Here is a 57,671-nt window from a genome sequence, read left to right as displayed (position 1 = left end):
GGGCGCCCCCGGGGGCACCGGCGGCAGTACGGCCGTCGGATCGCCCTCCTGAGATTCCCGATGGGCCCCCGGCCGCGGCGGAACTCCGTGCTCCGGATGCGTGGAAGCAGCGGGAGCGTCCACCGGCACGGGAGGGGCTGACGGGGCGGGGGGTACCGCGTTGCCCTCGTTGTTGCCCTCGTTCTCGGTGCTCACAGCTCTTCCTCTCGATCCACTGCTGCTTCTTCCGGTCGCTCCCGGTCCGGCTCACTCATAGGTGCGTAGACGTGTCCGCGATCCGGTGAGATTCAGATGTGCAGGTACTTCTTTGTATGCCGTCAGCTTTTCCCACGGGACGTCAGGGCGCCATAAGCGGTGCCTGTGGGTCCGGGAGCTTTCAGGACCTTCTTTTGTACCTGAGGACCCGGCCCCTCACTTCTTTATATGGGACCAGTCCGACATAACCATCGCAGCCCCTGGGGCGCCGCCATTAGCGCGTACCCACGCGCGCGTGCAGCATGACGCAGCCACGCGCGCGTGGTGGCACCATGACGCGGTGACCCACGCACGACAGCACCTGATTCAGGTGGTCGCCCATCGCGGCGCCTCCGAAGATGCCCCGGAGCACACCCTGGCGGCGTACGAGAAGGCGATCGAGGACGGGGCGGACGCCCTGGAGTGCGATGTCCGGCTGACTGCGGACGGCCATCTGGTCTGTGTCCACGACCGCCGGATCAATCGCACCTCCAACGGTCGCGGCGCCGTCTCCGCCCTGGAGCTCGCCGATCTCGCCGCCCTGGACTTCGGCTCCTGGAAGAACCGCGACGAGGCGCCCGACTGGGAGCAGCAGCGGCCGCCGTCCTGGGAGCAGCAGTCCGTCCTGACGCTCGAGCGCCTCCTTGAGCTCGTCGCCGACGCCGGCCGCCCTGTGGAGCTGGCCATCGAGACGAAGCACCCCACACGCTGGGCGGGCCAGGTCGAGGAGCGCCTGCTGTACCTCCTGAAGCGCTTCGGCCTGGACGCACCGGCCTCCGCCGACGAATCGCCCGTACGGGTCATGAGTTTCTCGGCGCGCTCGCTGCAGCGCGTACGGGCGGCCTCCCCGACGCTGCCGACGGTCTATCTGCTCCAGTTCCTCTCACCCCGACTGCGCGACGGACGGCTGCCCGTGGGTGTCCGTATCGCGGGTCCGTCCATGCGGATCGTGCGCAACCACCCGCTGTACATCGAGCGCCTGAAGCGGGCCGGGCATCAAGTTCACGTATGGACCGTGAACGAACCCGAGGACGTCGCTCTCTGTGTCGAGCTGGGTGTCGACGCCATCATCACCAATCGCCCGCGCGCGGTACTGGACCAGTTGGGCCGCTGACCTGCGAGGTCCGGGGACTTCGGCCAGACCGTCGAAATCCGGCCACGCCATTACGGGGAGTGCTCCGGCGCGTTCGGTCCGTGTTCGAGGGTTACGAGTGCGTCACTGCATGTGCATTGGCCGGTTTCCGGTCCAGTCCAGGGGGGCATCCACACCGTGGCGTGGGGCGAAGGAGGTCTCGGGGGTGGCGTTGGTGGTGGCACAGGAGGTGCCCGCGTCGTCGAGCATGGCCGTACCCCATGGCCCTGCGGGCGTGGGGGAAGCAAGACAGCGGATGCGCGCTCAATTGCGCACCGGTGGCGTCGCGGAAGCGGTCATCGACGATGCCGTACTGATCCTTTCCGAACTGTTGAGCAACGCGTGCCGGCACGGCCGGCCGCTGGGCGACGCGCTGGCGGGGGACGGGGACGTCCGGGCCGCATGGCGAGTGGACCCAGGTGGACGGCTGACCGTCGAGGTGACGGACGGCGGTGGTCCGACCCGCCCGGTTCCGGCCACGCCCTCGGTCACCGCACACGGCGGCCGTGGGCTGAACATCATCACCGCGCTGGCCGACGACTGGGGCGTCAGGGACGACGTCCAGGGCGAGGTCACGGTGTGGGTGGTCGTCCAGAAGGACGCCCACGACGCACACGCGGAGCGCCGGCGGGGAGACTTCGCGGCGCGCATCACGGCTCCGTCGGTGTCCGCGGTACCCGACCTGGACTTCGGCGACTCGTTCGACAACCTGGACTGACGCTCCGGTCCGGCTGCAGCACAGGCTGGACCGGAAGGCCGGTTACGGGACGACGCGGCGGGCCGGCAGGTTATCCACAGGGTCCCGTGGGTCCTCGTACGAGCGGCTAGGCTCGCGCCCGTACGACAGACGCCGTAACCGGGAGAAACCCACGATGGCCAAGAAGCGATCCCAGACGAAGGCCAGGCAGCCGAGGCCGCAGGACGGCGAGATCCCGGTTGTGGGAGCCCGTGAGCCCTGCCCCTGTGGCAGTGGCCGCCGCTACAAGGCATGTCACGGGCGGAGCGCGTCGCATGCCGTGACGGAGCTGGTGCAGCGCCCCTTCGAGGGGCTGCCGGGCGAGTGCGACTGGGTCGCGTTGCGCGAGCTGGTGCCCGCGGCCACGGTCGAGCTGACGCTCAAGGACCCCCTTCCGGAGGGTGTTCCTTCGGTCACGCTCGCGACCGTCCTGCCGATGGCGTGGCCCGCGCTGCGCCGCGACGACGGCTCCGTGATGATCGGCCTCCAGAACGACACCTCTTCCGGCGACATCAGCCGCGACCTGGCCGACACCCTGCAGCGAGCGCTGACCGCCGATCCCGGCACTCCCGTACAGGGCCGGCGCGTCCCGGCGGACGGTCCGCGGCTGCAGGAACTCCTCGACCCCAAGGGCCCGTTCGAGCCCGTTGTGCACTCGGGTTTCGAGTTCTGGGTGCCGGACTCGGAGCACGCGACTCCGGACGTGACCGCGTCCCTGGAGCGCGCCAACGCCGCCGCCATCCCGACCGTGAAGCTGTCGGGCGTCGACGCCGCGTACTGGTGCGAGACCCCGGACAAGAACCATCTGCGCTGGGTCATGCCGCACGCCGAGGAGCAGCTTCTGGACGCCCTCGCGCGGCTGCACGCGGCCGGCCGGTCGAGCCTCGGAGAAGGCACCCGTCTCGTGGGCTCCTTCCGAGCCCACGGCCTCACGGTGCCGGTCTGGGATCTGCCGACCGATGTCACCGCGGAGGACATCGAAAAGCCGGCCGCTGAATTCGCCGAGCGGCTCGCCGCCGCACTGGCCACCGACGCACCGCTCACCGCGGACGAGCGCCGGGCGCGTGGCGGCCTCACCAACCGCCAGGTCACGCTGAGTTGAGGCCCGTTCGACACCCTGTCCGCGGCTGACCGACCGGTCAGCCGCCAGGGTTCTAGCGGAGCCGGTGACTCCTGTCACAAGTCCCTGTCATGGCAGGAAAATCGCTGTCCGAATAGCCGAGATCGAATTTGCGAACCGCCGATCTCTTGTTACCGTTCAATAGCCCGGTTGCTGGTGCATCCCCCGTCGCCAGCAACCGGGTCTTTGCGTTTCCGGATCCCGGCCCGCCCTTGACGCGCGTCCCAACCCGCCCTTCCCGCAGGCGAGTTGAGCCCCTACGCGGCCGATTCGCTCCCCGAGCGCAGCAGCAGAGGCCCCTCCGCGCCCGCCGCGAATTCCACCACCGCCGTGTACGCCCGCGCGTCCCCGATCGTGCGCTCCCGAGGCGTCTCGCACGCCCCCGGTTCGTCGTCCGCGCCCACCGCGCAGTGCATCCGGACGGTACGGCCGCCGGGTGCCATGAGGGTCAGTACGGCGGTGAGGTCGTCGCCGGTCGCATTGCGGTAGTACGTCCGCGCCCAGCTGTCCCGCCCCTGGGTCAGTACGCAAGTCTGCGCCTCGATGCCGTCGGGGGAGGCGAGTTCGGGTCCGCAGTGGGAGGTGCCGACGGGATCCCGGCCGAGCAACAGCGGACTCGTGACCGGGCCGGGCCGCGATGCGGCCGCCTTGTCGGCGAGGTGTTCGGAGGTACGTACGGCCGCGGGACTCTCGTGCCCTGCGGGCCCTGCGGAGGCCACGGCCAGCGGCAGCGTGGCCGCGAGCACGGCGACTCCCGTCAACGTCGGCAGACGAACTCTTCGGAAGCCCGGGGGTCGCCCGCCGGAGAAAAACAGCATGAAAAGGACGATAACGACCAAGAGGGGGCGCTCGGTTCGCCGCGCGCCCGATTCCCCTACAACTCGGGTGCGCTCACACCCGGACGAGTGAGGGCCTCCACCACGGCGTCCACGACGGCCTCCACATCGGGCACCCAGGGCGCGGCCGAGCCGGGCAGCGGCGCCCGCTCCCAGCGGATCTGACCCTGTCCGGTCTCGGACGGCGGCAGCGCGAGATAGCCGCCCTCTCCGTGGAAGCGCAGCGAGCCGGGCACGAAGTCCTTGGCGTACAGCAGCTCACCCAGCTGCTCGAAGGAGTACGGCTTCACCAGCAGCGCCCAGCGCGTGGGGGACGCGATCACCGGGCCGAGGCGCATGCCCATGTGGTCGAGCGCCCCGAGCGCGCGGGAGGCGGCGAGCGCCGGCAGGCTCACCGCGCACGGGGCCTGGCCGCCGGTGGCGAGGATGATCGGCGCCGAAGGGCGGTTCGTCCACCACCAGCGCACCATGCGCTCGTCGGTGGTGGCCGCGAGAAGGCCAGGGTCGAAGGGGTGGGCACCGGGAACCGTGCACTCCGGATCGGGGCACCCGCAGCGCGCCCGCCCCTGCGGGTCCGGCGCGACGCCGGGGAGTACGGGCCACTGCCATGCGGTCGCGAATGTCAGGGCCGCGCCGAGCATCTCAGGCCTTCCAGTGTTTCGCCTGGAAAAGAGCCTGCGTCGCCTTCCGAGGATCTCGCGCATGAGCGCTCGTTCCTTTCCGTTGCACGCCTGGCAACACCGAGGACCACATCACACCATGTGTCGATCACTTCACTGTGCGTACCTGCTGGCGCATCACACCCCTGTCCAGGACAAGGGGAACCCCTATGGGCCGAGCTCTGGCTTCGTCCGCGTCCATACTGCGCCTATCAACAGCATGGGCATGGCGTGGGGGTGGCGGCGCCTGGCGATTGCTGTCGCGCGTATTGCTTGCCGCCTCCGCCACGGGAGGATGGGGCACGGTCGTCGGTGGTTAAGACGCCCGGGTCCGTCGCCAGGTTCCGGGACGATCCCAACCACCCCTGGCCTTCACCGAGTACGTACCCATCACGACCGCTGTGACGCTCCGTCGAACAAGGCCAGTCGACCGCAATACGCCGTAACCCGAGGCAGTTTTAAGCCAACTTTGCTTTTCTCAAGTTCCCCGTCGGACACCAGGAATCCCAGCAGGACAATGCTGGACATCCCCTCACGAGTACGTGTACATGTGGAGACAGTGCTAGCGGCGCAGAATGACATGGGGGTTTGCGATGCTTTTGAGCAAAACGCACTGGTCCGAAAGTCGGACGCCATGAACTCCCCTCACCTTCCGAAAGTGGCCGGAATCGATTCAACTGTTCCGGCACCCACACACACTGTCGCGCCCGCGCCTGCCGTCCCCGGTACCTCTGCGGCCCCTTCTCCAAACCCCCCGGGAGCTGTGCTCCAGGACCGTCTCGCCGGCTGGGTGTCCGATCTCACGACGCTGCACGAACTGACCGAGCGGATGGTCCGCACGGCGTCCCTGAGTGACGCACTTCATGAACTTCTGCGTGCGGGAGCCGCCCTCGTAGGCGCCCGGCGCGGTCTCGTCGTCATGGAGCCGGGTGACGGCCTCGGCCCGGACACGACCATCGGCCTGGGCCTCGCCCGCTCCGACCTCGGTCACATCGAAACGATTCCGCGCCGCTGCATGTCGTACGGAAAAATCCTGGACGGGCTGCCCGGCGGCGAGGGTGAGATCGCTCAGCCCGATCTGTTCTCCGAGGACGGGCTCGACCCGCGTCACCGCGAGGTGGCCGCCCGGCTCGGCTATGCCGCGAGCTACGCGCTGCCGCTGTCCACCGAGACGGCGGGCCGTCTGGGTGCCGCCGTATGGCTGTACGACGAGCCCGCCGAACCGGTCGAGCGGCAGCGGCACCTCGTCGGTCTGTTCGCCCGGTACGCGGCCGAGCACCTGGCCCGGCTGGTCGAACTGGAACGCACGCGCGCGTGCATCACGACGATCACCGGGGAGCTGCTGCCCTCGCGGCTGCCCCGGGTCTTCGGCGTCCAGCTCGCCGCCCGGCATCGCACCGGTCCGCGCGGCGGCGGCGACTGGTACGACGCGCTGCCCCTGCCGGACGCCGCGCTCGGTCTCGCGGTCGGGTCCGTCACGGGGTCGGGCCCCAGCGCGGTGGCCGCCATGGGACGGCTGAGGGCGTCCCTGCGGGCGTACGCCGTGATGGAGGGCGAGGACCCCGTCGCCGTCCTGTCCGACCTGGAACTGCTGCTCAGGCTGACCGAGCCAGCCCGCAGCGCCACCGCCCTGTTCGCGTACTGCGAGCCCGCCTCGCGCAAGATCACGCTGGCCGGGGCAGGGCACAGCCCGCCGCTGCTGATCGGTGAGCGGCGCACGGAGTACGTGGAGACGTCGCTGTCGGCACCGCTGGGCATGCTCGCCTGCTGGGAAGCGCCGAGCGTGGAGTTCCAGGCAGCGCCAGGAGAGACGGTTCTGCTGTATACGGACGGTCTGCTGCAGCGCACCGGCGATCCCATGGACCGGGCCTTCGCGCGACTGCACGCGGCGGCGGCGAGTGTGCCGAGGCCGCTGCGTGCGGACCCGGGGGCGATCACCGACCATGTGCTGCGCACGATGCTGCCCCAGGAGCTCGACACGTCTGACGGACAGGAGGACGTGGTTTTGCTCGCGGCACGCTTCGAGTGAGCCGCTCGGAGGGCACGTGACTCGAAGGGCATGTAGGGCATGTAAAAGGGCTTCCGACTCCCTGGGCCCCCTCCCGTACGACCGTACGATGGAGGGGGTCCAGTGCCGTATCTAGGAGGATGACCGTGGCCGAAGAGCTCACTCCGGAGACACCGGACGAAGCCGAGGAGCCGATCAAGCAGCGCAAGAACGGTCTGTACCCCGGTGTGTCCGACGAGCTCGCCGAGAACATGAAGTCCGGCTGGGCCGACACCGAGCTGCACGGTCTGGAGCCCATCCCCCAGGCCGAGTACACCGCCGCCCGCCGCGCCGCGCTCTCCGCGCGCTTCCCGGGCGAGCGGCTGGTCGTTCCCGCGGGCAACCTGAAGACCCGCTCGAACGACACGGAGTATCCCTTCCGCGCCTCCGTCGAGTACGCCTACCTCACCGGCAACCTCACCGAGGACGGCGTCCTCGTTCTGGAGCCCAAGGGCGACGGCCACAAGGCGACGATCTACCTGCTGCCGCGCTCGGACCGGGACAACGGCGAGTTCTGGCTCTCCGGCCACGGCGAGCTGTGGGTCGGCCGCCGCCACTCCCTGGCCGAGGCCGAGCAGCTGCACGGCATCCCCGCCGCCGACGTCCGCGAGCTGCCCGACAAGCTGCGCGAGGCGACCGGGCCGGTCCGTGTCGTACGCGGCTACGACGCCGGGATCGAGGAGGCGCTCACCGACAAGGTGACCGCCGAGCGCGACGAGGAGCTGCGGGTCTTCCTCTCCGAGGCCCGGCTGGTCAAGGACGCGTTCGAGGCCGGAGAACTGCAGAAGGCCGTCGACTCGACCGTGCGCGGCTTCGAGGACGTCGTACGGGTCCTCGACAAGGCCGAGGCGACCAGCGAGCGCTACATCGAGGGCACCTTCTTCCTGCGCGCGCGGGTCGAGGGCAACGACATCGGTTACGGATCCATCTGCGCGGCCGGCGCGCACGCCTGCACGCTGCACTGGGTGCGCAACGACGGTCCTGTCCGCTCCGGGGACCTGCTGCTGCTGGACGCGGGCGTGGAGACCCACACGCTCTACACGGCGGACGTGACGCGCACGCTGCCGATCAACGGCACGTACAGCGAGATCCAGAAGAAGATCTACGACGCCGTGTACGAGGCCCAGGAAGCCGGTATCGCGGCCGTGAAGCCGGGCGCCAAGTACCGCGACTTCCACGACGCCGCGCAGCGCGTGCTGACCGAGAAGCTCGTCGAGTGGGGCCTGGTCGAGGGCCCTGTGGAGCGCGTGCTGGAGCTGGGACTGCAGCGCCGCTGGACGCTGCACGGCACCGGTCACATGCTCGGTATGGACGTCCACGACTGCGCGGCAGCGCGGACGGAGACGTACGTGGACGGCACGCTGGAACCGGGCATGTGCCTGACGGTGGAGCCGGGCCTGTACTTCCAGGCGGACGACCTGACCGTGCCCGAGGAGTACCGCGGCATCGGTGTCCGCATCGAGGACGACATCCTGGTCACGGAGGACGGCAACAAGAACCTCTCGGCGGGCCTGCCGCGCCGCTCCGATGAGGTCGAGGCGTGGATGGCGTCCCTGAAGGGCTGACTTTTCGCGCTTTTCTCGAGTACTGGACGAGGACGTCACGCGGGGCCGAAATGGCCTCCCTATAAGGGCTGATACGAGAGTGATGGCCGGGTGCCCTTCTGGGTACCCGGCCTTTTGGTGTGTCTAGGGGGGCGGCTTTGGTGGACGACTTCTGGTCCGGTTTCGGTGTTGATCTGCATCTGGAGCCGGATGCGCGGGCAGGGCGGCGGGCGGGGCTCGAGCGGGCTCTTCGGGATGCCGTACGCGAGGGGCGGCTCGCTCCGGGGACGCGACTGCCCGCGACCCGGCGGCTGGCGGCCGAGCTGGGCGTCTCGCGGGGGACGGCGAAGGCGGCGTACGACCAGCTGGTGGCCGAGGGCTATCTGACGGCGCGGCAGGGCTCGGGGACCGAGGTGGCGGCGCTGCCCACGACGTCCCTAGACGCGTCCGGGAATGGGGCACGCGCGCGTGCGCCCCGTTTTGATCTGCGGCCCGGCAGTCCGGACGTCGGTACGTTCCCGGCGGCGGCCTGGCTGCGGGCGTTGCGGCGGGCCATCGCGGCGGCGCCCTCTATGGCGTACGAATACGGCGATCCGCGCGGTCGCATCGAGTTGCGGACCGCCTTGTCGGGGTACCTGGGGCGGGCGCGCGGGGTGATCGCGCCGCCCGAGCGGATCGTGATCACGTCCGGTTACGTTCAGGGGCTTGCGCTCCTCACCCGCGTGCTGAAGTCCGGGGTGATCGCCATGGAGGACCCGGGGCTGCCCTTCCACCGGGACGTGGTGCGGCACAACGGCGGATCCGTGGCCCCTGTGAGCGTCGACGAACGGGGCGCCCGAGCCGAGGAGTTGGGCGACGCGGCGGCTGTCGTGGTCACGCCCGCGCACCAGTACCCGACCGGCGTGACCCTTCACCCGGAGCGGCGGCGGGCGCTCACGGACTGGGCACGCGCGCGTGGAGGGCTGATTGTCGAGGACGACTACGACGGGGAGTTCCGCTACGACAGACAGCCCGTGGGCGCACTCCAGGGGATGGCACCGGGACAGGTCGTCTACCTGGGGACGGCATCCAAGACGCTCGGGCCCGCGCTGCGGCTGGGTTGGATGGTGCTGCCGCCGCATCTGGTCGACGCGGTCGCCGACGCCAAGCTGCACAGCGACCACCACACCGAGTCCATCGGCCAGTTGGCCCTCGCCGAGCTGATCACCAGCCATGCCTATGACCGGCACATACGCGCCTGCCGACTGCGGTACCGGCGGCGGAGGGATCAGCTGCTGGCCCGGCTGGGGCCGCGCCGGAGTGTGCGCGGGATCGCGGCCGGGCTGCACGCGCTGGTGGACGTGGCGGACGAGGACGCGGTGCTCGCACGGGCCGCCGAGGAGGGGCTCGCGGTGGGATTCCTCGGGGAGCACTGGCACGAGGCGCATGAGGGGCGGCCACAGGGGTTGGTGGTGGGGTACGGGACGCCTCGGGAGCGAGGCTATCCGGAGGCGTTGGAGGTGTTGGGGCGGGTGCTGGAGGGCTGAGGGCGCGGGCACGCGGGTTCTCGAGGGCTGGGCAGGGCACGCGGGTTCTCGAGGGCTGGGCGGGGAGCACGGGCGCCGGACGGCTGAGCAGGGGCACGCAGGTTTCTCGATAGCTGGGCAGCGGGCACATCGGCGCTGGAATTGGAGCATGAAATGGCTTGCTGATTGGTCCTGTTGAGGGGTCCACTGCCTCCGTAGCGTCGTCCCCATGACGAACTCGCTTCTCCCGCCCGCGGGCCCGCAGCGCGTCCTGGCCGTCGCCCAGTTGAGTAACTCCGTCGGAGACGGCGCCTTCTACGTCACCTCCGCCCTGTACTTCACTCACATCGTCGGGCTCGCCCCCGCGCGCGTGGGCCTCGGGCTCACCATCGCGTGGGCGGTCGGGTCGCTGGCGGGTGTGCCGCTGGGGCGGTTCGCCGACCGGCGCGGGCCGCGTGGCACGGCGGTGCTGCTGGCGCTGGCGACCGGGCTCGCGGTGGCGTCCTTCCTGGTCGTACGCGGCTTCGTACCGTTCGTGCTCGCGGCGTGCGGGTACGCGGCGGCTCAGTCGGGGCTCGCGGCGGCCCGGCAGGCGCTGCTGGCCGCGCTGGTGTCCCGGGAGGAACGGACGGGGCTGCTCGCGCATCTCCAGTCGACGCTTAACGCCGGTCTCGCGGTGGGGGCGGGGCTCGGTGGGCTCGCGCTGCACATGGGGACGCGGGAGGCCTACCTCGGGGTGTTCGCGCTGGACGCGGTGAGCTTCCTGTTGTGCGCGGGGGTGCTGCTGCGGCTGCCGGTCATGAAGTCCTTGCACGCGCGCGTGGGCGCCGATCAGGGCCGCGGAGGGGGCGGAAAGGGCGACGCTCTCGGAGTGCTGCGGGACCGCCCGTACGCGCTCCTCACGCTGCTCAACACGGTGCTGCTGCTACGGATGCCGCTGCTCAGCCTGGGCATCCCGCTGTGGATCGCCGAGCGGACGGATGCCCCGGCCTGGCTGGTCTCCGCGCTGTTCGTGCTCAACACCGGTGCCGTGATGCTCTTCCAGGTGCGGATGGCCCGCGGGGTGTCGGGCATCGTGTCGGCCACGCGCGCGGTGCGGCGTTCGGGGCTGGTGATGCTGGCTTCGTGCGCGGTGTTCGCGCTGTCGGCCGGAGTCTCGGCCTGGGTGGCGGTGGGTTTGCTGGTCGCGGGCGCGGTGCTTCAAGTCGTCGCCGAGATGCAGCAGTCGGCGGGTTCCTGGCAGCTGTCCTTCGATCTCGCCCCGGCCGACCGGGTCGGCGAGTACCAGGGCTTCTTCGGTACGGGCGTCACCGTGGCGCGCACAGCCGGCCCGCTGGTGCTGACGGCCCTGCTCGTGGGGTGGGGGCCGCCGGGCTGGCTGGTCCTCGGCGGACTCATGCTGGTGGCTTCGTACGGGATGGGGCCCACGGCACGGTGGGCGGCCGGAAGGCGGGTCACAGCGCCGGACGTCAGCCAGCCCGTGCCGGTGAACTGACCATCGCTGGGAGCGAGTCCAGGAACAGGTCCCCCCCGCGAGCAGCCCGCTGCTTCCGCGCGGGCTCCACGCGCGCGCGTGGAGGTCGTCGTCGAAGGCGGCGAGAGCCGCGCGGCCGGCCTCCGCGGACGTACCGCCCGCTTCCAGGACGCCGCGAGCGCCCGCCTGGACGTGCCGCGGCCAGCGCGTCCAACGCCCGCCGTACGTGCGGGAATCCGGCCCGGGCCTCGCCTCGCGCCCCGGCGGCCCCGTACATCACCGAGACCGACGAACCGCGCGAGGGGCGGCGCGGCGCCTTCCGGTCGGGGTGTGCCGCGAGCTGCTTGGCGGTCGCGGCGAGCGCCTGCCATCTCCGTGGGCGGCTTCACAGCTCGGGCAGGATTGCGCGGGGATGGGGCGAAACGTAGCTTGTACGCCTGCTGTGCGGGTCGAGGCATGTGAAAGGTGCTCCCGGTGGGACGACGCGAGAAGCCGGTCGACCCCGATGCCGGTCCTATACAGCGGCTCGCGTACGAGCTGCGTGTCCTGCGGGAGAAGGGCGGGAAGCCGCCGTACCGGGAGATGGCCAAGCGCGCGGGCTATTCCACGACCGCGCTGTCCCAGGCGGCGGCCGGTGAGCAGCTGCCGTCGCTGGCGGTGGTGCGGGCGTACGCCGAGGCGCTGGATGCCGACCCGGACGAATGGGAACGGCGCTGGCGGGAGGCGGACGCCGAGGTCCGGGCGCCCACGCCGGACGAGAGGCCGCCGTACCGGGGACTGGCCCGCTTCGAACCGGACGACAGCGATCTGTTCTTCGGCAGGGAGACGCTTGTCGCCTCACTGGTGGGGCTGGTGCGCGAGCACCGCTTTGCGGCGGTGTTCGGGCCGTCCGGCAGCGGCAAGTCGTCGCTGCTGCGGGCGGGGCTGATTCCGCGGCTGCGGCAGGCGGCGGGGGCGGAGCGGCCGGCGGTGATCCGTGTGCTGACTCCGGGTGAGCGGCCCGCGCGTACGCACGAGAAGGCGCTCGTCCCACTGGATGGCGACGGGGAAACCTGGGTGATCGTTGACCAGTTCGAGGAACTTTTCACCCTGTGTCAGGACCGCCAGGAACGGGACCGGTTCCTTGATCTGCTGCTCGCCGCACGACGGCCGGAGAGCCGGCTGCGCGTGGTGATCGCCGTCCGTGGTGATTTCTACGGGCACTGCGCCGGCCACCGCGACCTGGCCGAGGCCGCCTCCCGGGCCAATCTGCTGGTCGGGCCGATGAACCGGGACGAGCTGCGCGAGGCGATCACCGGCCCTGCTACGTCCGCCGGCCTGAACGTGGAACGTGCTCTAACCGCCCAGATCATCGACGAAGTCGTCGACCAGCCGGGCGCGCTGCCCATGCTCTCCCACGCCTTGCTGGAGACCTGGCGCCGCCGCCGCGGCCGGTTGCTGACCCTGGCGGCGTACGAGGAGACAGGTGGCGTACGTGGCGCGATCGCCGCCACCGCCGAAGAGGTGTACGGCGGGCTGTCGGCGGAGCAGGGACGTATCGCCCGGCGGGTTCTGCTGCGGCTCATCGCGCCCGGATGGGGTTCCCCTCGGTCGGGAGAAATTGAGACCGGGGGAGGTACCGAGACTGGGGGAGGTACGGCAGACACCCGTCGTCCGGCGTCCCGGGCCGAACTCGGCGACGGTGCGCAGGACGTGCTGGAACGTCTCGCCGTCGCCCGTCTGGTCACCCTGGACGGCGACACGGTGGAGCTTGCGCATGAGGCGTTGATCACCGGCTGGCCGCGCCTGGCCGGCTGGATCGAGGAGGGCCGGGACCGGCTGCACGCGCAACGCCGGCTCGGCGAGGCCGCCCGCGCCTGGGAAGAGCTGGAGCGCGACCCCGGCGCGCTCTACCGGGGTACGCGGTTGGCCCGGGCCGAGGAGTTGTTCGCCCGGCAGCCGGACGACTGCCACCCGCGGCTGGAGGACCCGGAAGACGACCTCAACCGGCACGGGCACCCGAACGACGACCCCACCCGCGAGCCGAACCAGGAGCTCACCCGCGTACACACTCAGGACTTCACTCAGCAGCGAGACGACGACCTCACCCCGCTGGAGCGGGCCTTCCTCACCTCCTCCCTCGCGGCCAGGGACGCCGAGCGAGCGGCCGGGACCCGCACCGCACGGCGGACGCGTTCCCTGACCATCGGCCTGTCCGTGTTCCTCGTGCTGGCGCTGGCCGCCGGTCTGGTCGCCTGGCAGCGCGACCGGGTGAGTCAGGTGGAAGCCGCCAAGGCCGCCGCCCGCCGCCTGGCCACCGTGGCCGACAGCCTGCGCTCCACCGACCCCCGCACCGCCGCCCTGCTCGGGGTCGCGGCGTGGAAGATCGCCCCGCTCACCGAGTCCCGCTCGGCACTGCTGGGCTCTCTGGTGCAAGCGGAGCGCGATGCCTTCACCGACCCCCTGGCCGGAAAGGGCGTCCGGCGTTTCCTCGCCGACGGCGGCCGGACCCTGCTCAGCGTCGACGGCACCACGGTGACCGCCCGGAACGTGGCCGACCACAAGGTCACCGCCACCCACCGCCTGCCGAGCGGTACGGAGGCGGGCGATGTCGGGCCCGACTCCAGGTTCCTCGACGTCTTCGGGCCGGACGGAGGCGCAATGCTGTGGAACCTTCCGCTCGGGAGGCCCGCCGCCGAGTTGGGCGACGCCGCGATGAGAGGCAGCGCGCCCGACGGGAGCGCGTACCTCACCGCGCCCACGAACGGCCCGGGCACGGTCCGGCTGCACCGCACGGACGACGGCAAGGTCCTCTTGAGCACCGGCCTTACGCGCACGCTCTCCACGGCGGCCGTCGGCCCCGGCGGACGTCTGCTCGCGCTCTGCCCCGCCGACGGGCCACTCGAGCTGTGGGACACCGCGGACGGCACTCAGCTGCCCGGAGACTGGGAGAAGGCGAACAAGATCCTCTGCGGCACCGGCTCCGGCGCGGACAACGGCCCCCGCCTGCTGCAGTTCAGCGCGGACGGCCGACGACTGGCCGCCGCCTACGGTACGGACGCCTTGATCTGGGACGTCCGCAGCGGACGCACGGTCGCCGACTTCACCAGTGGCGGGATCACCGGCTTCACCCAGGCCGCTCTCTCCCCCGACGGCGAGTTCCTGGCCACCGCCGACGATCACGAACTCGCCGTATGGAGACTGTCCAACGGCGGTACGCAGGTCTTCCACCGGCAGCTTTCCAAAGATGAGGCCATCGGGCTGACCTGGGACCCGGGCAAGCCTCGGCTCCTGCGCTACCTCGCGGGCGCCACGGTCCACACCTTCGACCTGACCGACCGCCTCACACCGCGGTGGCAGAGCACTCCGGCCGACGCGAGCGTGCTCAGCCCGGACGGCGCCGCCCTGGCCACCGTCACCCGGTCCGGCGGCGGCTACCGCTTGGAGCTGCGTTCCACGCGCACGGGCACGGTCCAGGCCCACGCGAGGCTCGGTGCGCTGCCAAGCGTGTCCGCCGAGGAGACCCCCCTGCTCGCATTCAGCCCGGACGGAAGCGCGCTGGCCGTCGCCGACACCAAGTCCTCGGGTGCTTCACTGCGGCTGCGCTTCACCGTGTGGGACGTACGAGCGCATAAGGTGCGTACGGTCATCGACACCTCCGGCGCGGCCGATCGCCCGGCCACCACCCTCGCCCTGGGGCCCGGCGGCCGTACGTTGCTGGCTGCCCGCTCCGCCACCCACAGCGACAGCTACGGGACGGAGATCTGGGACACCGAGAACCACCGGCGGTCGGGGACCGTGCAGGGCTTTGCCGGGGAGGTACTGGCCGCGCGGCCGGACGGAGATCTCCTCGTGAGCTCCGACGATCAGTACGCCGATCCAGGGACCGGAGACGTCATCGGGCGCGCGCTCGCCGATGGCCGCGAGGTCACCGCGCTGGCGTTCAGCCCGGACGGCACCCGGCTCGCCGTCGGCGACTCCACCGGGCACATCACCCTGTGGGACGGCGACATCCGGCACCGTACGGGTGCGCTGACCGGCACCTCGGACACGGCCTCCCAGGGCGAGCCGGAGGCGGTGGGGGCGCTCGCCTTCTCTTCCGACGGCGGCACGCTGGCCGTGGGCGGCGCGGGCGGGACCCTGCGGCTGTGGGACACCGGCGGACAGCAACTCCTCGGGGCGGACCTGCCCACATCCGGCGACGAGATCCGCTCGCTCGCCTTCGCCGAGGACGGCGGCACGGTCTACGCCGGCGGCCTCCATGTACCGCTCCAGCGTCTCCCCATCGCCCCGGACCGGGCCGTCCGCACCATCTGCGCACGCACCGGCGACGGACTGACCGAAGCACAGTGGCGGACCTACGTCCCTGACGCGCCGTACGAGCAGGTGTGCGCCAAACGCGACTGAAGTCTCCCAAACCAGCGGAAATCAACCAGGGGCCGATTGTTCAGGGTGGCTCTGTGCGTCGCTGAAAAACGCCTCTGAACTGAACGATCAGTGACCAGAACGACCGCGGCGTCCCGTCGGCGGCGTCCGCCCATCTCCTCAGTCAGGTTCTGGTCTCATGCGCACTCGCACTCTGCTGCCCTCGTTTCTGCTGCTCGGCGCCCTCTCCTTCACGGCGGCCTGCACGTCCGGGTCGGACAGCTCCTCGGGTACGGGGTCCGCCGACGGGCGGCCCGGATCCACTCCCGCCCCCTCGCCGGTCCGCACCGTCGATCCGTCGAAGATCAAAGGTCTGGAGATCGTCAGCGACAGCAGCGAGCACAGTTCCTGCTCCTTCGCGACGAGCTATCCGGACGTGCCCGGTGCGGAGGCGATGACGGCCGCGATGAAGAAGGACGTGGAGGAGCGCCTGGCCGGCTTCCGCTCGGGGGTGTGCGAGGGCGGCTCGGACGCCGCGGAGGGCCGCGAGCTCAACATCAGCCATCACTTCCTGGCCGCCTCAGGCGACGTGCTCGGCGTCCGGCTCAGCACGCAGGACCACAGCGGCGTGGGGTCTGGGCTGTCGACGAGGACGTACTGGTACGACGGCAAGGCCGGCGCGTACCGAACGGCTCTCGGTCTTGTCACCGAAAGCTCCCGGGATGCCTTTGTCGGCGCCTTGAAGGATCAGCTCAAGGGGCGCGAAGGCTTCGACCCCGACCTCTTCGACGCCACGCTTTCCGAGGACTCCATCACCGCCGCCCTGGACGATATGGCCTTCACCGCCGACGGCGGACTGCGGGTGACCTTCGACCGCAGCGAGGTGGGCGTCGCTCCCGCCGGGACCTTCGTCGTGGCCTTGCCCAAGGAGACGGTCACGCCCTGGCTGTCCGCCTTCGGAAAGCGTGTCCAGCAGCAGACGATGAAGCCCAGCCGTTCGCTGGACTTGGGTGCGGCACACGTCCCCGAGCCCGCCGTCCCCACGCACACCGCCCCGGGCGACGACGACACCGACTGCAAGAAAGTCAAGTGCATCGCGCTGACCTTCGACGACGGACCGGCGGCACCGGAGACCGCGACCCTGCTGACCCACCTCGCGGAGTACAAGGCGCGCGCCACGTTCTTCACCACCGGCCAGAACGTCGCCGCCCACCCCGAGTTGGTCCGCGCCGAAGCGAAAGCCGGACACGAGGTCGGCAACCACTCCTGGAACCACCCCGATCTCACCAACCTCACCCCCGAGCAGATCGCCTCCCAGCTCAACCGCACGAGCAACGCCATCAAGGCAGCCATCGGCAAGGCTCCGACTGTCTTCCGTCCGCCCTACGGCGCGATGAACGCCCAGGTGAAGGCCGCGACCACGCTCTCGCCGGTGATGTGGGACGTGGACACCGAGGACTGGAAGTACCGCGACGCGGCCAAGGTCGCCCGGACCGTCATCGACACGTCGCAGCGCAACGACGTCGTCCTGATGCACGACATCCACCCCACCTCGGTCACCGCGGTCCCGCAGATCCTGCGCACGCTGACCGCCCAGGGCTACCATTTCGTCACCATCAGCCATCTGCGCGCCACCCTCTGAGGCGCTGAGCAGCCCTTCCGCAAAGGTGAGCCGGGGCGCTGTTTCACGTGAAACAGCGCCCCGGCTCACCTTCAGCAGCACTACACCGCCACCAGCGGAGCGTCCTTCCTCCACTTGAGGATCTTGTCGAAGCTGACCACCGCGCCGCCCCGGCCCGGCTTGTTGCCGATCTGCACGTGGTCGGCGAGCTCCTCGATCAGGCACAGGCCTCGGCCGTGCTCGGCATCACTGGGCGCGGGCCGAAGGGGAGCGCGCCTGCGTGCGGAGGGGAAGCCGGGGCCGGAGTCGGCCACTTCGATGCGGCACTTCTCGCCGTCAAGGTAGGCGGTGACCCGGAAGGCCTCGGCCTGCTGTCCTTCGGAGGATTCACCTCCGTGCTCGACGGCATTGGCGCAGGCTTCGCTCAGGGCGACGGAGAGGTCGTACGAGATATCCGGATCCACCCCCGCGGTCTCCATCGTGCCCATCAGGAGACGTCGGGCGAGCGGGACGCTCGCGGCTTCGCGCCGGAGATGGAGGGACCACCAGATGCTCATGCTCCCGCCTCCTGGCCGCGGCTCGACATACCGTTACGTATTGCCCCAAGGGGCGGTCTGTAAGCGCGAGATTGACGTGATGCCGCCCATACGGCGGATGTTCCGCCGGTTGCGATCGGTGTAGATGAGGGCGTCTCCCGCCAGAACGTGATCTTCCGGGCCGTACGGAACCTTGCGGACCTGCTGTGTGGAGCGCGTGGGCCCGGTGCGATGATGAGCCCGCAATGAGTGCCCCCCGACTACGCGCACGCACCGGAGGTGATCTCCGGGTTCCGAGGGCCGCGATGTTCGCCGCGGTCTGCGTCGTGCTGGCCGGGGCCGGGCACGTGATCGCATCCTGTGAGGGCATTCCGCTGTGGTCGCTGGGCACCGGATTCCTCGCCGTCTTCGCCGTCGCGGCGCCGCTCGCCGGGCGTGAGCGCTCGCTGCCGGGCATCGCCGTGCTGTTGGTGGTCGGCCAGACCGCGCTGCACACCCTCTTCGCGCTCGGCCAGCACGGCACGGCGGTGGCGCCCGGGAACGCGGACGCCTCGCTCGTGGCGCGGGCCGCGCGGATCGTGTGCGGCACGTCCGTCGCGGCGATCAGCCCGGCGCAGGCCCGGCTGATCCTCGCCGACGCGGGGATCGACCCCGACGCGAGCACCAGCCCGGGGAGTTCGGCGCACCACCACTCCGGGGACGCCATTACGGCCGCCGCGGACACCTCGGTGTCGCTACTGCCCTCGCTGCCCATGCTGCTCGGGCACGTTCTCGCGGGCGTCGCCGCCGGGTGGCTGCTGCGCCACGGGGACCTGGCGCTTCGGCGCCTGATGCGGCTGTCGGCGCACGGGGAGGGGCCGGCCCACGCGCTGCGCCGGGCCCTGGCGCTCGTACGGGCCCTGCTGGCGGGGCTTCCGGGTGCGCCCGAGGCGGCGCCCTGCGCACCGCGCGCGACGCAGCTCGGGCCGCCGGTCCCCCGTACGACCGTTCTTCAGCACTCGGTGATCAGACGCGGGCCGCCGTCGGACGCGGACCTCGTCCTCGCCGCCTGACGCGACGCACCACCACTCCTAGGGGTGCTGTCATGCGGCACGCGCGCGTGCCCGTCTTTTCGTGTGCGCAACCCCGTTCTTTCACCGAACCACTGCTGAAAGTGGAGTACTCCCTGCCATGAAGGCTTCCCGTATCGCCGCCGCCGGTGGCGTCGCCGCCTCGGCCGTCCTCGTTCTGTCCGCCCCCGCCTTCGCGCACGTCACCGTGCACCCGGAGGGCACGGCCGCCAAGGGCGGCTACGCGACGGTCAACTTCAAGGTGCCGAACGAGCGCGACAACGCCTCGACCACCAAGCTCGAAGTGACCTTCCCGACCGAGCACCCGCTCGCCTCGGTCATGCCGGCGCCCGTAGACGGCTGGAAGGTCGAGGTCACCAAGTCCAAGCTCGCCAAGCCCGTAGAACTGCACGGCGAGAAGATCAACGAGGCCGTCAGCAAGGTCACCTGGACCGCCGACGGCAAGGGCATCGAGCCCGGCTACTTCCAGCAGTTCCCGGTGTCCATGGGTGCGCTGCCCGAGGACGCCGATGAGCTGGTGTTCAAGGCGCTCCAGACCTACTCCAACAAGGAGGTCGTGCGCTGGATCGAGGTACCTCAGGAGGGCCAGGAGGAGCCCGAGAGCCCGGCGCCGGTGCTCGCGCTGTCCGCCGCCGAAGACGGCCACCACGGCTCGTCGGCATCCGACAGCGGATCCGGCGAGGGCGAAGACGCTGAGGCCGCCTCCAACGAGACGACTGAGGACGCCGCCGCCTCTTCCTCCGACACCAGCGACACCACGGCCCGCGTTCTGGGCATCGTGGGCATCGTCGTCGGCGCGGCGGGCGTGGCGTACGGCGTTCTGGCCGGTCGCCGGCGTTCCGACGCCTGAAGCCCAAGACAACTCCGGTGCGTGCCCTCGGGGTCGTACAGCGCCGTACGACCCCGGTGCGGGCCGCAGCTCTCACATCTGGGACCTTTTTCTATGCGCAAGAAGACGTTCGCCGCCGCCCTGGCCGCCGCGGCCGCACTGACCCTGACCGCCTGCGGCAGCAGCGACAACAGCAGCAGCTCGCCCGTCGCCGAGGTGTCCGCCGAGACCGGCTCCGAGAAGGCCGCGACGGTCCTCGACAAGCCCTTCGAGAAGCCGGACCTCGTCCTCACCGACACGCAGGGCAAGTCGTACGACCTCCGCGAGGCGACCAAGGGACAGCCGACGCTGATCTACTTCGGCTACACCAACTGCCCCGACGTCTGCCCGCTGACGATGAACAACGTCGCCGTCGCCAAGAAGCAGCTGCCCAAGGCCGAGCAGGACAAGCTCCGCATCGTGTTCGTCACCACCGACCCGGAGCGGGACACGCCCGCCGAGCTCGGCAAGTGGCTCAAGGGCATCGACCCGGCCGCCGTGGGCCTGACCGGCTCCTTCTCCACGATCCAGGCGGGCGCCCGGCAGCTCGGCATCTCCATCGACCCGCCCACGAAGGACAAGAGCGGCAAGGTCGTCTCGGAGCACGGCACCCAGGTCGTCGCGTTCTCGCCGAAGACCGACGCCGGCTATGTGCTGTACGGAGAGGACGCCACCGTCGACGACTACACCAAGGACCTGCCCAAGCTGATCAAGGGGCAGACGCCGTGAGGCGTCCCATCGTGCCGACCCTCGTCATGGCGGGCTGTCTGACCCTCGCGGGCTGCGGCGGCTCGGCCGACGGCGCCGACGCGGCCCCCGATCTGTCGGTCCGGGCCGCCTACATGCCCCAGCCGGTCACGGACTCCCTGGCGGCCGGTTACCTGACCGTCGTCAACGAGAGCGACAGCTCCGACGACCTCGTCTCCGCCACCAGCGACATCGCCGGGGACGTCACCGTCCACCAGACGTCCGGCCAGAAGATGAAGGAAGCCGGCCCGCTGGAGATCCCCGCGGGCGGCCGGCTCGTCCTCGAGAGCGGCAGCAACCACCTGATGTTCGAGAAGCTGAAGCACAGGCCCAAGGAGGGCGAGACGGTGTCCGTGAAGCTGCGCTTCACCAAGACCGACCCGATCACGGTCGAGATGCCGGTGAAGTCCGCCACGTACCAACCGACGTCCGCGCATTCCTCGTCGACGTCGCATCACTGAGGGAGGGACCACCGTGAGGCAGGCCATCGCTCCCCGCGCACGGATCCTGTTGTTGCTGCTCCTCGCCGTCACCGGCGCGCTGTTCGCCCAGGCTGCGCCCGTCTCGGCGCACGCCGCGCTGACCGGGAGCGACCCGCAGCAGGGAGCGGTGGTCGAGCAGGCGCCCTCCCAGGTGTCGCTGACCTTCTCCGAGAAGGTCGCGATGTCCGACGGCTCGGTGCGTGTCCTGGATCCGAAGGGCAAGCAGGTCGACGAGGGCAAGACCACCGAGCTGGGCAGCAACACGTACGCCGTGAATCTGCACGAAGGCCTGCCCGACGGCACGTTCACCGTCGTCTACCAGGTGGTGTCGGCGGACAGCCACCCCGTCTCGGGGGCCTTCACCTTCTCCGTGGGTGCGCCCTCGAAGACCTCCGTCGCGCTGTCCGACCAGGAGGCGGGCGGCGGAGTCGTGGGCGGACTCTACGGTTTCGCGCGCTATGTGGCGTACGCGGGATTCACCCTCTTCGTCGGCGGCGCCGCCTTTGTGCTCGCCTGCTGGCAGCGCGGTGCCGGGGTGCGTCCGGTGCAGCGCCTCGTGGTCTCCGGGTGGATCGCGCTCACCGCGGCCACGCTCGCCATGCTGCTGCTGCGCGGCTCCTACGCCGGCTCCGGGAAGGTCGGGGACATCTTCGACCTGAGTCTGCTCAGCCAGGTGCTGGAGACCAAGACGGGTGCGGCGCTGGTCTCGCGACTGCTGCTGCTCGCCGCAGGCGCGCTGTTCATCGCCGTACTCTTCGGAGCCTTCGAGAAGCGCGAGGACGAGAAGGAGAGGCAGGACCTCACCTTCGGCCTTGCCGTCGGCGGGTTCGTCGTGGCGGCGGGTCTGGCCGCGACCTGGGCGCTGGCCGAGCACGCCTCGACCGGCATCCAGACCGGGATCGCGATGCCCGTCGACGTCCTGCATCTGCTGGCCGTCGCCGCCTGGCTGGGTGGCCTGTCGGCACTGCTGGTGGCGCTCTACCGCGCCCCGTCGATCGAGGCGTCCGCCGTACGCCGCTTCTCCGGCGTCGCGTTCGGCAGCGTGGCCGTCCTCGCCGCGACCGGGATCTACCAGTCGTGGCGGCAGCTCGGCTCCTGGTCGGCGCTCACCGGTACGTCGTACGGGCAGCTCCTGCTCGTCAAGATCGGACTGGTGGCCGTACTCGTCGGCATCGCATGGATCTCCCGGCGCTGGACCGCCCGGCTGACGTCGGCACCGGAAGCCGTGCAGGACAGCGATGACTCAGAAGAGTCGGAAGATGCCGAGGAGCGTACGGACGAGAAGGAGCCGGCCGCCGCGCAGGTGGGCGGCGGCGACCGTAAGCGTGCGGCCCAACTGGCCCGGCAGCGGGCCGCCGTGGTCACCGCCCGCGAGAAGCGCGCCCGCGACGCCGACCCGCGACGCTCGGGCCTGCGCCGCTCGGTGCTCGCCGAGGCGGGTGTCGCCGTGGTCGTGCTCGCCGTGACGACCGCGCTGACCTCCGCCGAACCCGGTCGCACGGTCGAGGATGCCAAGGCCGCGACCGCCGCCGCCTCGCAGCCGGAGAGCGCGGCGCTGTCCCTGGAGATGCCGTTCGACACGGGCGGCCAGGACGGCAAGGGCATCGCACGGCTCGAACTCGACCCGGCTCGTGTCGGCGGCAACGACATGCATGTCTACGTAGAGCGGCCCAACGGCAGGGCCTTCGACATCCCCGAGGTCAAGGTCGCCCTCACCCTTGAGGAAAAGGACATCGGCCCACTGTCCGTGGTCCCCGACCGCATCGCCACCGGACACTGGACGGCGACCGGGGTGCAGATCCCCATGACGGGCAACTGGAACATCGAGGTCACCGTCCGGACCTCCGACATCGACCAGGTGACCGTCGACAAGAACGCGCAGATCGGCTGAACGACACCATGGCTGAACAGTCCACTCCGGAGACCTCTCCCAAGGGGGTCATCTCGCGGCGGCGGCTGCTCGGTACCGCCGGTGCCACGGGGCTCGCACTCGGTGCGGCGGGCGGGGCCGCGGGTTACGTCGCGGCGCCCTCCGACGACCAGGCCGTGCCCCTCAGCGCGGTGGGCGCGGACGAGGTGATGTTTCACGGGAAACATCAGCCGGGCATCACCACCGCCCTCCAGGCACGCGGCCACCTCGTCGCCTTCGACCTGGCGGGGGGTACGGGCCGCAGGGAGGCGGCCGCGCTGCTGCGCCGCTGGTCCGCCACGGCCCAGCGGCTGATGGCGGGCGAAGCGGCCGGCAGCGAGGACACGGCTGTCGCACGGGACGCGGGCCCCTCGTCCCTGACCGTCACCATCGGCTTCGGGCACAGCTTCTTCTCCCGTACGGGACTGGAGAAGCAGCGACCCGTCGCCCTCGACCCGCTGCCCGACTTCTCCTCGGACCAGCTCGACAAGGCGCGCAGTGACGGCGACCTGTGGGTGCAGATCGGCGCGAACGACGCCCTTGTCGCCTTCCACGCCCTGCGCGCGATCCAGAAGGACGCCGGCTCGGCGGCCCGGGTCCGCTGGCAGATGAACGGCTTCAACCGCTCGCCGGGCGCCACCGCCCAGCCGATGACGGCCCGCAACCTGATGGGCCAGATCGACGGCACCCGCAATCCCAAGCCGTCCGAAGCGAACTTCGACCAGCGGATCTTCGTACCCGATGCGGGCGAGCCCGCATGGATGGCCGGGGGCTCCTACGCCGTCGTACGCCGTATCCGCATGCTCCTCGACGACTGGGAGAAGCTCCCGCTCAAGGACCAGGAGGACGTCATCGGGCGGCGCAAATCGGACGGGGCACCGCTGACCGGCGGCACCGAGACCACCGAGCCCGAGCTGGAGAAGACGGACGCCTCCGGCAAGCTCATCATCCCGATCAACGCGCACGCCCGCATCACACGCCCCGACCAGAACGGCGGCGCCGCCATGCTGCGCCGGCCGTTCTCCTTCCACGACGGCTTCGACGCGGACGGCGTACCGGACGCGGGCCTGCTCTTCGTCTGCTGGCAGGCCGACCCCCTGCGCGGCTTCGTACCGGTGCAGCGCAAGCTCGACCGGGGGGACGCACTGTCGGCGTTCATCCGGCACGAGGCGAGCGGGCTTTTCGCGGTGCCGGGCGGGGCGGCAGAAGGGGAGTACGTGGGGCAGCGGTTGCTGGAGGGGTGAGAAAAGCCCTTGGGGCGGCCGGGACCAGAAGCGTGAGCCCCGGCCGCGTACGGCCCATTAGGGTGAGGCCATGCCAGCCAGCTACGCGTATCTCGGCCCCGAGGGCACCTTCACCGAAGTCGCCCTGCGCACACTCCCGGAGACCGCCACCCGGGAACTCGTCCCGATGGTGTCCGTACCCGCCGCGCTCGACGCGGTCCGAGGCGGTGAGGCCGAGGCGGCTTTCGTCCCGATCGAGAACTCCGTCGAAGGCGGCATCACCACGACCCTCGACGAACTCGTCGCCGGTGAGCCGCTGATGATCTACCGCGAGGTGCTGCTCTCGATCACCTTCGCACTGCTGGTCAGGCCGGGCACCAAGCTCTCGGAGATCAAGACGGTGACCGCGCACCCGGCCGCCCAGCCGCAGGTGCGTATCTGGATGAAGAACAACCTCCCGGACGTGATCTGGGAGTCGGCGGCCTCGAACGCGGACGGCGCGCGCCTGGTGCAGGAGGGGCGCTACGACGCGGCCTTCGCGGGTGAGTTCGCGGCCCAGAAGTACGGCCTGGTGCCGCTGGAGACCGGGATCCACGACGCGGAGAACGCGCAGACCCGGTTCGTGCTGGTGGGCAAGCCCGCCCGGCCCGCGGCACCGAGCGGCGCGGACAAGACGTCCGTGGTCGTCTGGCAGCGCGACGACCACCCGGGCGCCCTGCTCGAACTGCTCCAGGAGTTCGCCGTACGCGGCGTCAACCTGATGCTGCTGCAGTCCCGGCCGACCGGTGAGGGCATCGGCAACTACTGCTTCGCCATCGACGCCGAGGGCCACATCGCGGACCGCCGGGTGGGCGAGGCACTGATGGGCCTCAAGCGAAGGTGTCCGCAGGTGCGGTTCCTCGGGTCCTATCCGCGGGCCGAGGTCGACCTCCAGGACGTACGCACACCGGGGGCGGGGACGTCCGACGGCGAGTTCGCGGCTGCCTCGGACTGGCTGGCGCGCTGCCAGGACGGCCGTTTCTAGCGGGTCCACGCCGGGTCCATGCCTGGTCCGTGTCCGGTCCAAGCCGGTCCTACCAGCCGCTCTTCTTCATCCACAGAAGTTATCCACAGGGTCCGTTCTCGACCTGGGGACAAGTCGACAACGAGGCGCGATGCAGTCGACAAATCGCCCTTCGATCCCCAACTAGGCCACAGCACGCCAGGTCAGGCTTCGTCTACCCGTTTCCCTCAATCCACCCTTTGGAGCGAACCATTTCCACCCGAAAGGGGACGGAGGGCGGGTCAGGCTCGGGGGGTTTTCGCCCCCGTATGCCGCTTTCGGAACGGTCATCTCCGAAGTCCACAGATCTTTCGCACAGCCTGTGGATAACTTTCCGAGGGGTGCGGGCCCCTGTGGACAACCCACGACCCAAGTCCCGCTCCCCGCAAGGAAATCAGGTCAATGCGCGGAACCGTCACTGCCCCATTCAAGGGATTTGAGCCCCTTTCATTGACATAGATGATCAACTCTCGCATAACGGTCAGCGGCGACAGATCGGAATACCGGGTCGTGGGCCCGAACACCGCACCGGTAGCCTTGAGGGGTGATTGACCTTCGCCTGCTCCGTGAGGACCCCGACCGTGTGCGTGCGTCGCAGCGCGCCCGTGGAGAGGACGTCGCGCTCGTCGACGCCCTGCTCTCCGCCGACGAGCGGCGCAGGTCGTCCGGCCTCCGCTTCGACGAGCTGCGCGCCGAGCAGAAGGCACTCGGCAAGCTCATCCCCAAGGCTTCCGGCGACGAGAAGGCCGAGCTCCTGAAGAAGGCGGGCCAGCTCGCCGCCGACGTCAAGGCGGCAGACGCGGCGCAGGACGAGGCCGCGGCCGAAACCCAGGAGCTGCTGCTCCGGCTGGGCAACCTCGTGCATCCCGACGTCCCGGTCGGCGGCGAGGAGGACTTCGTCACGCTGGAGACGCACGGCACGATCCGTGACTTCGCGGCCGAGGGCTTCGAGCCGAAGGACCACCTGGAGCTCGGCACGACGCTCGGCGCGATCGACGTCGAGCGCGGCGCCAAGGTCTCCGGCTCGCGCTTCTACTTCCTCACCGGCGTGGGCGCCCTGCTGGAACTCGCGCTGGTGAACGCGGCGATGGCGCAGGCCACGGCCGCCGGCTTCACACCGATGCTGACTCCGGCGCTGGTCCGTCCACAGGCCATGGCCGGTACGGGGTTCCTCGGCCAGGCCGCGCAGGACGTGTACCGCTTGGACAATGACGACCTGTACCTGGTCGGCACCTCCGAGGTGGCGCTCGCCGCGTACCACATGGACGAGATCATCGACGGCGACCGCCTCCCGCTGCGCTACGCGGGCTTCTCGCCGTGCTTCCGCCGCGAGGCCGGTTCGCACGGCAAGGACACACGCGGCATCTTCCGGGTGCACCAGTTCGACAAGGTCGAGATGTTCTCGTACGTCGACCCGGCGGACTCGGCGGCCGAGCACCAGCGCCTGCTGGACTGGGAGAAGCAGTGGCTGACCTCGCTGGAGCTGCCGTTCCGGGTGATCGACGTGGCTTCGGCCGACCTGGGATCCTCGGCGGCCCGTAAGTTCGACTGCGAGGCGTGGATCCCCACCCAGGGCAAGTACCGCGAGCTGACCTCGACTTCGGACTGCACGGAGTTCCAGTCGCGGCGCCTGGCGATCCGCATGCGTGACGGCAAGACGGTGAAGCCGCTCGCGACGCTGAACGGCACGCTGTGCGCCGTACCGCGCACGATCGTGGCGATCCTGGAGAACCATCAGCAGGCCGACGGCTCCGTACGCGTGCCAGAGGTGCTGCGGCCGTTCCTCGGTGGCCGGGAGATCCTGGAGCCGGTCGCCAAGGCCGCCAAGTGAGCGACTCCGCTCCCGCCTTCCCGTACAAGCTCGTCGCGACCGACCTCGACGGAACGCTGCTGCGCTCCGACGACACGGTCTCGGAGCGCACCCGTGAGGCGCTCGCCGCGGCCACCGCGGCGGGCGCCGCGCACATCGTCGTCACCGGGCGGGCGGCGCCCTGGACCCGCCATATCCTCGACGAACTCGGGTACGACGGGATCGCGGTGTGCGCCCAGGGCGCGCAGGTGTACGACGCGGGGGCGCACCGCCTGCTCACCACGCTCACCCTCGACCGGCAGCTGGCCGGCCTGGCGCTCGCCAAGATCGAGGCGGAGGTCGGTCCGCTGGCCCTGGCCGCGAGCCGTGACGGCCTCGACGGCGACGTCCTGATCGGCCCGGGTTACCGGGTCCAGGGACAGCTGCAGTCCGTCCCGTTCACCGACCGCACGGAACTGTGGGCCGAGCCGCTGACGAAGCTGTACATCCAGCACCCGCGTCTGACCGACGACGAACTCGCGGACGCGGCACGTCAGGCGGTGGGCGGTCTGGTGTCCATCACCATGGCGGGCGAGGGCATCGTCGAGCTCCTCCCCCTCGGTCTCTCCAAGGCCACAGGCCTCTCGCTCGCGGCCCGCCGTCTAGGCGTCAAGGCCGCCGACACGATCGCCTTCGGCGACATGCCCAACGACATCCCGATGTTCGACTGGTCCGCGCACGGCGTGGCCATGGCCAACGCCCATGAGGAACTCAAGGCGGTCGCCGACGAGATGACCCTGTCCAACGAGGAGGACGGGATCGCGGTGGTACTGGAGCGCTTGCTGGGCTGAGCGCGCAACGCTGCCGCTGTGACCTGGCGTAGGGCGGGTCACAGCGGCAGCGTTGCGGCAATGTCGGGAGGGGCGGCCCGCGCGATATGCGCGCTCGAAGCGGCCGCCCCGGGCAGCTCCCCGTGCGGGGCGCACTCGACGGAGAGGTAGCTACTCCGGAGTGCGCCGCGGGCTGCCCTGTCGGGAGCTCGACGGACTGCTACTGATGGGCATCGTCGCGCTCCTCTCCCAGATTGCGGCACCGGAGGAACCCGGCGACCTGGACATAACTACTCTGCCCGTACGCCGAGTTGGGCGCCACCGAATAAAGGAGCGCTCCGGTACAAGGGCACTCCGGGCAGGGAGCCCAGGAACGGCTGAGCGGACTTGCCGAAGTCCGGTGCAGAACCGCGCCCCGTTTGAGGGCCGTAGGCCCGAAAGGGGCGCGGGGAACTGCGCGACCAGCCACAACGAACCCGCAGTGTTCAACCCGCCTGACCAGCGGAGCGCTCAGCGGCGCCACCTGCGTCGTCGCGCCTTGCTGAAGAACCAGCCCGCGGGCGGCTCGTCGGACCGCCAGGGCTGCGGTTCGGGACCTCCCTTGCGCCAGCGGGCCGCGAGCATACGGGCGCGCGCCGACGGCTCGGCCGTCTCGGCGGACCGTATGAAGTCCGCGTCCAGGACGAGGTCGTCCCAGGTGTCCTCGGACTCCCCCTGACCGTCGCTTCGCGGTGCCTGCCTTGCCATCCCCGTTCCTCCTTGCCGTGCATCCCTTTGGACAAGTGTGCCGTTGCCCCCGTAAAACCAATCTCAAGATCAAAAGAGGCCCCACGCGCGCGTGCACCCCAACTGCGAGCACGCGCGCGTGGAGCCGCCCCGACTCCCCGGAGCGCCTACTCCTCGCCGGCCAGCGTCAGCGTCCGCAGCTTCTGCCCCGCGAACCATGTGGCGACCACGGTCACCGCGATCAGCAGCACCGTCCCCGTCGCCAGACCCACATCGGAGGTGACGAGGTCCCCGCCCGTGACCTCGTGGGCCACGGCGAGCGACCACTGCTGAACACTGAGCGTGCGCGCCCCGGCCACCAGGGACCCGAAGAGGGCCTCCCAGACGAGGGCGTAGACGAGCCCGAAGACCACCGCGTGCCGGGTGATCGTGCCGAGCAGCAGGAAGAGGGCGGCGTACGCGATGGAGGCGACCAGCGCGGCCACGGTGTACGCGACGGCGATCTGCTGACCGTTGCCGTTCAGGATCATCCCGGCGAGGAACGTCGGGATCGCGGAGAACGCCATGGTCACCGCGATGGCGACGATCAGCTTGGTGAAGATGATCGTGGGGCGCTTGATCGGCTTGGCGAGCAGATACACCACCGAGCCGTCGTCGATCTCCGGCCCGATCGCGCCCGTACCGGCGATGACACCGATGATCGGCACCATCGTGGCGAGCGCGAACCCGCCGAGGACGTCGGCGGCCACCTGATCGTCGGTGCCGGTGAAGGCACGGACCGCCACGGAGATCACGATCAGCAGGACGGGCAGCGCGCCAAGGATGAGGGCCCGGCGGCGGCCGAGCAGGCCACGGTAGGTGAGCCGGGCGACTGTGGGGTCGTACATCTTCGGCCTCCTACGCCGCTACGAGATACGAGAAGACGGACTCGAGCGACTCGTCCGAGGGCGAGACCGCCAGCAGGCGGATGCCGTGGTCCCTGGCCACCCGCGGCAGCAGTGCCGTGAAGCGCCCGAAGTCGACCGCCTGGATGCGCAACGCGCCCTCCTGGAGGTCCACTTCGATGCCCGAGGTCGACGGGTCCGCGATGAGCGCGGCCGCGAGCGCGCGGTCGTCGCTGGAGCGCACGAGGTAACGGTGCGGGCGGTCGGTCATCAGACGCCGGATGCGCCGGAAGTCACCGCTCGCTGCGTGCCGTCCGGCGACGATCACCTCGATGTGCGAGGCGAGTTGTTCGACCTCTTCGAGGATGTGCGACGAGAACAGCACCGTACGGCCCTCGTCGCCCATGCGTCGCAACAGATCCATCAGCTGCATGCGCTGGCGTGGGTCCATGCCGTTGAAGGGCTCGTCGAGCAGCAGCAGGGACGGTTCGTGGACGAGGGCGGAGGCCATTTTCACGCGCTGCCGCATGCCCTTGGAGTACGTCGAGATCTTCCGGTCCTGCGCGTACTCCATCTCGACCGTGGCGAGGGCCTTCTGGGCGGCCTTCTTGCCGAGGCCGTGCAACTCGGCGTTGGCGACGACGAATTCGCGGCCGGTGAGGAAGTCGTACATCGCCTCGCGCTCGGGGACGATGCCGATCTGCCGGTAGATCTGTTCGTTGCGCCAGACCGCCTGGCCGTCGAGTGTGACGGAGCCTGTGGAGGGGGCGAGGAAGCCGCCCATCATGTTGATGAGGGTGGACTTTCCCGCGCCGTTCGGGCCGAGCAGGCCGGTGACGCCGGGGCCGATCGTCATGGTGATGTCGTTGACGGCGACCACGTTGCCGAACCAGCGTGATACGTGGTCGATGTTGAGCGTGGTCACAGTCCGACCTTTCGGTAGCGGCGCATCAGGAGGCCGTAGCAGCCGGCGATGAGGCCCAGGACAACGAGGAGATAGACGACGCCCTCGCCGCTCGAGGGGCCCACTTCTCCGGGGAAGGAGGAGGTGGCGCCGAGGAAGGCGGTCTGTACTCCGTCGATGAGCGTGATGGGCGAGAAGAGGCCGAGCCAAGCGATCGCGTCGGTGCTGTTCTGGTCGAATGCGATGGCCTGGACGGTGGACACCGCCCCGTAGGAGATGGTCAGCGTGGCGATGACGGCCGCGATGCCGAAGCCGCGGCGCGGGGTGACCGCCGAGATGACCAGGCCGATGCCGGCGAAGAGTAGTGAGAGCAGTGCCACGGAGACGAGCCCTTGAGCGAAACCCTTGGTCTGGTCGGAGAAGTCGAGCTTGGCCAGCAGTGCGCCCACATAGAGCACGACCAGGGGTGCGGCGGTGAGGATGAACATCGCCGAGGCCAGCGACGCGTACTTGGCGCGCACATAGTCGGCGGTCTCGATGGGCCGCGAGAAGTACAGCGGCACGGTCTTGAAGCGCAGATCGCGCGACACGGACTGCGGTGCCTGCGAGGCCACGTACAAGCCGATGACCGCCTGCAGGAAGATCGCGTACTGCGTGTAGTCGACCGGCAGGTCCTTCGCCTTGGTGGCGACGGCGACGGCCACCATGATGGCGGCGGGCACGCACATCACCACGAAGAGCAGCATCGGCAGCACCTTGGACTTCACCGAGCGGCCGAGGCCGTACGCGCCGCGCAGGGACTGCGAGTAGAGCGAGCGGCGGGCGTAGGCGCGGCCCAGGCGCGGGCCGTCGTAATTGCGGTAGCCGATGTTGTGGATCCGGGTCTGCTCCCCGGCCCGGGCCGGGCTCTGCTCAACCGCCATGGCCGACCGCCTCCTTCCGCTCTTCGTCCCGTGCGTCGTCGGCGTCCTTGAAGACCTCCGAGATGTGGTGCCTGCGCTGTTCCATACGGACCAGGCCGAGGCCGAGGTCGGCGACGATGTCGCGTACGAGGTCGTACGTCTCCTCGCCGTCCGCCGTGAGCAGCAGGATGTGACCGGCGCCCGGCAGTCCGCTGCCGTCGTGGGTGTCGATTCCGCGCGCGTGCAGCACCTCGCGCACCGCGCGGGTGCCGTCCGGGTGGTCGTCGGTGTCGGTGACCTCGATCGCCAGGGTCGTCGTGGTCTGGGTGAAGTCCGTGGTGGAGCTGGCCCGCAGGAGCTTGCCGCCGTCGATGACGACGACGTGGTCGCAGGTGCGCTCCAGCTCGCCCAGCAGGTGCGAGGTGACCAGCACCGAGATGCCGAAGTCGGTGTGGATGCGGCGGATCAGGCCGAGCATCTCGTCGCGGCCGACCGGGTCGAGGCCGTTGGTCGGCTCGTCGAGGAAGACCAGCTGGGGGTCGTGGACGAGGGCCTGCGCGAGTTTTACGCGCTGCTTCATGCCGGTCGAGTAGCCGCCGATGGGGCGGTAGCGCTCCTCGTAGAGGCCGACGTGGCGCAGCGTGTCCGCGGTGCGCTCGCGGGCCGCCGCAGGGGGCAGGCCGGACATGCGCGCCATATGGACGACGAACTCGGTGGCCGAGACATCGGGCGGCAGGCAGTCGTGCTCGGGCATGTATCCGACCCGCTCGCGGATGTCGCCGCCCTTGGTGGCGACATCGAGGCCGAGCACTTCGGCGCGGCCCTCGGTGGCGGGGGACAGACCCAGCAGGATCTTGATCAGTGTGGACTTGCCGGCTCCGTTGGCTCCGACGAGTCCCGTCACACCGGGCCCGACGTCCACGGAGAGCCGGTCAAGCGCGGTTACCCTCGGGAACCGCTTGCTCAGGCTTTCGGTCGCGATCACAGTCACGATTCGAAGGTAGTGGCGCAGGCCACAGTAGGACGTCACCCCAGGGAGCTGTATCCGTGTCACTCTCCGGTATTACGGGCCCGTAAGGGTCACCCTGAGGTCGAACAACGGACGGCAGTTGTCCCGTGGTGTCTGTGACTCCCTAGGCCCGTGGAGCCCACCACATGGCCCGTTTCACACCCAGGGCACTGCGTGCGATCGGACGGACAGGGCCACCGCTGTGAGGCGAGGGCTGAGGAAAACACGGAAAGCGACGGAGAGTTGTCCACAGGTAACGCCAACTTGCCCTGTGGATAACGCACTTGGCTGTGGATCAAACCTCCGCACACAAATAAAATGCGTGATCAGCGTCTCGCCAGGCACCCTGGCGCCATGAAGGAATCCGAGACCGATGACGAGATAGAAGCGGAGATGGATGCGAAGATCGATTCCGGGACCGACTCCGAGAGCGATGAACGCCGCACCGTGAAGGTGTCGAAGTACCTCTCGAAACATCTGCGGCATCAACCCGACCGGATCGGGCTCACGCTCGACGAAGGCGGCTGGGTCGAGATCGAGACGCTGATGGCCGCGGCGGCAGCCCACGGCTTCCGGTTCACGCGGGCCGAGCTCGACCACGTGGTGGCCACCAACGACAAGCGGCGCTTCGCGATCGAGGGCACCCGGATCCGCGCCAGCCAGGGCCACTCCGTCGACGTGGACCTCGGTCTGCCCCCGGCGACACCACCCGCGTACCTCTATCACGGGACCGTCGCCCGCAACCTGGACGCGATCCGCGCCGAGGGCCTGAGGCCCATGAACCGGCACGACGTGCACCTCTCCCCGGATCGCGAGACCGCGACCCGCGTCGGCGCCCGCCGCGGCCGTCCCGTCGTGCTCTCCGTGGACGCCGCCGCCATGCACCGCAACGGCCATATCTTCCGGGTCAGCGCCAACGGCGTCTGGCTCACGACCGCCGTTCCCCCGCGCTACCTGCGGTTTCCCGAGCGGCACTGACCTGCCGCATCGGCAAGCCCTGGGCGGCATGGGCCCGTATGTGCGGTCCGTCGCACGGTCGTGCGGGCATCTGCGGGACAATGGCGGCGTGACCTCAGCGACCCGCCGGCCCCAGACTCCGGCCCCCACCGTTCCACCCCGGCTGATCGCAACGGATCTGGACGGCACCCTGCTGCGCGACGACCACTCCGTCTCGCAGCGCACGGTCGCCGCTCTGGCCGCCGCCGAAGAGGCCGGCATCGAGGTCTTCTTCGTGACCGGCCGCCCCGCCCGCTGGATGGATGTCGTCAGCGACCACGTCCACGGCCACGGCCTCGCCATCTGCGGGAACGGCGCCGCCGTGGTCGACCTGCACGGCGGCGCCGGCAACCACCGCTTCGTCAAGATCCGCGAGTTGGCACGGGACAACGCGCTCGATGCCGTACGACTGCTCCGCGAGGCCGCGCCGGGAACAGTGTTCGCCATCGAGCAGACGTACGGCTTCCACCAGGAACCGTCGTACCCGAAGCTGCACATGGAGATCCCGGACAACCTCGCGCCCGCCGAAAAACTCCTGGCGCCGGACGGTCCCAGCGCCGACGAACCGGTACTCAAGATTCTCGCGTACCACCACGAGATCGACCCCGACGACTTCCTGATGACCGCCCGCCTGGCCATCGGCGACCGCGCAGGCGTGACCCGTTCCAGCCCCAGCGCCCTGCTGGAGATCAGCGGCCCCGGCGTCTCCAAGGCCAGCACGCTCGCCCTGTGCTGCGCCGAGCGCGGCATCTCGCATGAGGAGGTCGTCGCCTTCGGGGACATGCCGAACGACGTGGAAATGCTCACCTGGGCAGGCATGTCGTACGCGATGGGCAACGCGCACCCCGACGTGATCGCCGCGGCCTCCGGACGCACGGTCGCCAACAACGAGGACGGGGTGGCCGTCGTGATCGAGCGGATGCTGGGTCTCTCCTAGTCGAGAGATGCCAACTCTCTCCTAGTAAAGCTGCACCCCGCGCTCGGCCAGCCACCCCACCGGGTCGACACCCGAGCCGTGATACGGCGTCAGGCGCACCTCGAAGTGGAGATGCGGGCCGGTCGAGTTGCCGCTCGTGCCCGACTGGCCGATCCACTGCCCGGCTGACACACGCTCGCCCTGGTCGACGGCGACCGTCGCGAGATGCGCGTACTGCGTGTAGTAGCCCCCGGCGTGCCGCACCACGGCCTCGATGCCGAACGGGCCGCCGCACGACACCTTGACCACTCGCCCCTCGCCCACCGACCGCACCGGCGTGCCGATGTCCACCGCGAAGTCCTGCCCCGTGTGCCGGCTCGCCCAGTGCTCACCACCGCTGCCGAAGCCCGCGGAGAGTTCGTACGTCTCCAATGGCGCGACCCACTGCGTCGTGAAGTCCGTCTCCGGCTGGTCGAGCCGGACGGCGCCCCGGCACGCACCCGACGCGACCGAGGCGTCCGCCTGCCCTTGAAGCGTCGACTGCGCCGCTTCGAGCTTCTGCTCGATCCTCTGCTTCATCTCGGCGAGCCGTGTATTTCGCCGTTCCAGCGCCAGCCAGGCCTTCGCGGCCTTCGCCTCGTCGGCGGCGAGCCGGGCCTCGGCGCGGCGGCTCTTGGTGACGGCGTGGTTGACCGCCAGGTCCGCCTGCCACACGGCACGCTGCCCACGCATCAACTCCTCAGGGCTGTCCGCGAGCAGCAACTGCGCGGAGTACGGAAGCCCCCCGCCGTTGCGGTACTGCTCGCGCGCGATCCGACCGAGGTCTCCGTGCAGTACGGCGATGTTCCGCCGCTCCCTTGCGAGAAGCCGCTCCAGCCGCTGCGCCCGGGCCCGCTGCACCTCGGCCTCCCTGCGCCCTGCCTCGTACCTCCGCGTCGCGGCGGACGCCTCTTCGAAGAGCCGCACCACCTCGGTGCTGAGGCCATCGGTGTCGCCGGTGTCGCCCTTGGCCGCAGTGGGCCCGGCTGCCAGAAGGGCCAGCGCGCACAGCAGCGCCGGTAGGAGCAGGGGATGGCGGCGAGATGGGCGCATGCAACGGATCGTGTCCCGCGCCGGAGCCGCGGTCCTGTTCAAGTCGTACGCCTGGGGGACCGAATGCCACGGACGGACCACTCCGCTGCTCCGAACAGCGGCCTGCTTCATGGCACTTAAGTGGCCCGTCAGCGGGGCGCTCCGTACGGCGGCTGCACCGCCTCAACGAACCGCCACCAGCAGCTCCGATGCCTCCTCCCGCTCCCGCATCTCCCGCAGCGGACCGTCCACGGCGGCCAGTTCCCCGTACGGGCCCCGCTGCACCACACGCCCGTCCGCCAGCACGATCACCTCGTCCACGGCCTCCAGACCCGCCAGCCGGTGGGTGATCAGCAGTGTCGTACGGCCCTCGGTCGCGGCGAGCAGATCTGCGGTCAGCGCGTCCGCCGTCGGAAGGTCGAGGTGCTCCGCTGGCTCGTCGAGGACGAGGACCGGGAAGTCGGCGAGCAGTGCACGGGCGAGCGCCAGCCGCTGCCGTTGCCCACCGGACAGCCGCGCCCCATGCTCACCGATCAGCGTGTCGAGCCCATCAGGCAGAGTGTCGGCCCAGTCGAGCAGCCGGGCCCGTCCGAGCGCGTCACGCAGGTCTTCCTCGGTCGCGTCCTTCCGGGCGAGCAGCAGGTTCTCGCGTACCGAGCTGTCGAAGAGGTGCGCGTCCTGCGCACACAGCCCGACCAGGCGTCGTACATCGTCACCGCCCAGGTCGTACGCGTCCACGCCGCCCAGCGTGTACGTCCCCGCGCCCGCGTCCAGGAACCGCAACAGCACCTGCGCGAGGGTCGTCTTGCCGGATCCGGACTGCCCGACGACGGCGATCCTCCGCCCTTGGGCGAGCGTCAGGTCGAGCCCGGCCAGCGCGTCCCGGTCCTGCCCGTGGTGGCGGGCGGACAGTCCCTGAACGACGAGCGGAAACGGCGACGCCGGTGCCTCTCGCGGCCTATCTGGTTCGCGTACGGGATCGGGGGCGTCCAGGACCTCGTACACGCGCTCCGCGCTCTTGCGGACCCGCTGCCGGTACTGGACCGCGAGCGGCAGGCCCAGAACGGCCTCGAACGCGGCGAGCGGGGTGAGCACGACGACGGCCATCAGCACACCGCTGAGGCGTCCGTCGGCGACCGCTTGGGCGCCGACGAGCGCGGTGACCGCCACAGTGAGCCCGGAGACGAGCGCGATGAGGCCGTCGCCGAGCGCGGTGGCGGTCGCGGTACGCGACGCGATGCGGGTCAGCACGGCATCGGCCCGCCGCGCTTCGGCGGTGCGTGCGGGCAGCGCCCCGGCGACCGTCAACTCGGCCGTCCCCGTGAGGAGATCGGCCACGCGGGTGGCCAGGATGCCGCGGGCGGGGGCCAGCCTGCGCTCCGCCCGGCGCGCGACGGCGCCGGTCACCAGCGGGACGCCGGCTCCGGCCGTGAGCAGCCCGAGGGCGAGGGCGGCCCCGGCCTCGGGCAGCAGCCAGGCCGTGAATCCCACGGATGCGGCGGACACGACGACCGCGGCCGATGCGGGCAGCAGCCAGCGCAGCCAGTAGTCCTGCAGTGCGTCGACGTCGGCGACCAGCCGAGAAAGCAGGTCGCCACGCCGGGTGGTCCGCAGCCCGGCGGGAGCGAGCCGCTCGAGCCGCCGGTACACGGCGACGCGGGTGTCGGCCAGCATCCGCAGCACGGCATCGTGCGACACCAGCCGCTCGGCGTACCGGAACACGGCCCGCCCGATACCGAACGCCCGCGTGGCCGTGACGGCGACCATCAGATACAGCACGGGAGGCTGCTGCGAGGCCCGCGAGATCAGCCACCCCGAGGTGGCCATCAGCCCCACGGCACTGCCGAGCGCGAGGCTGCCGAGCACAAGAGCGAGCGCGAGCCGGCCGCGCCTGGGTCCGGCCATGGCGCGGACGCGGGCGAGGACGCCGCCACGGTCCTCAGTGGAGAGCGGCGATTCGTCCTGGTCAGCCGTGGACACCGCCACCGCTCCAGTGCGGCGTGCCTCCGTACCGCCGGCGTGTGTAGGTCCGGCTCCCGCGTCGGGAACTGCGGACTCCAGCCGCACCACCCGATCCGCCACCCCCAGCAACGCTGGCCGATGCACCACGAGCAGCACTGTCCGCCCCACCGCCAAGCGCCGGACGGCTTCTACGACCTCGGCCTCGGTCTCCCCGTCCAGCGAAGCCGTCGGCTCGTCGAGCAGCAGCACGGGCCGGTCCGCGAGAAACGCCCGGGCCAGCGCGAGCCGTTGCCGCTGCCCCGCGGACAGCCCGGATCCGTCCTCGCCGAGTACGGTCCGTATCCCTTCGGGCAGCGCGTCCACGAACTCGAGCGCGCCCGCGTCACGCAGCGCCCTGGCCACCTCGGCGTCGTCCGCGTCCGGCCGCGCCAGCCGTACGTTCTCGGCGATGGACCCCGCGTACAGATGGGGCCGCTGCGGCACCCAGGCCACCTGCGAACGCCACTTGGTCAAGTCGGCCTCGGCCAGGTCGACTCCCCCGATCCGCACCCGGCCCGACGTGGGCTTCACGAACCCCAGCAGCGCATTCAGCAGCGTCGACTTGCCCACGCCACTGGGCCCGACGAGCGCCACCGTCTCGCCGGGTTCGACTGCGAACGACACATCCGACACGGCGTCGGACGACCGCTCCGGGTACCGGACCGTCACCCCCTCGAAGCGAATCCCGCCGGAGGCGGGCACGACCGCGGTCCCGAAGTCCGGCACCGATGTCTCCAGCACCGAGAAGATCTCCTCGGCGGCGGCCAGCCCTTCCGCTGCCGCGTGGTACTGCGCCCCCACCTGCCGCAGTGACAGATACGCCTCGGGCGCGAGAACGAGGATGACCAGCCCCACGTACAGATCCATCTCGCTATGGACGAGCCGCATCCCGATGGTCACCGCGACCAGGGCGACCGAGATCGTGGCAAGCAGTTCCAGCGCGAAGGACGAGATGAAGGCGATCCGCAGGGTCCGCATGGTCGCCCGCCGGTAGTCGCCGGTGATCCGTCGGATCGACTCGGCCTGCGCCTTCGCCCGCCCGAACACCTTGAGCGTGGGGAGACCGGCGACCACGTCCAGGAAGTGCCCCGACAGTCGTGACAGCAGCCGCCATTGACGATCCATCCGGGACTGCGTGGCCCAGCCGATGAGCACCATGAAGACGGGGATGAGGGGCAGCGTGCCGGCGATGATCGCCGCCGACACCCAGTCCTCCGTGACGATCCGCGCCAGTACCGCCACCGGCACGACCACCGCGAGCCCCAACTGCGGGAGGTAGCGCGAGAAGTAGTCGTCGAGCGCATCGACTCCACGAGTGGCGAGCGCGACCAGCGACCCCGTCCTCTGCCCGCTGAGCCAACCCGGTCCCAGCGCGCCCGCACGCTCAAGCAGCCGCCCCCGCAGCTCCGACTTGACCGCCGCGCCGGCCCGGTGCGCGGCGAGTTCCGTGAGCCAGGAGACGAGCGCCCGACCACCTGCGACCGCCACCAACAGCAGGAGTGGGGTACGAAGTTCGGCGGCCTCCAGCCCGTGCTGGAAGGCCCCGACCACCATCTCGGCGATGAGCATGGCCTGGGCAATGACCAACGCCGCCCCGGCAGCGCCCAGCCCTACGACCGCCGCCAGGAAGAGGCGAGTGGCGCGGGCGTACCGGAGCAATCGCGGGTCGATCGGTTTCACGTGAAACACACCCTCGGGTCACGCAGGTGTGTTTCACGTGAAACACACCTTCTCCTCAACGGGCATGTTTCACGTGAAACATGCCCCTGGATTCAGTGGCGAGCGAGCTCAGTGCGCGGCCTCGGCGATGTGCTGCGTACCGATCCGCTTGCGGAACACCCAGTACGTCCACGCCTGGTAGACCATCACGACCGGCGTCGCGATCACTGCACACCAGGTCATGATCTTCAGCGTGTACGGGCTGGACGAGGCATTGGTGACCGTCAGGCTCCAGTCGTCATTGAGCGAGGACGGCATGACGTTCGGGAAGAGGGTCAGGAAGAGCATGGCCACGGCGGCCACGATGGTGATGCCGGACAAGGTGAACGCCCAGCCCTCGCGCCCCGCCTGGTTCGCCCCTATCGCCGCAACTAGCGCGACCACCGCCACGATCAACGCGACCAGGCTCGTGCTGTCGCCCTTGTCGGCCTGAGTCCAGCCCAGGAAGACCAGCGCGAGCACAGCCGTCACCACACCGAGCCGCAGCGCCAGTTTCCGCGCCCGCTCCCTGATGTCGCCCAGCGTCTTGAGCGCGGCGAACACCGCCCCATGGAAGGTGAACAGCGTCAGCGTGACCAGGCCGCCCAGGATGGCGTACGGGTTGAGCAGGTCCCAGAGGTTGCCGACGTACTCCATGTCCTGGTCGATCTTCACGCCCCGCACGATGTTGCCGAAGGCCACGCCCCACAGGAACGCGGGGATCAGCGAGCTCCAGAAGATCGCGCTCTCCCAGTTGCGCTGCCAGCTCTCCTCGGGCCGCTTCGCCCGGTACTCGAAGGCGACTCCCCGGACGATCAGGCAGACCAGGATCAGCAGCAGCGGCAGATAGAAACCGGAGAAGAGCGTGGCGTACCACTCGGGGAAGGCGGCGAAGGTCGCGCCGCCCGCGGAGAGCAGCCACACCTCGTTGCCGTCCCAGACCGGCCCGATGGTGTTGATCAGCACCCGCTTCTCGGCCCGGTCACGGGCGAGCAGCCGGGTGAGGACGCCGATCCCGAAGTCGAAGCCCTCCAGGAAGAAGTAGCCGATCCACAGGACGGCGATGAGGACGAACCAGACGTCGTGAAGTTCCATGACTCTGCAGCTCCCTGGGCCTAGTAGGAGAACGCCATCGGCTTGTCGGCGTCACGGGAGTCGCCGCCGATCTTGGTGGGCGGATTGAGGTCGGCCTCGGTGAGTTCGGGCGGTCCGGCCTTGACGTACTTCACGAGCAGCTTCACCTCGATGACGGCGAGGATCGCGTAGAGAGTCGTGAAGACGATCATCGAGGTGAGGATCTCGCCCTGGGAAACGCCGGGGGAGACCGCGTCGCGAGTTTGCAGCACGCCGTACACGACCCACGGCTGACGGCCCATCTCGGTGAAGATCCAGCCCCAGGAGTTGGCGATCAGCGGGAAGCCCAAGGTCAGGATCGCGATGCGCCAGTACCACTTGGTGAGCGTCGGGCCGAGTGCCTTCTTGGGCAGCAGCACCAGATGCGGCACCTCGTCGTCCCCCACGCGCAGGTGCTGCGGCAGCAGGAACTTCTTCCGTGTCAGCCAGAGCCCCACCAGGCCGATGGTCAAGGAAGTCATGCCGAAGCCGATCATCCAGCGAAAGCCCCAGTACGCGACCGGGATGTTGGGCCGGTAGTCGCCCGGGCCGTACCGCTCCTGCTCGGCCTTGTTGACGTCGTTGATGCCGGGGACGTACGAACTGAAGTCGTCCTTGGCGAGGAAGGACAGCAGCCCCGGAATCTCGATGGCCACCTTGTTGTGACCCTTGTCGACGTCCCCGTAGGCGAAGACCGAGAAGGGCGCGGGCGCCTCGCCATCCCAGAGCGCCTCCGCCGCCGCCATCTTCATCGGCTGCTGCTCGTACATGATCTTGCCGAGGACATCTCCGCTGATCGCGGTGAACATGCCGCCGATGACCACGGTGACCAGGCCGAGCCGCAGCGAGGTCTTCATCACGGGAATGTGCTTCTTGCGGGTCAGATGGAAGGCGGCGATGCCGACCATGAAGGCGCCACCGGTGAGGAAGGCTGCGGAGAGGGTGTGGAAGGCCTGGGCGAGCGCGGTGTTCTGGGTCAGGACCAGCCAGAAGTCGGTGAGTTCGGCACGGCCTCGCTGTTCGTTGATCCGGTAGCCGACGGGGTGCTGCATCCAGGAGTTGGCGGCGAGGATGAAGTACGCCGACAGGATCGTGCCGATCGAGACCATCCATATGCACGCGAGGTGGATCTTCTTCGGCAGCTTGTCCCAGCCGAAGATCCACAGACCGATGAACGTGGACTCGAAGAAGAACGCGATCAGCGCCTCGAAGGCGAGCGGGGCACCGAAGACGTCACCGACGAAGCGCGAGTAGTCGGACCAGTTCATTCCGAACTGGAACTCCTGCACGATGCCTGTCACGACACCCATCGCGATGTTGATCAGGAAGAGCTTCCCCCAGAACTTCGTCGCCCTGAGGTACTTCTCGTTCCCCGTACGCACCCAGGCGGTCTCCAGGCCGGCGGTGAGCGCGGCGAGCGAGATGGTCAGGGGGACGAAGAGAAAGTGGTAGACGGTGGTGATGCCGAACTGCCATCGCGCCAGGGTCTCCGGCGCCAGAGCCAGGTCCACGTCGTCAGTCTCCTTACGTCGCCGTGGTCACAGCGGCAGTTTGACCCGCTTGTCACACACATCACGGGATCAACCGGGCAAGCTTGTGAACGCGTTCACATTCACAAGCAATTATGACGCATGGCTGTTCGGAGCGTGAGGGGTGGGGGGTCCCTAAGCATGGATCATCCGGGCCCTGGCACGAAGTCGCAGGTCAGAGCGTAATGACACGGAAGATAGGAGACGCAGACCACCGGCAGAGCCCCGTCCACGACGGAACCCTGCCGACCGCCAGAAGCTAGAGCTCCTTACGGAACCCCTCCGTCGTCTTCAGGAAGATGTCGTTCGCCTCGGTCTCGCCGATCGTCACGCGCACGCCCTCCCCCGGGAAAGGCCGCACGACGACCCCCGCCTGCTCGCAGGCCGCCGCGAAGTCGGCCGTACGCTCGCCGAGCCGCAGCCAGACGAAGTTCGCCTGCGTCTCGGGCACCGTCCAGCCCTGCCCGCGCAAGGCCTCGACGACGCGGATGCGCTCGCACACCAGCGAGCCGACCCGGCCGAGGAGCGCGTCCTCGGCACGCAGCGAGGCGACCGCCGCGTCCTGCGCGAGCTGGCTCACACCGAAGGGCACGGCGGTCTTGCGCAGTGCCGCCGCCACCGGCTCATGGGCGATCGCGAAGCCGACCCGCAGCCCGGCGAGTCCGTACGCCTTGGAGAACGTACGCAGTACGCAGACGTTCGGCCGCTCGCGGTAGATCTCAACACCGTCCGGCACCTGGGGATCGCGGATGAACTCCCGGTACGCCTCGTCGAGGACCACCAGGACGTCGCTCGGCACCCGGTCGAGGAAGCGCTCCAGCTCGGCCCGGCGCACCACGGTGCCGGTGGGGTTGTTGGGGTTGCAGACGAAGATCAGCCGCGTCCGCTCGGTGACCGCGTCCGCCATCGCGTCGAGGTCGTGCACATCCCCCAGCGTCAGCGGCACCTGCACCGACGTCGCCCCGCTGATCTGCGTGATGATCGGGTACGCCTCGAAGGACCGCCAGGCGTATATGACCTCGTCACCGGGACCGCTCGTGGCCTGCACCAGCTGCTGGGCGACGCCGACCGATCCCGTGCCGGTGGACAGATGCGTGAGCGGCACCGCGAACCGGTCCGCCAGCTCACTCATCAGCCCCGTACATGCCATGTCCGGGTACCGGTTGAAGGACCCCGCCGCCGCGGCCACGGTCTCCATCACCCCGGGCAGCGGCGGATACGGGTTCTCGTTGGAGGACAGCTTGTACGCCACCCGACCACTGGCCGCGGCGGGCTTGCCCGGCTTGTACGTGGGGATACCCTCCAGCACGGCACGCAGCTTGGGGCTCGTCTCGCTCACCGCAGTCCTCCTCATGACCACCACCGGCTTCCAATACTCCTCACCTTAAGAGGATTCGGCGCCGCTGCGTATGGCTCAGGACCGACCACATAGGCGGCCCGTCGGGCATCGGCCCACGGAGGCGTACGAAGTGGGGGGCGCGCCGCTGTCCGGTTCAAGCGCCGGTGGCTCACGCCGTGGCGCGCATCCCCCGTGCAGGTGAGTTGAGACCTCTTCGAAACATGACCCCTTCGGCAGGCTCATACGCCCCGACAAGTGACGTACTGTCATTGAATCGCTCAACTACCTTCTCTTCAAAGCCAATTGAGTGTGGTCGACCTTGCAGAAACGTGCCTGTCAACGAGTGAATATGCGTCCGCACTACCCCACCGCATGAGCCCTACTATCGGCTCGCCATGACAGCAGCAGGGAAGCACCAGGTGAGCCGGGCGGAGACCTCCCGTCGAAGCAGCCGGCCGGGCCGGGCGGGCATCAGAGACGTGGCCGCCGCCGCCGGGGTCTCCATCACGACCGTGTCCGACGCACTCAACGGCAAGGGCCGGCTCCCGGACGCCACCCGACGCCATGTCCGCGAGGTCGCCGACCGGCTGGGCTATCGCCCCTCCGCCGCGGCCCGCACGCTCCGTACCGGAAAGTCGGGCCTCATCGGCCTGACCGTCACGACCTACGGGGATGAACCTTTCACCTTCACGGAGTTCGCGTACTTCGCGGAGATGGCCAGAGCCGCCACCTCGGCCGCGCTCGCCCGGGGCTACGCGCTGGTCATCCTCCCCGCCACCTCGCGCCACGACGTGTGGTCGAACGTGGCCCTGGACGGAACCGTGGTCATCGACCCCTCCGACCAGGACCCCGTCGTCACTGAACTGGTCCGGCAGGGTTTACCGGTGGTCTCCGACGGCCGCCCCGCCGGCTCGCTGCCGGTGACCGCCTGGGTGGACAACGACCACGAGGCCGCGGTCCTGGGCATCCTCGACCACCTGGCCGACGCGGGCGCCCGCCGGATCGGCCTGCTCACCGGGACCTCGACCGACACATACACACATCTGTCGACGACCGCGTATCTGCACTGGTGCGAGCGCGTCGGCCAGGAGCCGGTGTACGAGGCCTACCCCGCGCACGATCCTTGCGCAGGGTCCGCCGCCGCCGACCGACTGCTCGCCCGCCCCGACCGGCCCGACGCCGTGTACGGACTGTTCGACCCGAACGGCACCGACCTCCTCGCGGCCGCCCGCCGATACGGTCTGCGCGTACCGGAGGATCTGCTGCTCGTGTGCTGCAGCGAGTCCGCCGTGTACGCCAACACCGAGCCTCCCCTCACCACCCTTTCACTCAAGCCGCGCCACATCGGCACGGCCGTGGTCCAGCTCCTCATCGACGCCATCGAAGGGGTCGAATCGGACCAACCGGTCCAGCAAGTGATACCCACGGAGTTGATCGTGCGGTCCTCCTCCGATCGACGGCCGCCGCGTACGACCGTCAGCCCGCCCCGATCACCGGAGGAAAGGTGACCTCAGGCGGTGGCATCCGGTGAGAAGGCCCCTCCCAATTCGGGAGAAAACCACGGTGAACTGCGGTCCTGCCTCGATTCACCACCCCTGGGTCATCACATGGCGCGATCCGCATTCCTATGATGGGCGCACGACACCGCGGGCCGCTGCGACCAGGCAGTCCAATGCGGTGCAGATGCGGCGCGATGGTGGTGGAGGGGTCGATGACTCAGGGGGCCGGTCAGGGACCCGAGGTGCGAACGCCGACGGTGCGCGACTTCCGCGTGCCCGCGTACGTCCACGAAGCCGATCCGTATGCGCAGCCCTCCGGCCCGTACGCCCAGCCCGGACCTCATCCGCAACTGGCGCCTCATGTGCAGCAGATGCTTCCCAGTGAGAGCACCAGACCGGTCGAGGAGGACGGGGGCTACACGCCGACGCAGCGCGATCTGCCCGTCATCAACCGCGGTGACACCCTTCAGGTGCCGGTGAGCCCCGAAGCCGCGGCCGTCCCGCAGTCCACCGCCGGGCCGGGCCCGCTGTATGTCGTCGGCGACGTGCACGGCTACCTCGACGAACTCGTTGCCGCCCTGCGCGAGAAGGGCCTCATCGACATCGACGGAAATTGGTCGGCGGGCACCGCACGGCTGTGGTTCCTCGGGGACTTCACCGACCGGGGTCCCGACGGCATCGGCGTCATCGACCTCGTGATGCGGTTGTCCGCCGAGGCCGCCGCGGCCGGTGGCTACTGCAAGGCGCTGATGGGCAATCACGAGCTGCTGCTGCTCGGCGCCAAGCGATTCGGCGACACCCCCGTCAACTCCGGTGCCGGTACGGCTACTTTCCAGGCCGCCTGGCTGCTCAACGGTGGCCAGAAGACCGATATGGAACGCCTCGAAGATCACCATCTGCAGTGGATGGCCCGCCTCGACGCGATGGAGCTGGCGGACGGGCACCTGCTGGTGCACTCCGACACCACCGCCTATCTCGACTACGGCGACTCCATCGAGGCGGTCAACGACACCGTCCGCGAAGCCCTCACCCGCAACGACGCGGATGAATGCTGGGACCTCTTCCGCAAGTTCACCAAGCGCTTCGCCTTCCGCGACGACGGGGGCGCGCAGGCCGTGCGCGAACTCCTCGACATGTACGGCGGCTCCCGAATCGTCCATGGTCACAGCCCCATTCCGTATCTTCTCGGCGAGGTCGGATCGGAGGACGACGACGATTCCGCGGGCCCGGTGGTCGAAGGACCGCATGTGTACGCGGACGGGCTGGCCATCGCCATGGACGGCGGCGTGACCATGGCCGGAAAGCTACTGGTCCAGCAACTGCCTCTGGATAGCTGACCCCTTTCCGGGCAGGCGTTCTTCCATCCAGCACGGGGCCTGCCGAGGGGCAATTTCTGGAAACCCCCTGTCACCTCGTGCCGTCCCCGCTCTACCATCGGCTTATCCGTAGCAGGCTCCCCTCCGTTTCTGCCCGACGGCTCGTCAGCATGCCGAGCCCCAAGCCCTACGGAGCATCGGGGGATGCACATGAACAGCGTTCCGCAGCACCTGCTGAGCGAGGACCGCCAAGAGTACGAGCGGATCCTCGATGAGGCGCTGCGCTCCGCACCCAACCGTCCGGAACTCGCCGCTGTCGGCCAGCGCCTCAACCCTGAACAACTGCGCACCATGGCGCTCAACGCCTCCGCTCTCATCACCGCGGCCGCGGCGACCGAATATCAGCACTACGTGAAGGTCCGCGAGGAACTGCGCCAGCCTGCGCCCACTTCACGCGTCCACGAGAAATCCAGCTCCACGGACCCGGCCACGGGCGCGGTAGGGCTCGCCGCCACGGTGGGGGAGGCCGCCGAGACCTCCGGGGCGGGCGCCGTCGCCGTCGCCGCGGTGCTCACTCCCGTCCTCGCCGGGACCGCCTCGGCGATCTTCCTGCTCGTCGGCTACCTCCTGAAGATGCTCAACCCGGAGCCGGCATTCGCCCAGACCCTGCTCACCACCGGGTGGGTTTTCGGCGCGGTGACCGCGGCGGCGATCCTGATCGCCGCGGTCGGTCTGCTGCTCACCGCCCTGCGCAACGGAGAGAGTTCGCTGCAGGCCGCCGCACGGGGTGAGGGCAACGAGGAACTGACCCGGGCCAGGGAAGCCTGGCGTGAGGCCCTTCTGGAGCGCGGCATCATGCCGTTCCTCCGAGAGGCACTCGCCGACCCGGGCTCAGCGGCCCTCGGCCGTACGACACCGCCACAGCCGACCAGCCGAATCCCCCACCTCGGCTACAACCGCCCGGGCTTCAGCAGCCCCGACGGCGGCCCCGCGGCAGGCCCCCGCCCCACCTACTCGAGCCCGGACTTCTCAAGCCCGGACTTCGGCGGCCCGGAGCATCAACCGGAGTAGCTACGGCCAGGGCAAAACCAGAGGCAGCCGAACCGGGACTCCGAACTCCCGGCCGGACGCACAGCCGCACGGTCGCTCCGGCCCACGACCACGAAGTCGAGGGCCGGAGCCCGGAGCGGTGTGCTGCCGCCGTGCCCGAACCAGGTTCAGTCCGCGAGCGGCAGATACACCCGGTTCCCGCTGGCCGCGAACTCCTTCGACTTCTGCGCCATACCTTCCTCGATCTCCGTCTGCGTACCACCGTGTTCACGGCGGATGTCCTGGGAGATCTTCATCGAGCAGAACTTCGGCCCGCACATCGAGCAGAAGTGAGCCGTCTTTGCGGGCTCGGCCGGGAGGGTTTCGTCGTGGAACTCCCGGGCCGTGTCAGGGTCGAGGGCCAGGTTGAACTGGTCCTCCCAGCGGAACTCGAAGCGAGCGTCGGACAGCGCGTCGTCCCATTCCTGCGCACCTGGGTGCCCCTTGGCGAGGTCGGCTGCGTGGGCGGCGATCTTGTAGGTGATGACGCCGGTCTTGACGTCGTCACGGTTGGGCAGGCCCAGGTGTTCCTTGGGCGTGACATAACAGAGCATGGCCGTGCCCCACCAGGCGATCATCGCGGCACCGATGCCGGAGGTGATGTGGTCGTACGCCGGCGCGACGTCCGTCGTCAGCGGGCCGAGCGTATAGAACGGAGCTTCATCACAGATCTCCTGCTGAAGGTCGATGTTCTCCTTGATCTTGTGCATCGGGATATGTCCCGGGCCCTCGATCATGGTCTGTACGTTGAAACGCTTGGCGATCGTGTTGAGTTCCCCGAGCGTCCTCAACTCCGCGAACTGGGCTGCGTCGTTGGCGTCCGCGATCGAGCCGGGCCGCAGTCCGTCGCCGAGCGAGTACGTGACGTCGTAAGCGGCCAGGATCTCGCACAGCTCTTCGAAGTTCTCGTAGAGGAACGACTCCTTGTGGTGCGCCAGGCACCAGGCCGCCATGATCGAGCCGCCGCGCGAGACGATGCCGGTCTTGCGGTTCGCGGTGAGCGGTACGTACGGCAGGCGCACGCCCGCGTGCACGGTCATGTAGTCCACGCCCTGTTCGGCCTGCTCGATGACCGTGTCCTTGTAGATCTCCCAGGTCAGTTCCTCGGCGCGGCCGTCGACCTTCTCCAGCGCCTGGTAGAGCGGAACCGTACCGATGGGGACGGGGGAGTTGCGCAGCACCCACTCGCGGGTGGTGTGGATATTGCGTCCGGTGGACAGGTCCATGACCGTGTCGGCGCCCCATCGGGTCGCCCAGGTCATCTTCTCGACCTCCTCCTCGATGGAGGAAGTCACCGCCGAGTTGCCGATGTTGGCGTTGACCTTCACCAGGAACCGCTTGCCGATGATCATCGGCTCGATCTCCGGGTGGTTGACGTTCGCGGGCAGAACGGCCCGTCCCGCGGCGATCTCTTCGCGTACGACCTCGGGGTCGACGTTCTCGCGGACCGCCACGAACTCCATTTCCGGTGTGATCTCGCCCCGTCGTGCGTACGCGAGTTGTGTGACGGCCGTACCGCTGCGACCCCGGCGCGGCTGGCGCGGACGCCCAGGGAAGACGGCGTCGAGGTTGCGCAGTCCGCCACGTGGCGAGGTGTGCTTGATCCCGTCGTCCTCGGGGCGGATGGGACGGCCCGCATACTCCTCGGTGTCGCCACGGGCGATGATCCAGTTCTCGCGCAGCGGCGCCAGGCCCCTGCGGACATCGGTCTCGACGGTCGGATCGGTGTATGGGCCGGAGGTGTCGTACAGGGTGACTGACTGCCCGTTGGTGAGGTGCACCTGACGCACCGGCACCCGTAGGTCGGGGCGCGAGCCCTCGACATACGCCTTGTGCCAGCCGATGGACTTCCTGGCCTCGCCGTTCCCGGACGAGGCAGAGTCCCCGTCCGTCTGGCTGGAGGCAGGCGTGCGTACGTCCTTGTTGGTCATGAGACCTACTCCCTACGCCGGCATTACCCGGTAACAGGTTCAGCGGTCGACGCAGCGGCTTCCGTACGGCGATGTTCCACGTGAAACATCGCTGGGACGGAGGTCAGCGCCCTCTCAGCCCGGTGCTCCGAGCTCCCGCGTGTGCAAAAGGTCCCTCCACGCTAGCGTCATATTGGGCGCGCTGAACAGTGGGCCCCTTCCGTTCTTGCGATGATCGGTCGGTGACTACAACGCATCAGCCCCCGCTTCCCCCGTCCGAACCGCCGCACGGGACCGGCCCCGGCGACAACCACGGCTCTGGTGACGGTCATGGCCACAGCCATGCGCATAGCCATGGCCATGGCCCTCCAGCGCCCGTGTCCAAACACTTGCGCAAGGTCATCGCCGCGGTGCTGATTCCCTTCGCCACGGCGGTCGTCGTAGGCCTGGTCGTGCTGTGGCCAGGCGGCGCCCCACCTCATGAACGCACCGGCGTCGGCTTCGACCGGCAGACCCAACAGGCCACGGTGACCAAGGTCGACGAGGTGGACTGCAAGTCCGTCAACGCCTCGGGTGGCACCCCGACCGGCGACACCTCGACCGCCGAGGGGTCCTCCGCTCAGCAGCAGGCGAACGGCGTCTGCAAGAAGGCGACGGTCCGGGTCGACACCGGCAAGGACAAGGGCCGTACCTTCACGGAGATCGTCCAGCCGGACTCATCTCGGCAGCTGAGCCAGGGCCAGGAGGTGATCGTGGCGTATGCGCCCGACGCCCCCAAGGACCTCCAGTACTCGGTCACCGACGTGAACCGCAGGCTCCCGATGGCACTGCTTGCAGGGATCTTCGCGCTCGCCGTGGTCGTGGTGGGTCGGATGCGCGGCGTCATGGCGCTGGTCTCGCTGGCCGTCAGCTTCCTTCTTCTGACGTTCTTCATCCTGCCCGCGATACTTCAGGGCTCGAATCCCCTGGTAGTGGCGGTCGTCGGGGCGAGCGCGATCATGCTGATCGCGCTCTACGCCTGCCATGGGCTCTCCGCCCGGACATCGGTCGCGGTGCTCGGAACCCTGGTCTCTCTCCTGCTGATCGGGATTCTCGGGTCACTGTTCATCGACTGGTCCGCGCTCACCGGCAATACGGACGACAACACCGGTCTGATCCATGGTCTGTATCCGACCATCGACATGAGCGGTCTGCTGCTCGCGGGCGTCATCATCGGTTCGCTCGGTGTACTCGACGATGTGACGGTGACGCAGACGTCGGCGGTCTGGGAGTTGCACGCGGCCAATCCGTCGATGGGCCGGCGCGGGCTGTACCGCGCGGGCATCCGTATCGGCCGGGACCACATCGCGTCCGTGGTCAACACGCTCGTCCTCGCGTATGCGGGCGCCGCGCTACCCCTGTTGCTGCTGTTCTCGATCGCGCAGAGCAGCGTGGGGACGGTGGCCAACAGTGAGCTGGTCGCCGAGGAGATCGTGCGCACGCTCGTCGGCTCGATCGGCCTGGTCGCCTCCGTACCGGTCACTACGGCCCTGGCCGCTCTCGTGGTCTCAGCCGACCGTCCTGGCTCTACGTCTGAGGCGCAGACGCCTACGCCAGCACGACCGCCAGAGCAGGCACAGGCGGGCGTCAGGACGCCGGTACTCGGGGGGAAGGGCCGCCGCCGCAAGCGCTGAAGCGTTACGGCACCCTGCGCGCCGTACGATTCAGCCCGTGCTCTGTTCCTCCGCCAGGATGCGGTCCAGGGCCTCGTCGAGATGTGTGTCGAAGTCGGCGAGGGAGTGCTCCTGGCCCAGTGGCACCAGCTTGTCCGTGCGGTCGAGGAACGCCACGAGCGGCACCGCACCGCAGCGGAACAGCGCCTGGTCGGCGCCCACTTGGAGCCGGATCAGCACATCACCGAATCCCTCGGAGCCGGCGGGCGCAATGTGCACATCACCGACCCCACACGGTCGCCCCACCCCGTCGATCAGCAACTCCCGGCCGAACGCCCAGGTCACCGGGGCATCGCCGGGCAGGTGGAAGGTCAGCCGCACGGCGTAGGGATCACAGGTCTCGTATCGAAGCTCCACCGGAATGCGGAAGGAGAGCTCCTCCGACACGAGAAAGCTCATCATGATCTCTGCCTGTACTACTGACTCGCGCATCGCCTACCCCGCCGTCTGACGTCGACTGGCCAGGAACCATCCACCTGACACTGCTGGCATCTTGCTGAACGTACACACCAGATCACAAGGAGTGAGTTTTCAGATGCTGATAGAGAGGGCGAGCGTCCCTGGCAGCCTGCCGATCTCGCTCTGCAACTGACGTGCCGCGGGCAGAAGTCGGTCCGCCTGGTGGGCGGGCAGTGAGATGGCCATCGAGCCGACTGTGGTGCCCGCGATGATCGGAATCGCGGCGCAGACCGTTCCCAACGCGTATTCCTGACGCTCGATCACGGGCTGCATGCGTTTGGTCCCGTCCAGGCGCCGCAACAGAATGCGATCGTCACGCACGGTGTACGGAGTGATCGACTGCACCGGATACCGGTCGAGGTGGTCACGGCGGGCCTCCTCGTCGAGCTGGGACAGCAGGCACTGACCGATCGCGTGCGCGTGCCCGGTCTCGCGGAAGTCGGCCCATTCCTCGACCGCCGGATTGGCCGGACTGTCGGCGACACACTGGACATCGATCTCACCCTCTCGGTAGACCGCGTAGTACACGGGCACCCCGATCGAATCGCGCCACTGCGCGAGCGCATCGACCACCGTGCTGCGACGTTTCTGCCGGGCGGCGCTGCTGCTGAGCCGCTCGGCCGCCTCACCGAGGAAGAACAGACCCTTGTCGCGGCGTAGATACCCTTCGTGCGCCAGGGTGCGCAGCAGGTGGTACGCCGTGGGCAGCGCGAGGTGGGCCTCGCGGGCCAGTTGCTTGGCCGGGGCCCCGTGCTCGTGCTGGGCGGCAGATTCCAGGAGGCGCATCGCACGCTGCACGGATCCGATGAGGGTCGTGGGGTTCGGCTCGGTGGAGGGGGCGTTCGGTCCTGGGGATGCGGTGTCAGTAGTGGCCAAGGGTCACTCCCTACGCGCGAGGGGGCCACCCGTGCGGGGTGTCACGGGAGGGGGCTGTGCGCCGCCCGCGGGGATCAACCCCGCGTCGAATTCCGGACTTTAACCGTCCGCCACCGCTCGCGGACGGCCTGGCCCGAAACTTCCCTCCCCCGAGGGAATCGTTGATTCCTGTTATTGCCGACCGGTTGTCGGCAACCCCTGCGGAAGCCCCGCCGCTCGCTTCCGCCACACACGATCTACTGCACGACCTGCTCCACCAGGTGTTCTACCAGTCACTTCGTGATGAGGAGCTCGTCATGAACTTCCGTACGACGTACATGACTCCGCCGACCAGTGCCACGAACACCAGCACTTTGAAGAGCAGGCCGATCACGAACCCGACGACGCTCGCTATCACTCCGCCGAACACGACCAGAGCGATGACCGGCACCACGACCCACTTCACCCACCACGGCATCCCCGCGAAGATTTCACGCATCGCCCTTGTTCCTTGTCTCTCTGCCCGCCGCCCCCTGCTGAGGGGGCGACGAGTCACGAATGTCCTGCCTTCGATGCTAGGCGCGACAGGGGTTCCGACGGGGGCTCAGCACCCCTTGTCCTCCCCTGATCGTTCCCCTAGGGAACCCTGAGACGGGACCTCAGCTCTCGGGCGGAGAGAAGACCACCAGAACCCGCAGATCCTCGCTGATGTGGTGGAACTTGTGGGCCACCCCCGCGGGCACATAGACGACGCTGCCGCGCGCCACCTGCGTCGTCTCCATGCCCACCGTGATCGCGGCACGGCCGCTGACGACGAAGTACACCTCGTCCTGGCGGTGGGGCTGCTGCGGGTCCTGCGTGCCCGCGTTCAGCGCGTACAGGCCGACCGACATGTTCTTCTCGCGTAGAAACTGGAGATACGCACCGTCGTTGGCGGCGCGCTCCGCCTCCAGTTCGTCCAGCCGGAATGCCTTCATCGCCCTCGTCCGCACTCGTTACCGATCTCGTCTGCCACGATCAGACACATGATGAATTTCGTAGTCAAGACGATCGCCAACGCGGGCGCTCTCGCCGTCGCCGTTTGGCTTCTCGACAAAATCACCCTGACCGGCGACAGCACGGGCAAGGAGATCGGCACCCTGCTCCTCGTGGCGCTGATCTTCGGAGTGGTGAACTTCCTGGTCAAGCCCATTGTGAAGGTGCTGACCTTCCCGCTGTTCATCCTCACGCTCGGTCTGATCACCCTGGTGATCAACGCCCTGATGCTGCTACTCACCTCATGGCTCGCGGACAAACTCGACCTGAGCTTCCATGTCGAGGGATTCTGGACCGCCGTCCTGGGCGGCCTGATCATCTCCGTCGTCTCCTGGGCGCTGAATGTCGTCCTCCCCGACAAGGACTGAGCGATCCTGATGCCCTATCGCGTGTGTTTTGTCTGCACCGGCAACATCTGCCGCTCCCCGATGGCCGAATCCGTCTTCCGCACGCGTGTGGCGGAGGCCGGGCTCGACGGACTGGTCGAGGTGGACAGCGCCGGCACCGGCGGCTGGCATGAGGGTGACGGCGCCGACCCGCGTACGGTCTCCGTCCTGGCGGCGAACGGCTACGACTGCGACCACACTGCCCGCCAGTTCCGGGCCTCGTGGTTCTCCCGGCTCGACCTGGTCATCGCGCTCGACACTGGCCATCTGGAGGCACTGCGGCGCCTCGCGCCGACGTCGGCGGACGCGGAGAAGGTCCGGTTGCTGCGCTCGTACGCCCGCCCGTCGCCCGACCACGCCCCCAGTGCTTCGCACGCCCCCTCTGACTCCGCAGGCCACGACCTCGACGTACCGGATCCCTACTACGGCGGCATAGACGGCTTCGAAGAGTGCCTTGAGATGGTGGAGGCGGCGAGCGTGGGGCTGCTCGCCGCGATTCAGGAGCAGGTGGAGGGACGGGCGGCATGACGGATCTCGGTACTGGGGTGGGTGACGGCACGCGCGCGGTGCGGGCCGGGCTGCCCGATCCCGTCAAGCACGAGCCGGCTCTCCCGGGGCCGGTCTTCGCTGCCCACTACCACCTGCCGGGCGAGGCCACAGGCCCGTACACCTACGGCCGCGACGAGAACCCGACCTGGAACGGCCTTGAGCGCGCCATCGGCGAGCTGGAGGCGCCGGGACAGGACGGCGTCGAAACGCTTGTCTTCGCCTCCGGTATGGCGGCCATCTCGGCGGTCCTCTTCTCGCAGCTGCGCGCGGGCGACGCGGTCGTGCTGCCCAGCGACGGCTACCAGGTGCTGCCGCTCATACGCGCGCAGCTCGAGGCGTACGACATCAAGGTGCGCACCGCGCCGACCAGCGGCGACTCCCAGCTCGAGGTTCTCGACGGCGCGAAGCTGCTGTGGCTCGAGACCCCCTCGAACCCGGGACTCGATGTGTGCGACATCCGGCGGCTGTCCGAGGCGGCGCGCGCGCGTGGCTGCCTGGTCGCCGTCGACAACACCCTCGCGACTCCGCTCGGGCAACGCCCGCTGGAGCTCGGCGCCGACTTCGCGGTGGCCAGCGGCACCAAGCAGCTCACCGGGCACGGGGACATCCTTCTGGGGTACGTCACCGGTGGCGACGCCTCGGCCATGGCCGCCGTACGGCGGTGGCGCAAGATCGCCGGAGCGATTCCGGGGCCGATGGAGGCCTGGCTCGCACACCGCTCCATCGCCACGCTCCAGCTGCGCGTCGACCGGCAGAACGCGACTGCCCTGGCACTGGCCGAGGCGTTGCGCGGCCGGGACGAGGTGACGGGGCTGCGCTATCCGGGGCTGCCCGACGACCCCTCGTACAAGATCGCCTCACAGCAGATGCGGCGCTACGGGTGTGTGGTGTCGTTTTCGTTGCCCACGCGCGCGCGTGCCGAGCGTTTCCTCGAGGCGCTGCGACTGGTGGACGATGCGACGAGCTTCGGCGGGGTGCGGTCCACGGCTGAGCGGCGCGGCCGCTGGGGCGGGGACGCGGTCGGGGAGGGCTTCATCCGGTTCTCGGTCGGCGCCGAGGATCCCGAGGACCTGGTGGCGGATGTGCTGCGCGCCCTCGAGGAATCGGCGCGGTGACGGACTCCTGAGTGACCGGTCAGCAACACGGACGTGGACGGCGGACGGTCCGAGCCTCCCCCCTCGTGGCTCGGACCGTCCCGGTTCTGCGCGCGAAGAACCGTGCGAACAAGGCTAGTTGACTCTGTGTCAGTGTCCAATCACAGTAACGACAGAGACCTATCGACTTATTTATAGTTGAGCGCTGCCGTGGGGCTGGAGAAAGGGGCAACACACCATGGATCTGGCCTTGCTACGGACCTTCGTGACCGTGCACCGGGCCGGCTCCTTCACCCGCGCCGCCGCGCTGCTCGGCCTCTCGCAGCCGGCCGTCACCTCCCAGATCCGCACCCTCGAACGTCAGCTGGGACGGCCTCTCTTTCTGCGCCAGGCCCGCGGCGTGACCCCCACGACCATCGGCGACGAACTCGCCCACAAGGCCGCCCCGCATCTGGACGCCCTTGTGGAGATCGCCGAGACCGGAGTCGACGAAGCCTCGTCCGTACGCACCCTTCACCTGGCCGGGCCGCCGGAGTTCACCGCCGAGCGTGCCCTGCCCGCGTTGACCGAGCTGACCGGAGACGACGGCCAGGGCCTCGCCTTGCGGGCCTCCTTCGGCAATGCCGAGGAGACATTGGAAGGGCTCGCCGCCGGACATCACGATCTGGCCATCAGTACGGCCCGTCCCCGCGGCGCCCTGCTCACGGCGACTCCGCTCTGCGACGAGGAGCACGTCCTGGTCGCCTCGCCGCGCTGGGAGGCCCGTATCGGCTCCGACAAGCTGCTCTGCGAGGGCGCGCCCGCGCTGGAGAACTTCCCCGTGGTGGAGGTGCACGAGTCGCTGCCGTTCGTCGCCCGCTACTGGGCCGCCGTCTTCGACTCCCGCCCTGCAGCGTCGGGCACCATCATCGTCCCCGACCTGCGCGCAGTCCTCGCCTGCGCGATCACCGGCGCGGGGCTCGCGGTGTTGCCCCGCTATCTGTGCGCATCGGCGCTGGAGTCCGGCGACGTGGTGGCTCTGCTCGAGCCCGCGGTGCCCCCGCTGCGTACGTACTTCCTGGTGGTGCGCACTGGCACGCTCGCCATGCCGCATATCGCGCGGGCGCACGAATGGTTGCTGGAGGCCGCCACCGACTGGTCCTGAGGTCGATGTTTCACGTGGAACCAGCCGGGCCACATTCCTTCCATGACCGTCCGACCCGTGGTCAAGCGCACCGCCCGCGCCGTCCTGCTGGACGGCGACGATCTAATCCTGATCAAGCGCACCAAGCCCGGCGTGGATCCCTACTGGCTGACGCCCGGCGGCGGGGTCGAGCCGGAGGACACATCCGTCGTCGACGCGCTCCACCGTGAAGTCCACGAAGAGCTCGGCGCCAAGATCACCGACGTGGTGCCCTGCTTCGTCGACACCGTCGAGCACATTGGTGCGGACGCCAGCACCACCGGCGTGAAAGTCCAGCACTTCTTCGTGTGCCGGCTGGAGTCGATGGACCCCGCCCAGCGCCATGGCCCCGAGATCGACGAGCCGAGCGGCGAGTACGAGATCGTACGCATTCCCTTCACCCGGGTCGGGATCGCCTCCGTCCATCTCGTACCGCTGTCGCTGCGGCACTATCTGGACGGCAACATCGAGGGTGTACGGGCACTGCAGGCGCCCGACCTGGGCTGACGCCCCACTCCTCAGGCGGCGGGTCAGTCCGCGGCCGCGACGAGTTCCTCGACCGAGTCGTGGCGTATCCGATCGGACGGGATTCCGATGTCTCTCAGCGTGTGCACACCGCTGCGGATCATGCCGGGCGGGCCCGAGAGATATGCGTCGAACTCGTTCCAGGGCCCGTACTCCCGTATGGCGTCGGGGAGCTGGACATGCGCCTGCTGGTCGACGACCGGGCGGACCGCGAGCCAGGGGTGAATCTGCTGGAGCCGCAGCATCGTGTCGATGTCATACAGGTCGTGATCGGTTCGGGCACCGTAGAACACTTCGACCGGACGCCGCTCGCCATGCTCGGCGACGTCCTCGACGAGTGCCTTGATCGGGGCGATCCCGGTGCCGCCGCCCAGGCAGAGCAGCCCGCTGTCGGTGGTGTGATCGACGGTCATCGAGCCGGCAGGCGGGCCGAGCCGGATGATGTCGCCGGGCCGGGCATGGTGCACGAGCGCATTGGAGACCCAGCCCGCCGGGACCGCCTTCACATGGAAGGACAGCAGGCCGTCGGAGCGGGGTGCCGAGGCGAAGGAGTAGTGCCGCCAGATCCGCGGCCACCAGGGAGTCTCCAGGCTGGTGTACTGCCCGGCGAGGAAGGGGTACGGCTGGTCGGGGCGGACGGTGATGACGGCGACGTCGGGGGTTCTGAGGTCGTGCGAGACGACCTCGGCGTGCCACCAGGCCGGAGCCCGCAGCTCGTCCGCGGCCGCGGCATCGATCATGACCTGCGAGATCGTCGTATACGTCCGGATCCAGGCCGCCTCGGTCTCCTCGTCCCAGACCGCCGAGGCGTACCGGCTCAGGGACCCGATGAGGCACTCACCGACAGCTGGGTAGTGCTCGGGGCGGGTGCCGTACTTGCGGTGCCCTCGGCCGAGGTTCTGCAGATACGCGACCAGGACCTCGGTGTTGTCGATGTGTTCGGCCGCGGTCAGCAGCGCCTTGAGCAGCCGGTCCCGCTGGGTGTCCATCGCGGCCGGAAAAAGCGGGCGCAGATCGGGGTAGCGCACGAAGAGCAGGGCGTAGAAGTACGAGGTGACCTTGTCGGCAATGGGGGCCACCTCGGCCATGGTGCGGCGGACACGGACTGCGTCGGGGGACGCGGGGCGGGAGGGGGCTGACCTCTGCTCGGGGACGCGGGGTTGTGGGTCTGGCTGGGCTGGGGTGCGGGGCTCGCCGGGGGCGTCGGTAGGGGAGGCGTTTGAGGTACCGGCTCTGGCTTCGGT

Annotated in this window: 50 protein-coding genes and 1 pseudogene (2 of these 51 only partly in view); 29 read left to right on the top strand and 22 right to left on the bottom strand. The window is 69.4% G+C overall.

The genetic code is table 11. The features are described 5' to 3' along the window. Positions 1-195, bottom strand: partial view of a S1C family serine protease gene (locus ACQEVY_RS24150; RefSeq protein ID WP_432951563.1) — the start only. 1,257 nt of this gene lie to the left of the window's left edge; the window shows 195 of its 1,452 coding nt (coding positions 1-195); it begins with the start codon at positions 193-195; its stop codon lies beyond the left edge, outside the window. 340 nt (positions 196-535) lie between these two features. Here ACQEVY_RS24150 and ACQEVY_RS24145 point away from each other — a divergent pair, with 340 nt between their 5' ends. Beyond that, positions 536-1,348 (top strand): glycerophosphodiester phosphodiesterase, encoded by an 813-nt coding sequence (locus tag ACQEVY_RS24145; RefSeq protein ID WP_432951562.1) that lies wholly within the window; start codon positions 536-538, stop codon positions 1,346-1,348. Positions 1,349-1,450: 102 nt separating this feature from the next. Here ACQEVY_RS24145 and ACQEVY_RS24140 read toward each other — a convergent pair whose 3' ends face one another. Next, on the bottom strand, positions 1,451-1,576 hold the full coding sequence (locus tag ACQEVY_RS24140) for a hypothetical protein (RefSeq protein WP_328774467.1): 126 nt from the start codon (positions 1,574-1,576) through the stop codon (positions 1,451-1,453). Here ACQEVY_RS24140 and ACQEVY_RS24135 point away from each other — a divergent pair. Both ACQEVY_RS24135 and ACQEVY_RS24130 read left to right on the top strand, forming a co-directional pair. Beyond that, entirely contained in the window at positions 1,533-2,084 is a 552-nt protein-coding gene (locus ACQEVY_RS24135; RefSeq protein ID WP_328770391.1) for an ATP-binding protein, read from the top strand. The genes ACQEVY_RS24140 and ACQEVY_RS24135 overlap by 44 nt on opposite strands. A gap of 154 nt (positions 2,085-2,238) precedes the next feature. Further along, positions 2,239-3,204, top strand: a complete 966-nt coding sequence (locus ACQEVY_RS24130) for a DUF5926 family protein (RefSeq protein WP_432951561.1) — start codon at positions 2,239-2,241, stop codon at positions 3,202-3,204. A gap of 275 nt (positions 3,205-3,479) precedes the next feature. Here the strand turns inward: ACQEVY_RS24130 and ACQEVY_RS24125 are convergent, their stop codons facing one another. Next, complete coding sequence (locus tag ACQEVY_RS24125; protein ID WP_432951560.1) at positions 3,480-4,040, bottom strand: hypothetical protein; 561 nt, start codon at positions 4,038-4,040, stop codon at positions 3,480-3,482. Positions 4,041-4,096: 56 nt separating this feature from the next. Next, on the bottom strand, positions 4,097-4,762 hold the full coding sequence (locus ACQEVY_RS24120) for a bifunctional DNA primase/polymerase (RefSeq protein WP_432951559.1): 666 nt from the start codon (positions 4,760-4,762) through the stop codon (positions 4,097-4,099). A 472-nt stretch (positions 4,763-5,234) separates the two neighbouring features. Between ACQEVY_RS24120 and ACQEVY_RS24115 the strand changes: the two genes are divergently transcribed. From ACQEVY_RS24115 to ACQEVY_RS24100, 4 genes are all read left to right on the top strand, one after another. After that, positions 5,235-6,746 (top strand): PP2C family protein-serine/threonine phosphatase, encoded by a 1,512-nt coding sequence (locus ACQEVY_RS24115; RefSeq protein WP_432951558.1) that lies wholly within the window; start codon positions 5,235-5,237, stop codon positions 6,744-6,746. A 125-nt stretch (positions 6,747-6,871) separates the two neighbouring features. Beyond that, positions 6,872-8,329 (top strand): aminopeptidase P family protein, encoded by a 1,458-nt coding sequence (locus tag ACQEVY_RS24110; protein ID WP_432951557.1) that lies wholly within the window; start codon positions 6,872-6,874, stop codon positions 8,327-8,329. Between the two features lie 140 nt (positions 8,330-8,469). Beyond that, positions 8,470-9,834, top strand: coding sequence for a PLP-dependent aminotransferase family protein (locus tag ACQEVY_RS24105; protein WP_432951556.1), 1,365 nt, complete (start codon positions 8,470-8,472; stop codon positions 9,832-9,834). A gap of 208 nt (positions 9,835-10,042) precedes the next feature. Further along, complete coding sequence (locus ACQEVY_RS24100; RefSeq protein WP_432951555.1) at positions 10,043-11,308, top strand: MFS transporter; 1,266 nt, start codon at positions 10,043-10,045, stop codon at positions 11,306-11,308. On the opposite strand, the pseudogene ACQEVY_RS24095 reads toward ACQEVY_RS24100, so the two are convergent. After that, positions 11,283-11,648 (bottom strand): annotated as a pseudogene (locus tag ACQEVY_RS24095) (triphosphoribosyl-dephospho-CoA synthase); the annotation flags it as partial. The gene ACQEVY_RS24100 and the pseudogene ACQEVY_RS24095 sit on opposite strands and share 26 nt — an antisense overlap. 113 nt (positions 11,649-11,761) lie before the next feature. On the opposite strand from ACQEVY_RS24095, the gene ACQEVY_RS24090 reads away from it, so the two are divergent. After that, the gene (locus ACQEVY_RS24090) at positions 11,762-15,673 is read left to right on the top strand and encodes a helix-turn-helix domain-containing protein (protein WP_432951554.1); all 3,912 of its coding nucleotides are present in this window, start codon (positions 11,762-11,764) and stop codon (positions 15,671-15,673) included. Positions 15,674-15,830: 157 nt separating this feature from the next. Beyond that, positions 15,831-17,273, top strand: a complete 1,443-nt coding sequence (locus tag ACQEVY_RS24085; RefSeq protein ID WP_432951553.1) for a polysaccharide deacetylase family protein — start codon at positions 15,831-15,833, stop codon at positions 17,271-17,273. A gap of 80 nt (positions 17,274-17,353) precedes the next feature. Here the strand turns inward: ACQEVY_RS24085 and ACQEVY_RS24080 are convergent, their stop codons facing one another. Next, the gene (locus ACQEVY_RS24080; RefSeq protein WP_328770382.1) at positions 17,354-17,809 is read right to left on the bottom strand and encodes an ATP-binding protein; all 456 of its coding nucleotides are present in this window, start codon (positions 17,807-17,809) and stop codon (positions 17,354-17,356) included. Positions 17,810-18,033: 224 nt separating this feature from the next. Between ACQEVY_RS24080 and ACQEVY_RS24075 the strand changes: the two genes are divergently transcribed. From ACQEVY_RS24075 to ACQEVY_RS24035, 9 genes are all read left to right on the top strand, one after another. Further along, a complete protein-coding gene (locus ACQEVY_RS24075; protein WP_432951552.1) occupies positions 18,034-18,840 on the top strand; it encodes a hypothetical protein in 807 nt (268 codons plus the stop codon). Positions 18,841-18,958: 118 nt separating this feature from the next. Further along, positions 18,959-19,708 carry a YcnI family copper-binding membrane protein gene (locus tag ACQEVY_RS24070; protein WP_432951551.1) on the top strand — a complete coding sequence of 250 codons (750 nt, stop codon included), beginning with the start codon at positions 18,959-18,961 and terminating at the stop codon, positions 19,706-19,708. Positions 19,709-19,801: 93 nt separating this feature from the next. After that, a complete protein-coding gene (locus ACQEVY_RS24065; protein ID WP_432951550.1) occupies positions 19,802-20,455 on the top strand; it encodes an SCO family protein in 654 nt (217 codons plus the stop codon). Further along, entirely contained in the window at positions 20,452-20,934 is a 483-nt protein-coding gene (locus ACQEVY_RS24060) for a copper chaperone PCu(A)C (protein ID WP_432951549.1), read from the top strand. Before ACQEVY_RS24065 ends, ACQEVY_RS24060 begins: the two co-directional genes overlap by 4 nt. A 13-nt stretch (positions 20,935-20,947) precedes the next feature. Further along, entirely contained in the window at positions 20,948-22,846 is a 1,899-nt protein-coding gene (locus ACQEVY_RS24055) for a copper resistance CopC/CopD family protein (RefSeq protein ID WP_432951548.1), read from the top strand. Positions 22,847-22,854: 8 nt separating this feature from the next. Then, positions 22,855-24,108 (top strand): iron uptake transporter deferrochelatase/peroxidase subunit, encoded by a 1,254-nt coding sequence (gene efeB, locus ACQEVY_RS24050; RefSeq protein WP_432951547.1) that lies wholly within the window; start codon positions 22,855-22,857, stop codon positions 24,106-24,108. 70 nt (positions 24,109-24,178) lie between these two features. After that, entirely contained in the window at positions 24,179-25,111 is a 933-nt protein-coding gene (gene pheA, locus ACQEVY_RS24045; protein ID WP_432951546.1) for a prephenate dehydratase, read from the top strand. Positions 25,112-25,673: 562 nt separating this feature from the next. Next, complete coding sequence (gene serS, locus ACQEVY_RS24040; protein ID WP_432951545.1) at positions 25,674-26,960, top strand: serine--tRNA ligase; 1,287 nt, start codon at positions 25,674-25,676, stop codon at positions 26,958-26,960. Further along, a complete protein-coding gene (locus tag ACQEVY_RS24035) occupies positions 26,957-27,769 on the top strand; it encodes an HAD family hydrolase (protein ID WP_432951544.1) in 813 nt (270 codons plus the stop codon). Before serS ends, ACQEVY_RS24035 begins: the two co-directional genes overlap by 4 nt. 489 nt (positions 27,770-28,258) lie before the next feature. Here the strand turns inward: ACQEVY_RS24035 and ACQEVY_RS24030 are convergent, their stop codons facing one another. The 5 genes from ACQEVY_RS24030 to ACQEVY_RS24010 all read right to left on the bottom strand — a co-directional run bounded on the left by ACQEVY_RS24030 (position 28,259) and on the right by ACQEVY_RS24010 (position 32,149). Further along, positions 28,259-28,495, bottom strand: coding sequence for a hypothetical protein (locus ACQEVY_RS24030; RefSeq protein WP_432951543.1), 237 nt, complete (start codon positions 28,493-28,495; stop codon positions 28,259-28,261). Between the two features lie 146 nt (positions 28,496-28,641). Continuing rightward, positions 28,642-29,361, bottom strand: a complete 720-nt coding sequence (locus tag ACQEVY_RS24025) for an ABC transporter permease (protein WP_165338721.1) — start codon at positions 29,359-29,361, stop codon at positions 28,642-28,644. A gap of 10 nt (positions 29,362-29,371) precedes the next feature. Continuing rightward, positions 29,372-30,283: an ABC transporter ATP-binding protein gene (locus ACQEVY_RS24020; RefSeq protein ID WP_432951542.1), complete on the bottom strand. Its 912-nt coding sequence runs from the start codon at positions 30,281-30,283 to the stop codon at positions 29,372-29,374. Then, positions 30,280-31,185, bottom strand: a complete 906-nt coding sequence (locus ACQEVY_RS24015; RefSeq protein WP_432951541.1) for an ABC transporter permease — start codon at positions 31,183-31,185, stop codon at positions 30,280-30,282. Before ACQEVY_RS24015 ends, ACQEVY_RS24020 begins: the two co-directional genes overlap by 4 nt. Continuing rightward, positions 31,175-32,149: an ABC transporter ATP-binding protein gene (locus ACQEVY_RS24010; protein WP_432955373.1), complete on the bottom strand. Its 975-nt coding sequence runs from the start codon at positions 32,147-32,149 to the stop codon at positions 31,175-31,177. Before ACQEVY_RS24010 ends, ACQEVY_RS24015 begins: the two co-directional genes overlap by 11 nt. Positions 32,150-32,566: 417 nt before the next feature. Between ACQEVY_RS24010 and ACQEVY_RS24005 the strand changes: the two genes are divergently transcribed. Together ACQEVY_RS24005 and ACQEVY_RS24000 are read left to right on the top strand one after the other, a co-directional pair. After that, positions 32,567-33,151 (top strand): RNA 2'-phosphotransferase, encoded by a 585-nt coding sequence (locus tag ACQEVY_RS24005; protein WP_432955371.1) that lies wholly within the window; start codon positions 32,567-32,569, stop codon positions 33,149-33,151. Positions 33,152-33,221: 70 nt separating this feature from the next. After that, entirely contained in the window at positions 33,222-34,106 is an 885-nt protein-coding gene (locus ACQEVY_RS24000) for a Cof-type HAD-IIB family hydrolase (RefSeq protein ID WP_432955370.1), read from the top strand. 21 nt (positions 34,107-34,127) lie between these two features. On the opposite strand, the gene ACQEVY_RS23995 is transcribed toward ACQEVY_RS24000, so the two are convergent. From ACQEVY_RS23995 to hisC, 5 genes are all read right to left on the bottom strand, one after another. Beyond that, positions 34,128-35,177 (bottom strand): M23 family metallopeptidase, encoded by a 1,050-nt coding sequence (locus ACQEVY_RS23995; RefSeq protein WP_432951540.1) that lies wholly within the window; start codon positions 35,175-35,177, stop codon positions 34,128-34,130. A gap of 162 nt (positions 35,178-35,339) precedes the next feature. After that, the gene (gene cydD / locus ACQEVY_RS23990; protein WP_432951539.1) at positions 35,340-38,837 is read right to left on the bottom strand and encodes a thiol reductant ABC exporter subunit CydD; all 3,498 of its coding nucleotides are present in this window, start codon (positions 38,835-38,837) and stop codon (positions 35,340-35,342) included. 108 nt (positions 38,838-38,945) lie between these two features. Further along, positions 38,946-39,950, bottom strand: coding sequence for a cytochrome d ubiquinol oxidase subunit II (gene cydB / locus ACQEVY_RS23985; protein ID WP_432951538.1), 1,005 nt, complete (start codon positions 39,948-39,950; stop codon positions 38,946-38,948). 20 nt (positions 39,951-39,970) lie between these two features. Continuing rightward, positions 39,971-41,479: a cytochrome ubiquinol oxidase subunit I gene (locus ACQEVY_RS23980; RefSeq protein WP_432951537.1), complete on the bottom strand. Its 1,509-nt coding sequence runs from the start codon at positions 41,477-41,479 to the stop codon at positions 39,971-39,973. Positions 41,480-41,756: 277 nt separating this feature from the next. Further along, a complete protein-coding gene (gene hisC / locus ACQEVY_RS23975; protein WP_432951536.1) occupies positions 41,757-42,836 on the bottom strand; it encodes a histidinol-phosphate transaminase in 1,080 nt (359 codons plus the stop codon). Between the two features lie 395 nt (positions 42,837-43,231). On the opposite strand from hisC, the gene ACQEVY_RS23970 reads away from it, so the two are divergent. The 3 genes from ACQEVY_RS23970 (at position 43,232) to ACQEVY_RS23960 (ending at position 46,722) form a co-directional block, all read left to right on the top strand. Next, a complete protein-coding gene (locus ACQEVY_RS23970; RefSeq protein WP_432951535.1) occupies positions 43,232-44,344 on the top strand; it encodes a LacI family DNA-binding transcriptional regulator in 1,113 nt (370 codons plus the stop codon). Positions 44,345-44,547: 203 nt separating this feature from the next. Continuing rightward, complete coding sequence (locus ACQEVY_RS23965) at positions 44,548-45,672, top strand: metallophosphoesterase (RefSeq protein WP_432951534.1); 1,125 nt, start codon at positions 44,548-44,550, stop codon at positions 45,670-45,672. A 183-nt stretch (positions 45,673-45,855) separates the two neighbouring features. Continuing rightward, positions 45,856-46,722, top strand: a complete 867-nt coding sequence (locus tag ACQEVY_RS23960; protein WP_432951533.1) for a hypothetical protein — start codon at positions 45,856-45,858, stop codon at positions 46,720-46,722. A 146-nt stretch (positions 46,723-46,868) separates the two neighbouring features. Here the strand turns inward: ACQEVY_RS23960 and thiC are convergent, their stop codons facing one another. Beyond that, positions 46,869-48,671 carry a phosphomethylpyrimidine synthase ThiC gene (gene thiC, locus ACQEVY_RS23955; RefSeq protein WP_432951532.1) on the bottom strand — a complete coding sequence of 601 codons (1,803 nt, stop codon included), beginning with the start codon at positions 48,669-48,671 and terminating at the stop codon, positions 46,869-46,871. Positions 48,672-48,892: 221 nt separating this feature from the next. On the opposite strand from thiC, the gene ACQEVY_RS23950 reads away from it, so the two are divergent. After that, positions 48,893-50,323 carry a YibE/F family protein gene (locus tag ACQEVY_RS23950; protein WP_432951531.1) on the top strand — a complete coding sequence of 477 codons (1,431 nt, stop codon included), beginning with the start codon at positions 48,893-48,895 and terminating at the stop codon, positions 50,321-50,323. A gap of 30 nt (positions 50,324-50,353) precedes the next feature. On the opposite strand, the gene ACQEVY_RS23945 is transcribed toward ACQEVY_RS23950, so the two are convergent. The 4 genes from ACQEVY_RS23945 to ACQEVY_RS23930 all read right to left on the bottom strand — a co-directional run bounded on the left by ACQEVY_RS23945 (position 50,354) and on the right by ACQEVY_RS23930 (position 52,653). Continuing rightward, a complete protein-coding gene (locus ACQEVY_RS23945) occupies positions 50,354-50,794 on the bottom strand; it encodes an SsgA family sporulation/cell division regulator (protein ID WP_328770356.1) in 441 nt (146 codons plus the stop codon). Positions 50,795-50,893: 99 nt separating this feature from the next. Continuing rightward, positions 50,894-51,607: an IclR family transcriptional regulator gene (locus ACQEVY_RS23940; RefSeq protein WP_432955369.1), complete on the bottom strand. Its 714-nt coding sequence runs from the start codon at positions 51,605-51,607 to the stop codon at positions 50,894-50,896. Between the two features lie 355 nt (positions 51,608-51,962). Next, entirely contained in the window at positions 51,963-52,175 is a 213-nt protein-coding gene (locus ACQEVY_RS23935; protein WP_328770354.1) for a DUF5326 family protein, read from the bottom strand. Positions 52,176-52,335: 160 nt separating this feature from the next. Further along, positions 52,336-52,653, bottom strand: coding sequence for a cupin domain-containing protein (locus ACQEVY_RS23930; protein WP_033321271.1), 318 nt, complete (start codon positions 52,651-52,653; stop codon positions 52,336-52,338). A 48-nt stretch (positions 52,654-52,701) separates the two neighbouring features. On the opposite strand from ACQEVY_RS23930, the gene ACQEVY_RS23925 reads away from it, so the two are divergent. The 5 genes from ACQEVY_RS23925 (at position 52,702) to ACQEVY_RS23905 (ending at position 56,409) form a co-directional block, all read left to right on the top strand. Next, positions 52,702-53,079: a phage holin family protein gene (locus ACQEVY_RS23925; protein ID WP_432951530.1), complete on the top strand. Its 378-nt coding sequence runs from the start codon at positions 52,702-52,704 to the stop codon at positions 53,077-53,079. Positions 53,080-53,088: 9 nt separating this feature from the next. Continuing rightward, positions 53,089-53,625, top strand: a complete 537-nt coding sequence (locus ACQEVY_RS23920) for a low molecular weight protein-tyrosine-phosphatase (RefSeq protein WP_432951529.1) — start codon at positions 53,089-53,091, stop codon at positions 53,623-53,625. After that, complete coding sequence (locus ACQEVY_RS23915) at positions 53,622-54,761, top strand: cystathionine gamma-lyase (protein ID WP_432951528.1); 1,140 nt, start codon at positions 53,622-53,624, stop codon at positions 54,759-54,761. The genes ACQEVY_RS23920 and ACQEVY_RS23915 overlap by 4 nt, the downstream gene beginning before the upstream one ends. A 217-nt stretch (positions 54,762-54,978) precedes the next feature. After that, a complete protein-coding gene (locus ACQEVY_RS23910) occupies positions 54,979-55,884 on the top strand; it encodes a LysR family transcriptional regulator (protein ID WP_328770351.1) in 906 nt (301 codons plus the stop codon). 42 nt (positions 55,885-55,926) lie between these two features. Then, positions 55,927-56,409, top strand: coding sequence for an NUDIX hydrolase (locus ACQEVY_RS23905; RefSeq protein ID WP_328770350.1), 483 nt, complete (start codon positions 55,927-55,929; stop codon positions 56,407-56,409). 23 nt (positions 56,410-56,432) lie between these two features. Here the strand turns inward: ACQEVY_RS23905 and ACQEVY_RS23900 are convergent, their stop codons facing one another. After that, positions 56,433-57,671, bottom strand: partial view of a globin domain-containing protein gene (locus ACQEVY_RS23900; protein ID WP_432951527.1) — the 3' portion only. 237 nt of this gene lie beyond the right edge of the window; the window shows 1,239 of its 1,476 coding nt (coding positions 238-1,476); its start codon lies off the right edge, out of view — the gene reads right to left on this strand; the stop codon is at positions 56,433-56,435.

Source organism: Streptomyces sp. CA-288835, from assembly GCF_050936385.1.
Lineage (GTDB): Bacteria > Actinomycetota > Actinomycetes > Streptomycetales > Streptomycetaceae > Streptomyces.
Note: the sequence above shows the minus strand (reverse complement) of the source record. Positions and strands in the feature narration are given on the sequence as shown.

Excerpts from the sequence above, each read along its gene's own strand:
- ACQEVY_RS24140 (WP_328774467.1), bottom strand. The coding sequence starts at position 1,576 with ATGCTCGACGACGCGGGCACCTCCTGTGCCACCACCAACGCCACCCCC.
- ACQEVY_RS24130 (WP_432951561.1), top strand. The coding sequence starts at position 2,239 with ATGGCCAAGAAGCGATCCCAGACGAAGGCCAGGCAGCCGAGGCCGCAG.
- ACQEVY_RS24125 (WP_432951560.1), bottom strand. The coding sequence starts at position 4,040 with ATGCTGTTTTTCTCCGGCGGGCGACCCCCGGGCTTCCGAAGAGTTCGT.
- ACQEVY_RS24120 (WP_432951559.1), bottom strand. The coding sequence starts at position 4,762 with ATGCGCGAGATCCTCGGAAGGCGACGCAGGCTCTTTTCCAGGCGAAAC.
- ACQEVY_RS24115 (WP_432951558.1), top strand. The coding sequence starts at position 5,235 with ATGCTGGACATCCCCTCACGAGTACGTGTACATGTGGAGACAGTGCTA.
- ACQEVY_RS24100 (WP_432951555.1), top strand. The coding sequence starts at position 10,043 with ATGACGAACTCGCTTCTCCCGCCCGCGGGCCCGCAGCGCGTCCTGGCC.
- ACQEVY_RS24085 (WP_432951553.1), top strand. The coding sequence starts at position 15,831 with ATGCGCACTCGCACTCTGCTGCCCTCGTTTCTGCTGCTCGGCGCCCTC.
- ACQEVY_RS24080 (WP_328770382.1), bottom strand. The coding sequence starts at position 17,809 with ATGAGCATCTGGTGGTCCCTCCATCTCCGGCGCGAAGCCGCGAGCGTC.
- ACQEVY_RS24075 (WP_432951552.1), top strand. The coding sequence starts at position 18,034 with ATGAGTGCCCCCCGACTACGCGCACGCACCGGAGGTGATCTCCGGGTT.
- ACQEVY_RS24070 (WP_432951551.1), top strand. The coding sequence starts at position 18,959 with ATGAAGGCTTCCCGTATCGCCGCCGCCGGTGGCGTCGCCGCCTCGGCC.
- ACQEVY_RS24065 (WP_432951550.1), top strand. The coding sequence starts at position 19,802 with ATGCGCAAGAAGACGTTCGCCGCCGCCCTGGCCGCCGCGGCCGCACTG.
- efeB (WP_432951547.1), top strand. The coding sequence starts at position 22,855 with ATGGCTGAACAGTCCACTCCGGAGACCTCTCCCAAGGGGGTCATCTCG.
- pheA (WP_432951546.1), top strand. The coding sequence starts at position 24,179 with ATGCCAGCCAGCTACGCGTATCTCGGCCCCGAGGGCACCTTCACCGAA.
- ACQEVY_RS24030 (WP_432951543.1), bottom strand. The coding sequence starts at position 28,495 with ATGGCAAGGCAGGCACCGCGAAGCGACGGTCAGGGGGAGTCCGAGGAC.
- ACQEVY_RS24025 (WP_165338721.1), bottom strand. The coding sequence starts at position 29,361 with ATGTACGACCCCACAGTCGCCCGGCTCACCTACCGTGGCCTGCTCGGC.
- ACQEVY_RS24015 (WP_432951541.1), bottom strand. The coding sequence starts at position 31,185 with ATGGCGGTTGAGCAGAGCCCGGCCCGGGCCGGGGAGCAGACCCGGATC.
- ACQEVY_RS24005 (WP_432955371.1), top strand. The coding sequence starts at position 32,567 with ATGGATGCGAAGATCGATTCCGGGACCGACTCCGAGAGCGATGAACGC.
- ACQEVY_RS23995 (WP_432951540.1), bottom strand. The coding sequence starts at position 35,177 with ATGCGCCCATCTCGCCGCCATCCCCTGCTCCTACCGGCGCTGCTGTGC.
- cydB (WP_432951538.1), bottom strand. The coding sequence starts at position 39,950 with ATGGAACTTCACGACGTCTGGTTCGTCCTCATCGCCGTCCTGTGGATC.
- ACQEVY_RS23970 (WP_432951535.1), top strand. The coding sequence starts at position 43,232 with ATGACAGCAGCAGGGAAGCACCAGGTGAGCCGGGCGGAGACCTCCCGT.
- ACQEVY_RS23965 (WP_432951534.1), top strand. The coding sequence starts at position 44,548 with ATGACTCAGGGGGCCGGTCAGGGACCCGAGGTGCGAACGCCGACGGTG.
- ACQEVY_RS23960 (WP_432951533.1), top strand. The coding sequence starts at position 45,856 with ATGCACATGAACAGCGTTCCGCAGCACCTGCTGAGCGAGGACCGCCAA.
- thiC (WP_432951532.1), bottom strand. The coding sequence starts at position 48,671 with ATGACCAACAAGGACGTACGCACGCCTGCCTCCAGCCAGACGGACGGG.
- ACQEVY_RS23945 (WP_328770356.1), bottom strand. The coding sequence starts at position 50,794 with ATGCGCGAGTCAGTAGTACAGGCAGAGATCATGATGAGCTTTCTCGTG.
- ACQEVY_RS23940 (WP_432955369.1), bottom strand. The coding sequence starts at position 51,607 with ATGCGCCTCCTGGAATCTGCCGCCCAGCACGAGCACGGGGCCCCGGCC.
- ACQEVY_RS23935 (WP_328770354.1), bottom strand. The coding sequence starts at position 52,175 with ATGCGTGAAATCTTCGCGGGGATGCCGTGGTGGGTGAAGTGGGTCGTG.
- ACQEVY_RS23930 (WP_033321271.1), bottom strand. The coding sequence starts at position 52,653 with ATGAAGGCATTCCGGCTGGACGAACTGGAGGCGGAGCGCGCCGCCAAC.
- ACQEVY_RS23925 (WP_432951530.1), top strand. The coding sequence starts at position 52,702 with ATGATGAATTTCGTAGTCAAGACGATCGCCAACGCGGGCGCTCTCGCC.
- ACQEVY_RS23920 (WP_432951529.1), top strand. The coding sequence starts at position 53,089 with ATGCCCTATCGCGTGTGTTTTGTCTGCACCGGCAACATCTGCCGCTCC.
- ACQEVY_RS23915 (WP_432951528.1), top strand. The coding sequence starts at position 53,622 with ATGACGGATCTCGGTACTGGGGTGGGTGACGGCACGCGCGCGGTGCGG.
- ACQEVY_RS23910 (WP_328770351.1), top strand. The coding sequence starts at position 54,979 with ATGGATCTGGCCTTGCTACGGACCTTCGTGACCGTGCACCGGGCCGGC.
- ACQEVY_RS23905 (WP_328770350.1), top strand. The coding sequence starts at position 55,927 with ATGACCGTCCGACCCGTGGTCAAGCGCACCGCCCGCGCCGTCCTGCTG.